The organism is Flexivirga caeni (assembly GCF_003724155.1).
In the GTDB taxonomy this organism is placed as follows: domain Bacteria; phylum Actinomycetota; class Actinomycetes; order Actinomycetales; family Dermatophilaceae; genus Flexivirga; species Flexivirga caeni.
Genome location: NZ_RJJQ01000015.1, coordinates 56,678 through 112,992, shown reverse-complemented (window position 1 = coordinate 112,992; position 56,315 = coordinate 56,678). Strand labels below are relative to the sequence as shown.

The 56,315-nt window shown below is 68.1% G+C and carries 54 protein-coding genes, 2 tRNA genes, 2 pseudogenes and 1 riboswitch (2 of these 59 running past the window's edge); of the genes and pseudogenes, 34 read left to right on the top strand and 24 right to left on the bottom strand.

Annotated features, from left to right (window positions below):
• The 8 genes and pseudogenes from EFY87_RS14160 to EFY87_RS21365 all read left to right on the top strand — a co-directional run.
• Positions 1-1,344, top strand: partial view of a type IV secretory system conjugative DNA transfer family protein gene (locus EFY87_RS14160; RefSeq protein WP_123272133.1) — the 3' portion only. The gene continues 888 nt to the left of window position 1, outside the view; only the last 1,344 of its 2,232 coding nucleotides appear in the window; the start codon falls outside the window, past its left edge; its stop codon occupies positions 1,342-1,344.
• Positions 1,341-2,348: a replication-relaxation family protein gene (locus tag EFY87_RS14155; RefSeq protein ID WP_123272132.1), complete on the top strand. Its 1,008-nt coding sequence runs from the start codon at positions 1,341-1,343 to the stop codon at positions 2,346-2,348. Before EFY87_RS14160 ends, EFY87_RS14155 begins: the two co-directional genes overlap by 4 nt.
• Positions 2,345-2,944, top strand: a complete 600-nt coding sequence (locus EFY87_RS14150; RefSeq protein WP_123272131.1) for an MT-A70 family methyltransferase — start codon at positions 2,345-2,347, stop codon at positions 2,942-2,944. Before EFY87_RS14155 ends, EFY87_RS14150 begins: the two co-directional genes overlap by 4 nt.
• Complete coding sequence (locus EFY87_RS14145; protein ID WP_123272130.1) at positions 2,941-3,558, top strand: antirestriction protein ArdA; 618 nt, start codon at positions 2,941-2,943, stop codon at positions 3,556-3,558. The genes EFY87_RS14150 and EFY87_RS14145 overlap by 4 nt, the downstream gene beginning before the upstream one ends.
• Positions 3,559-3,703: 145 nt before the next feature.
• Positions 3,704-3,982: a ribbon-helix-helix protein, CopG family gene (locus EFY87_RS14140; RefSeq protein ID WP_123272129.1), complete on the top strand. Its 279-nt coding sequence runs from the start codon at positions 3,704-3,706 to the stop codon at positions 3,980-3,982.
• Between the two features lie 174 nt (positions 3,983-4,156).
• Positions 4,157-4,534: a helix-turn-helix domain-containing protein gene (locus tag EFY87_RS14135; RefSeq protein ID WP_123272128.1), complete on the top strand. Its 378-nt coding sequence runs from the start codon at positions 4,157-4,159 to the stop codon at positions 4,532-4,534.
• A 31-nt stretch (positions 4,535-4,565) separates the two neighbouring features.
• Entirely contained in the window at positions 4,566-5,195 is a 630-nt protein-coding gene (locus EFY87_RS14130) for an ImmA/IrrE family metallo-endopeptidase (RefSeq protein WP_123272127.1), read from the top strand.
• Positions 5,192-6,268 (top strand): annotated as a pseudogene (locus EFY87_RS21365) (recombinase family protein); the annotation flags it as partial. The gene EFY87_RS14130 and the pseudogene EFY87_RS21365, both read left to right, overlap by 4 nt.
• Before the next feature lie 312 nt (positions 6,269-6,580).
• Here the strand turns inward: EFY87_RS21365 and EFY87_RS14115 are convergent.
• The 5 genes from EFY87_RS14115 to EFY87_RS20685 form a co-directional block, all read right to left on the bottom strand.
• Entirely contained in the window at positions 6,581-6,820 is a 240-nt protein-coding gene (locus EFY87_RS14115) for a hypothetical protein (RefSeq protein ID WP_148043344.1), read from the bottom strand.
• Between the two features lie 154 nt (positions 6,821-6,974).
• Positions 6,975-7,051 (bottom strand) — tRNA-Pro (locus EFY87_RS14110).
• Between the two features lie 110 nt (positions 7,052-7,161).
• Positions 7,162-8,034 (bottom strand): GNAT family N-acetyltransferase, encoded by an 873-nt coding sequence (locus EFY87_RS14105; protein ID WP_123272125.1) that lies wholly within the window; start codon positions 8,032-8,034, stop codon positions 7,162-7,164.
• A gap of 78 nt (positions 8,035-8,112) precedes the next feature.
• On the bottom strand, positions 8,113-9,405 hold the full coding sequence (locus tag EFY87_RS14100; RefSeq protein WP_123272124.1) for an ArsB/NhaD family transporter: 1,293 nt from the start codon (positions 9,403-9,405) through the stop codon (positions 8,113-8,115).
• A gap of 67 nt (positions 9,406-9,472) precedes the next feature.
• Positions 9,473-10,312, bottom strand: coding sequence for a CBS domain-containing protein (locus EFY87_RS20685; RefSeq protein ID WP_220093636.1), 840 nt, complete (start codon positions 10,310-10,312; stop codon positions 9,473-9,475).
• Positions 10,313-10,526: 214 nt separating this feature from the next.
• On the opposite strand from EFY87_RS20685, the gene EFY87_RS14090 reads away from it, so the two are divergent.
• From EFY87_RS14090 to EFY87_RS14065, 6 genes are all read left to right on the top strand, one after another.
• A complete protein-coding gene (locus EFY87_RS14090; RefSeq protein ID WP_123272166.1) occupies positions 10,527-11,498 on the top strand; it encodes a HAMP domain-containing sensor histidine kinase in 972 nt (323 codons plus the stop codon).
• Entirely contained in the window at positions 11,488-12,153 is a 666-nt protein-coding gene (locus EFY87_RS14085; RefSeq protein ID WP_123272165.1) for a response regulator, read from the top strand. Before EFY87_RS14090 ends, EFY87_RS14085 begins: the two co-directional genes overlap by 11 nt.
• 86 nt (positions 12,154-12,239) lie before the next feature.
• Entirely contained in the window at positions 12,240-12,995 is a 756-nt protein-coding gene (locus EFY87_RS14080; protein WP_123272122.1) for a type 1 glutamine amidotransferase, read from the top strand.
• Entirely contained in the window at positions 12,988-13,875 is an 888-nt protein-coding gene (locus tag EFY87_RS14075) for a D-alanyl-D-alanine carboxypeptidase family protein (protein WP_123272121.1), read from the top strand. Before EFY87_RS14080 ends, EFY87_RS14075 begins: the two co-directional genes overlap by 8 nt.
• Before the next feature lie 89 nt (positions 13,876-13,964).
• A complete protein-coding gene (locus EFY87_RS14070) occupies positions 13,965-15,641 on the top strand; it encodes an HAD family acid phosphatase (protein ID WP_245988649.1) in 1,677 nt (558 codons plus the stop codon).
• 38 nt (positions 15,642-15,679) lie between these two features.
• Complete coding sequence (locus EFY87_RS14065; RefSeq protein WP_123272119.1) at positions 15,680-16,852, top strand: calcium:cation antiporter; 1,173 nt, start codon at positions 15,680-15,682, stop codon at positions 16,850-16,852.
• A gap of 26 nt (positions 16,853-16,878) precedes the next feature.
• Here EFY87_RS14065 and EFY87_RS14060 read toward each other — a convergent pair whose 3' ends face one another.
• The 6 genes from EFY87_RS14060 to EFY87_RS14035 form a co-directional block, all read right to left on the bottom strand.
• Positions 16,879-17,535, bottom strand: coding sequence for a hypothetical protein (locus EFY87_RS14060; RefSeq protein WP_123272118.1), 657 nt, complete (start codon positions 17,533-17,535; stop codon positions 16,879-16,881).
• A gap of 75 nt (positions 17,536-17,610) precedes the next feature.
• Positions 17,611-19,023 carry a class II fumarate hydratase gene (locus EFY87_RS14055; RefSeq protein ID WP_123272117.1) on the bottom strand — a complete coding sequence of 471 codons (1,413 nt, stop codon included), beginning with the start codon at positions 19,021-19,023 and terminating at the stop codon, positions 17,611-17,613.
• Positions 19,024-19,116: 93 nt separating this feature from the next.
• On the bottom strand, positions 19,117-21,480 hold the full coding sequence (locus tag EFY87_RS14050) for a glycoside hydrolase family 65 protein (RefSeq protein WP_123272116.1): 2,364 nt from the start codon (positions 21,478-21,480) through the stop codon (positions 19,117-19,119).
• A 3-nt stretch (positions 21,481-21,483) separates the two neighbouring features.
• The gene (locus EFY87_RS14045; protein ID WP_123272115.1) at positions 21,484-22,218 is read right to left on the bottom strand and encodes an HAD family hydrolase; all 735 of its coding nucleotides are present in this window, start codon (positions 22,216-22,218) and stop codon (positions 21,484-21,486) included.
• Positions 22,219-22,384: 166 nt separating this feature from the next.
• Positions 22,385-23,188 carry a Clp protease N-terminal domain-containing protein gene (locus EFY87_RS14040; RefSeq protein ID WP_123272114.1) on the bottom strand — a complete coding sequence of 268 codons (804 nt, stop codon included), beginning with the start codon at positions 23,186-23,188 and terminating at the stop codon, positions 22,385-22,387.
• 36 nt (positions 23,189-23,224) lie between these two features.
• A complete protein-coding gene (locus EFY87_RS14035; RefSeq protein WP_123272113.1) occupies positions 23,225-23,431 on the bottom strand; it encodes a helix-turn-helix domain-containing protein in 207 nt (68 codons plus the stop codon).
• A gap of 108 nt (positions 23,432-23,539) precedes the next feature.
• Here EFY87_RS14035 and EFY87_RS14030 point away from each other — a divergent pair, with 108 nt between their 5' ends.
• The 3 genes from EFY87_RS14030 (at position 23,540) to EFY87_RS14020 (ending at position 25,958) form a co-directional block, all read left to right on the top strand.
• Positions 23,540-24,673, top strand: coding sequence for a serine hydrolase domain-containing protein (locus EFY87_RS14030; protein ID WP_123272112.1), 1,134 nt, complete (start codon positions 23,540-23,542; stop codon positions 24,671-24,673).
• Between the two features lie 7 nt (positions 24,674-24,680).
• Positions 24,681-25,520: an aldo/keto reductase gene (locus EFY87_RS14025; protein WP_123272164.1), complete on the top strand. Its 840-nt coding sequence runs from the start codon at positions 24,681-24,683 to the stop codon at positions 25,518-25,520.
• A 204-nt stretch (positions 25,521-25,724) separates the two neighbouring features.
• Positions 25,725-25,958: a hypothetical protein gene (locus EFY87_RS14020; RefSeq protein ID WP_123272111.1), complete on the top strand. Its 234-nt coding sequence runs from the start codon at positions 25,725-25,727 to the stop codon at positions 25,956-25,958.
• A gap of 5 nt (positions 25,959-25,963) precedes the next feature.
• On the opposite strand, the gene EFY87_RS14015 is transcribed toward EFY87_RS14020, so the two are convergent.
• From EFY87_RS14015 to EFY87_RS20045, 4 genes are read right to left on the bottom strand one after another with little or no spacing between them, the layout of a single operon-like run.
• The gene (locus tag EFY87_RS14015) at positions 25,964-26,842 is read right to left on the bottom strand and encodes an ECF transporter S component (protein ID WP_123272110.1); all 879 of its coding nucleotides are present in this window, start codon (positions 26,840-26,842) and stop codon (positions 25,964-25,966) included.
• On the bottom strand, positions 26,839-28,419 hold the full coding sequence (locus tag EFY87_RS14010; protein WP_123272109.1) for an ABC transporter ATP-binding protein: 1,581 nt from the start codon (positions 28,417-28,419) through the stop codon (positions 26,839-26,841). The genes EFY87_RS14015 and EFY87_RS14010 overlap by 4 nt, the downstream gene beginning before the upstream one ends.
• The gene (locus EFY87_RS14005; RefSeq protein WP_123272108.1) at positions 28,416-29,504 is read right to left on the bottom strand and encodes an energy-coupling factor transporter transmembrane component T; all 1,089 of its coding nucleotides are present in this window, start codon (positions 29,502-29,504) and stop codon (positions 28,416-28,418) included. The genes EFY87_RS14010 and EFY87_RS14005 overlap by 4 nt, the downstream gene beginning before the upstream one ends.
• On the bottom strand, positions 29,501-29,680 hold the full coding sequence (locus tag EFY87_RS20045) for a hypothetical protein (protein WP_148043342.1): 180 nt from the start codon (positions 29,678-29,680) through the stop codon (positions 29,501-29,503). Before EFY87_RS20045 ends, EFY87_RS14005 begins: the two co-directional genes overlap by 4 nt.
• Before the next feature lie 40 nt (positions 29,681-29,720).
• Here EFY87_RS20045 and EFY87_RS20040 point away from each other — a divergent pair, with 40 nt between their 5' ends.
• The 9 genes from EFY87_RS20040 to EFY87_RS13965 all read left to right on the top strand — a co-directional run bounded on the left by EFY87_RS20040 (position 29,721) and on the right by EFY87_RS13965 (position 38,405).
• Positions 29,721-30,017 carry a hypothetical protein gene (locus EFY87_RS20040; protein WP_148043341.1) on the top strand — a complete coding sequence of 99 codons (297 nt, stop codon included), beginning with the start codon at positions 29,721-29,723 and terminating at the stop codon, positions 30,015-30,017.
• Between the two features lie 497 nt (positions 30,018-30,514).
• Positions 30,515-30,652: riboswitch (cobalamin riboswitch) on the bottom strand.
• Positions 30,653-30,729: 77 nt separating this feature from the next.
• Positions 30,730-31,371: a nucleoside/nucleotide kinase family protein gene (locus EFY87_RS14000; RefSeq protein ID WP_245988648.1), complete on the top strand. Its 642-nt coding sequence runs from the start codon at positions 30,730-30,732 to the stop codon at positions 31,369-31,371.
• A 163-nt stretch (positions 31,372-31,534) separates the two neighbouring features.
• Positions 31,535-32,134, top strand: a complete 600-nt coding sequence (locus EFY87_RS13995; protein WP_181445493.1) for an RNA polymerase sigma factor — start codon at positions 31,535-31,537, stop codon at positions 32,132-32,134.
• Entirely contained in the window at positions 32,127-32,924 is a 798-nt protein-coding gene (locus EFY87_RS13990; RefSeq protein ID WP_123272105.1) for a hypothetical protein, read from the top strand. Before EFY87_RS13995 ends, EFY87_RS13990 begins: the two co-directional genes overlap by 8 nt.
• Positions 32,925-32,948: 24 nt before the next feature.
• The gene (locus EFY87_RS13985) at positions 32,949-34,994 is read left to right on the top strand and encodes a glycosyltransferase family 2 protein (RefSeq protein ID WP_123272104.1); all 2,046 of its coding nucleotides are present in this window, start codon (positions 32,949-32,951) and stop codon (positions 34,992-34,994) included.
• A 105-nt stretch (positions 34,995-35,099) separates the two neighbouring features.
• Entirely contained in the window at positions 35,100-35,822 is a 723-nt protein-coding gene (locus EFY87_RS13980; RefSeq protein WP_123272103.1) for a response regulator transcription factor, read from the top strand.
• A gap of 28 nt (positions 35,823-35,850) precedes the next feature.
• Positions 35,851-37,428: a sensor histidine kinase gene (locus EFY87_RS13975; protein WP_123272102.1), complete on the top strand. Its 1,578-nt coding sequence runs from the start codon at positions 35,851-35,853 to the stop codon at positions 37,426-37,428.
• The gene (locus EFY87_RS13970) at positions 37,425-37,859 is read left to right on the top strand and encodes a GtrA family protein (protein WP_123272101.1); all 435 of its coding nucleotides are present in this window, start codon (positions 37,425-37,427) and stop codon (positions 37,857-37,859) included. Before EFY87_RS13975 ends, EFY87_RS13970 begins: the two co-directional genes overlap by 4 nt.
• Positions 37,860-37,877: 18 nt before the next feature.
• The gene (locus EFY87_RS13965) at positions 37,878-38,405 is read left to right on the top strand and encodes a hypothetical protein (protein ID WP_181445492.1); all 528 of its coding nucleotides are present in this window, start codon (positions 37,878-37,880) and stop codon (positions 38,403-38,405) included.
• A gap of 73 nt (positions 38,406-38,478) precedes the next feature.
• Here the strand turns inward: EFY87_RS13965 and EFY87_RS20945 are convergent, their stop codons facing one another.
• Both EFY87_RS20945 and EFY87_RS21360 read right to left on the bottom strand, forming a co-directional pair.
• Positions 38,479-38,790: a hypothetical protein gene (locus EFY87_RS20945; RefSeq protein ID WP_245988653.1), complete on the bottom strand. Its 312-nt coding sequence runs from the start codon at positions 38,788-38,790 to the stop codon at positions 38,479-38,481.
• Between the two features lie 56 nt (positions 38,791-38,846).
• Positions 38,847-39,103: pseudogene (locus tag EFY87_RS21360) on the bottom strand (NAD(P)-binding protein); the annotation flags it as partial.
• 143 nt (positions 39,104-39,246) lie between these two features.
• Here EFY87_RS21360 and EFY87_RS13950 point away from each other — a divergent pair.
• The 4 genes from EFY87_RS13950 (at position 39,247) to EFY87_RS13935 (ending at position 42,545) form a co-directional block, all read left to right on the top strand.
• Positions 39,247-39,858, top strand: a complete 612-nt coding sequence (locus EFY87_RS13950) for a DUF5134 domain-containing protein (protein WP_123272099.1) — start codon at positions 39,247-39,249, stop codon at positions 39,856-39,858.
• A gap of 73 nt (positions 39,859-39,931) precedes the next feature.
• Positions 39,932-41,356, top strand: coding sequence for a PepSY-associated TM helix domain-containing protein (locus tag EFY87_RS13945; protein ID WP_123272098.1), 1,425 nt, complete (start codon positions 39,932-39,934; stop codon positions 41,354-41,356).
• Between the two features lie 11 nt (positions 41,357-41,367).
• Positions 41,368-41,721 (top strand): BlaI/MecI/CopY family transcriptional regulator, encoded by a 354-nt coding sequence (locus EFY87_RS13940; RefSeq protein WP_158607643.1) that lies wholly within the window; start codon positions 41,368-41,370, stop codon positions 41,719-41,721.
• The gene (locus EFY87_RS13935) at positions 41,721-42,545 is read left to right on the top strand and encodes a M48 family metalloprotease (RefSeq protein WP_123272096.1); all 825 of its coding nucleotides are present in this window, start codon (positions 41,721-41,723) and stop codon (positions 42,543-42,545) included. Before EFY87_RS13940 ends, EFY87_RS13935 begins: the two co-directional genes overlap by 1 nt.
• Here EFY87_RS13935 and EFY87_RS13930 read toward each other — a convergent pair.
• From EFY87_RS13930 to EFY87_RS13920, 3 genes are all read right to left on the bottom strand, one after another.
• Complete coding sequence (locus EFY87_RS13930; protein ID WP_123272095.1) at positions 42,475-44,826, bottom strand: heavy metal translocating P-type ATPase; 2,352 nt, start codon at positions 44,824-44,826, stop codon at positions 42,475-42,477. The two genes, EFY87_RS13935 and EFY87_RS13930, sit on opposite strands and share 71 nt — an antisense overlap.
• On the bottom strand, positions 44,823-46,781 hold the full coding sequence (locus EFY87_RS13925; RefSeq protein ID WP_148043340.1) for a cytochrome c oxidase assembly protein: 1,959 nt from the start codon (positions 46,779-46,781) through the stop codon (positions 44,823-44,825). The genes EFY87_RS13930 and EFY87_RS13925 overlap by 4 nt, the downstream gene beginning before the upstream one ends.
• Positions 46,782-46,916: 135 nt before the next feature.
• Positions 46,917-47,007, bottom strand: a tRNA-Ser gene (locus EFY87_RS13920).
• 202 nt (positions 47,008-47,209) lie between these two features.
• Here EFY87_RS13920 and EFY87_RS13915 point away from each other — a divergent pair.
• Positions 47,210-48,841 carry an LCP family protein gene (locus EFY87_RS13915; protein ID WP_123272093.1) on the top strand — a complete coding sequence of 544 codons (1,632 nt, stop codon included), beginning with the start codon at positions 47,210-47,212 and terminating at the stop codon, positions 48,839-48,841.
• Between the two features lie 59 nt (positions 48,842-48,900).
• Entirely contained in the window at positions 48,901-50,814 is a 1,914-nt protein-coding gene (locus EFY87_RS13910) for a penicillin-binding transpeptidase domain-containing protein (protein WP_123272092.1), read from the top strand.
• 120 nt (positions 50,815-50,934) lie between these two features.
• Here EFY87_RS13910 and EFY87_RS13905 read toward each other — a convergent pair whose 3' ends face one another.
• Both EFY87_RS13905 and EFY87_RS13900 read right to left on the bottom strand, forming a co-directional pair.
• Positions 50,935-51,138, bottom strand: a complete 204-nt coding sequence (locus EFY87_RS13905) for a cold-shock protein (protein ID WP_123272091.1) — start codon at positions 51,136-51,138, stop codon at positions 50,935-50,937.
• Between the two features lie 239 nt (positions 51,139-51,377).
• On the bottom strand, positions 51,378-53,084 hold the full coding sequence (locus EFY87_RS13900) for an AMP-binding protein (RefSeq protein ID WP_123272090.1): 1,707 nt from the start codon (positions 53,082-53,084) through the stop codon (positions 51,378-51,380).
• Between the two features lie 32 nt (positions 53,085-53,116).
• Here EFY87_RS13900 and EFY87_RS20540 point away from each other — a divergent pair, with 32 nt between their 5' ends.
• Positions 53,117-53,818 carry a helical backbone metal receptor gene (locus EFY87_RS20540; RefSeq protein ID WP_181445491.1) on the top strand — a complete coding sequence of 234 codons (702 nt, stop codon included), beginning with the start codon at positions 53,117-53,119 and terminating at the stop codon, positions 53,816-53,818.
• Here the strand turns inward: EFY87_RS20540 and EFY87_RS13885 are convergent.
• Positions 53,766-54,341 (bottom strand): Lrp/AsnC family transcriptional regulator, encoded by a 576-nt coding sequence (locus EFY87_RS13885; RefSeq protein ID WP_123272163.1) that lies wholly within the window; start codon positions 54,339-54,341, stop codon positions 53,766-53,768. The genes EFY87_RS20540 and EFY87_RS13885 overlap by 53 nt on opposite strands.
• A gap of 69 nt (positions 54,342-54,410) precedes the next feature.
• Here EFY87_RS13885 and EFY87_RS13880 point away from each other — a divergent pair, with 69 nt between their 5' ends.
• Positions 54,411-55,580 carry a trans-sulfuration enzyme family protein gene (locus tag EFY87_RS13880; RefSeq protein ID WP_123272088.1) on the top strand — a complete coding sequence of 390 codons (1,170 nt, stop codon included), beginning with the start codon at positions 54,411-54,413 and terminating at the stop codon, positions 55,578-55,580.
• A gap of 149 nt (positions 55,581-55,729) precedes the next feature.
• Here EFY87_RS13880 and icmF read toward each other — a convergent pair whose 3' ends face one another.
• Positions 55,730-56,315, bottom strand: the 3' portion of a protein-coding gene (icmF, locus tag EFY87_RS13875; protein WP_123272087.1) for a fused isobutyryl-CoA mutase/GTPase IcmF. It continues 2,645 nt past the right edge of the window; 586 of the gene's 3,231 nt are visible here — the last part of the coding sequence; its start codon lies off the right edge, out of view — the gene reads right to left on this strand; its stop codon occupies positions 55,730-55,732.

Here is a 56,315-nt window from a genome sequence, read left to right as displayed (position 1 = left end):
GATGGGTTGCAGCACCGGCACGTACTCGGCCCGACCGGCGTCGGCAAGTCGACACTGCTGGCCCAGCAAATCCTGCAAGAGATCGACGCTGGACTCGGCCAGATCGTCATCGACCCGAAGTCCGAGCTGGTGAGCGACCTACTGGCTCGGATTCCGGAGCACCGCCTGGGCGACGTCGTGGTGCTCGACTCGTCGTCGGCGCAACCAGTTGGGTTCAACAGCCTTGGCAGCGTTACCGCCCCGGCTGAGGCCGACCTGGTGGCCGACCAGATCGTCACCGTGTTCAGCTCGTTGTTCGGTAGCGGACTCGGCCCGCGGTCGAGCGACCTGTTGCATTCGGCCGCGCTCAGCCTGGCGCGCTACCACCTCAAAGGTGGGGAGGCCTCGCTGGCGCTGATCCCGCTGCTGCTGACCAACCCCGGACTACGACGCAAGGTCATCGCTGCCGTCGGACCGGACGACCCGCTCGGACTCGGCGCCTTTTGGGCCGAGTACGAGGCACTGAGCGACGAGGCTCGCACGGTCGTCATCCGGCCGCTCATGAACAAGTTGCGCACCGTGCTGCTGCGACCCTCGTTACGCGGCATCGTCGGGCAACTCGAACCCACCTTCCGCATTGAGCAGGTATTCACCGAAGCCAAAATCCTGCTCGTCCGGCTTGGTAAAGACCGCATCGGGCAGGAAGCCGCCTCATTGCTCGGCGCGCTCATCGTGGCCGACGCGTGGCGTGCGGCACTCACCCGGTTGCAGGTGCCAGCCGCGCTGCGGAAGCAAGTCGGCATGGTCATCGACGAGACCCAGGACTACCTGCGCTTGCCCGGCTCACTCGACGACGCGCTGGCGCAGGCCAGATCGCTCGGCATGAGCGTCACCATGGCGCACCAGTACCGCAAGCAGCTCGGTGGGCTCGTGGCTGGCGTCGACGCCAACACCGGTACGAAGATCACCTTCCGCCTGACTGGCGACGATGCCAGCACGACAGCGAACCTCTTCGGCGACGGCGTCCTCGACAAGCACGACTTCGAGACGCTGCCGAAACACCAGGCGTACGCCCGGCTGCTGGTCGACGGCTCAACGACGCCGTGGGTCTCCCTGACCACTTTGGGATTAGCGGAGCCGCTGCGCGACCCAGCCGAGTTACAACGCCGATCGGAAGCGACATTCGGGCAGCCGACCGGCGACACCGAAGTCGCGCTGGCGCGCCTGGCAGGCAGCAGATCGATGACCAGCCGCAGCGACAAAGGGCCAGAGCGGATCGGCCGCTCACGGAACTCCCGGCGCTCGACAGCCAGCACGAGTAACGAAGTAGCAGCAAACGAAACGAGGAAGGAGGACGAGTCATGAGTAGTGAAAACAGCAGTTCCAACAGTGACCAGGCCAGTCCGTTCGTCCGTCCGGCCGCCCCTGGTGGCTTTGCTGCATCTGCCGACGTCACGGCCACACAGGCCGCTTCCTCGCCCGCGAATACTTCGCCCCGTAAAGGGGCGAAGAACCCAGCCCGCCGCCGCGTCGTGGGCACCGTGGCCCGGGCTCGGCTGCGCGCCGATCTCGCTGACCGCGACCGCGCCATCTTGGCCGTCCTTGGCATGCACCGTTTCCTTAGCACCCACCAGGTACAGCGCTTCTGCTTCCCAGCCAGTAACCAGCTGCGGCTCGACTCGGCCGCCCGTGAAGCCCGACGCACCCTACTGCGCCTGAAGCGAGCCGGTGTACTCCAAAACGTGACGCCCCGCCGGGTCGGTGGCATCGAAGCGGGCTCCGGCGTCCAGATCTGGCAACTAACCAGCGCCGGCCACCGGCTGGCGACCGAAACCGCCAGACCGAGTGCCGAGCCATCCTGGCGCTATCGGGCCGAGGCGCCGACGACCCGTTTCCTGGTTCACGAGCTGGCGATCGCCGACGCACACCTGGCCTCCATCCAGGCTGCTGCCGACATGCGGGCTGCTTTGCAGGTCCAGATCGAACAGCGCGCCAGCCGCACCTACACCGGGCTCGGCGGCGCGGCGCTGCGGCTGACTCCGGATCTGGCGCTGCGCCTGGCGGGTGAGGACGCCGACGGAGCCTACGAAGACCGCTGGTTCATGGAGATCGACTGCGGGACCGAGTCCCTGCCGACGCTGGTGCGCAAATGCGAGCAGTACGAGGCCTATTACCGCTCCGGTCGCGAACAAGCAGACAGTGGCACATTCCCGTTGGTGCTGTGGGTCTTCCATGGCATCCGAGCTGCTGCTCGGGCTACCGAGCTCCGTCGCCGCATCCTCCGTGCCGGTCGGCTCACCCCCGAGCTGTTCCGGTACGCCCCTGCTGATTCGGTCGAGCAGATGCTCACCAGTGGAGGCGCGGTATGAACGCGCCGAAATATCGCACCATCCTGGCCGACCCACCGTGGGACATCGAGCAGAAGGGGCACCGCGGCGCGGTCGGGCACTACAAGCTCATGAGCCTGGAACGGATCAAGGCCATGCCGGTCGCCGATCTGGCTGCCGACGATGCCCACCTGTGGCTCTGGGTCACCAACGCCACGCTCCGTCACGGCTACGACGTCGCCGAAGCCTGGGGCTTCACAGTCCGCTCACCGCTCACCTGGGTCAAGTTCCGCCTCGGCCTCGGCAACTACCTACGGAACAGCACAGAGCATCTGCTCTTCGCCACCAGGGGTAAGGCGCCGGTCCAGTACCGCTCCCAGCCGACCTGGATCCAGGCACCAGTCCAAGACCACTCGCATAAGCCGGAGGAGCAGTACGCCCTCATCGAGCGCATCTCTCCCGGCCCGTACCTCGAGCTGTTCGCCCGCAGGCGACCACCGTGGACACCGGGACAAGCGCGCTGGCATGTCTGGGGCAACGAAATCCACAGCGATATCCACATCTCTGGCTATCCCGTACCGAATGAGCCAAGCGACAGCGCAGACATCTCCGAGACAACGAAAGGAGGAGCACTATGAGCGAATACACCCCGCGCCACAGCGGAAACCAGCACGAGAACGAACCCCACGAGCAAGCAGAGCAACCGGAGCGCCGCGACGACGAACCGGCCGTCGGCTTCGACCCCGAGCACTTTCCATCCCGACCCGGTATCTGGGCCGCCGAAGACTCGACAGCCATGACTGGCCAGTGGATCGACGCCACCCTCGACCCGAGCGACATCGAAGCAGCCCTTGACGGCCGCGCCATCTACGACACCATTGGGTTCGGCCCCTTCGTCCTCGAGCCAGGCGAAAATCCTGGAGTTATCTCCAGGGTCGCCCGCGCCATCCAAGAGCACGGCCCGGCCTTCGCCGCCTGGGCGCAGCTGCACGACGGCGACTCGGAGATGCTCGACCTCTTCGGCGAGCACTACATCGGCACCTTCCCGAACTACCGTGAACTCGGCCGGAATCTCATCGAGGCCACCGGCTGGAGCGAGGCGCGGATCCCGGAGCACGTTCGGGAGTGGGTCACCGTCGACTACCTCGGTGCGGCTGCGCACGAAGTCGCTGTCTCCGGACTCTTGGCGCTTCCGGCGCGCATGGGCGGGGTGCATCTGTTTCGCGGACCGGACCGGGAAGCCGACCCATAGCCGGAACACCTCCCGGTCCTCGGGAGCCTGCAGCCACTCGACCTCAATTCCGAGCGTCGAGGGCTGCACCACCCCGAGGACGGTGGCCTGTCGTTCGCCTACGCGGCGGGGGCAGGACGAACACCCTCAGGAAGGAGAACCCGCCATGAGCGACACCAAGACTCTGGCGGTCCGGCTGGACAGCGAACTGCATGCTCGGTTGACCATCCTGGCCAAGCTGTCCGGTGTGTCGGTGACGGATGCCATCCGCACCGCCATCGAGCAGCAGGTCGAGCAGATGGCACGCAACCCGGAAGTGGCAGCCAAGGCTGCCGAGTACCAGGAAGCGATCACGCGAGAGGCCGACGAGCAGCGCGCTGCCATCGAGGCGTTGTTCGGCACCAAGCCGAGCAAGGCTCCGGCACGGAAAGGTACGACGGCGTAGCACCCAGCTACGGCTGTCCAACTCCTGCACCGGGTGGGAATCAGGTTGAGGCAATCTACCTCCCTGATTCCCACCCAAACACAACAAATAGCAGACATCTAAACGACATAAGAATGTGTTGTAGAAAACGAGAAAATTGTCCGCTTTGCCGGACAATTAGCGTAAAATAGAATTATGAACGAAATTCATAACGAAACAATTGGACAACTTCTCCGAAGAGCGCGGGAGCGGTCTGGGTTGAGCCTGCGTCAAGCTGCCGCGGAAGCCGGGATGGGTAAGACGCAACTTGCTGCCTGGGAGCGCGACGAAGTCGACTCGCCTGAGCTTGGCAACCTTCTTAGGCTTGCTGCGGTGCTCGGTATCGACGCAACAGAAGCGTGTGCCGCCGCCGGATACGACATCGCTGGGGCGCTGCCAACTCTTCAGCCCTACTTCCGCCGCAAATATCCCGAGCTACCGGAAGCAGCATTGAAACAGATCACGGCGATCACCGAGAAATACGGTATCGATCCAAATCACGCGGGTCCTCGTCCCGGCGAAGACGAGCAATAACTACCAACAGATAACCGAAAGGAGGCTCACCATGAACCACACATCATCACATCAACCATCCACGCTGACGAGCCTCCGTGCACTTATCCCGCAGTGCCGTCTCGACTTCGACGACACCAAGGCGGTGGCCGAGCGTCAGGCGACGCGCCTGCTCGAACTCCTCGGCTCCCAGCACGACGGCATTCACGAGCACCACCTGGCAGCACTGCCGCGGCTGCGCATCGTCCGAGAACCGCTGCCCACCAGCGGGCTGAGCTACTGGAACGGCCGGGAATGGATCATCGCGCTGAATGAGTCTGACGGCACAGCCAGACAGCGCTTCACGCTGCTGCACGAGTTCAAACACATCATCGACCACGGTGCCCACCACCGGCTGTACGCCAGCGAGTGGGAAGCCGAACGCGCCGCCGACTACTTCGCCGCCTGCACCCTCATGCCGAAGCCAGAACTGAAGCGCGTCTTCTGCAACATCACGCAACGCATCGACCAGCTTGCGACCTACTTCGGCGTTAGCCAGCAAGCCATCCGTGTCCGCCTCGAACAAACCGGCCTCGTGGACTCGGAGAAATTTACCCGACAACGCTGCGCGCGGCCGATCTCAACGCCGCGGTGGCAAGCGCAGCGGTTCCGTACCGTTCAGATGAAGGGAAGCACAGCATGAATCAGCCCGCTGTCGTCGTCGCAAGTCCGGCACCAGCGAAACGAGCAGTGGTCTACCTGCGCGTGAGCACTCGCGACCAAGCCAAGCGCGGCGGTGAGGCCGAGGGATTCTCGATCCCAGCACAACGCGAAGCCTGTCTGCGCAAGGCATCGCTACTTGACGCGCAAGTGGTGCAAGAATTCACCGACGCAGGTGAAAGCGCCCGATCAGCCAACCGCCCAGCGTTGCAACGGATGCTCGGCTTCATCCGCGCCAGCCATGTCGACTACGTCATCGTCCACAAGGTCGACAGGTTGGCACGCAACCGCGTGGACGACGTCGAGATCAACGTCGCGCTGACGACGGCTGGGGCACAGCTGGTGTCTTGCAGTGAGAATATCGACGAGACGCCGAGCGGAATGCTCCTGCATGGCATCATGAGTTCGATCGCCGAGTTCTACAGCCGTAACCTCGCCACCGAGGCGAAGAAGGGCATGCTCCAGAAAGCAAAGAATGGTGGCACGCCCGGTCTGGCACCGTTCGGGTACATCAACACGAGCCTGCGCAACGACGATGGTCGCGAGGTGCGGACTGTGCAGCTTGATCCAGAGCGCGCGCCGTGGGTGGTCCGGATCTTTGAGCTCTACGCCACCGGTGAGTGGCCAGTCGGCATGATCCAGGAAGAGCTCGAGAAGCAAGGTGTCACCAGACTTCCCACACCAAAGCGGGGCGCCCGACCACTAGCCAAGAACCATATTGATCAGATCCTGCAAAACCGCTACTACGTCGGCGTCGTCAACTTCTCTGGCGCCGAGTACCCGGGCAAGCACATGCCGCTCGTCTCGGAGCAACTCTTCGACACCTGCCAGCAGATCCGCAAAGCGCGCGTGCAGAGCCAAGAGAAGCCACGGGTCCGCACCTCGTACCTCAAGGGATCAATCTTCTGCGGACTGTGCGGCGAGCCACTGGCGTACGAAGTCACCCGAAACGGGAGCGGCAACTACTACGAATACTTCTACTGCCTCGGCCGGCAGCACCGGAAGAACGGGTGCCAGTTCGTCGCTGTGCAAACTCACCTCATCGAGCGCCTAGTCGAGGACCACTGGCAGACCATCCAGCTCACGGAGGAGGCCGTCGAAGAGATCCGCCGCATCGTGTGGGAGCACGTCGAACAGGTGCTGCCGAAACAAGCGCGCGAACGCGGAGCTGCCGAGCAGCGCCTCGTGCGGCTGCAGGGCGAATCCAACAAGTTGCTGCAGGCGTACTACGCCGACGCGATCGACGTCGACTACCTGCGTACTGAACAGGCGCGGATCGCGACTGAGAAGGCCACAGCCGAGCGGACGTTATTGCGGGCGAGCCTGGCCGAAGACCGACTGCGCGAGAAGCTCGCCACCTGCTGCGCGCTACTGACCCAGGCTCACGAGCAGTACCTGGCCGCCGACAAGAACCAGCGACGCCATCTGAACCAAGCCGTCTTCGAGAACCTGTACGTCTACGACGAGGAGATTGTCGGCACCGACTTCACGCCCGCGTTCGCGACGATGCTCAGCGAAGACCCCGCAGGTCGCCTCGCGCGCGAAGTCCAGCAACAAGCCAGTCTCAATACGCTTCTTGGCGAGATCGAAACCGCCCCACGGCGTCATCTCGTGACCGTCACTGACCGCGGCATGCTCACGCCACACGTCGGCAGCCAGGGCAGCAGGGATTGTTCTCGCCGGGAGCGACCTCAGGGGCCGTTGCCTCATGAAACACGAAACCGCCGACCTTCACAGGCCGACGGTTCTAACGTAAACACTTTGGTCGGGGTGACAGGATTTGAACCTGCGACCTCTTCGTCCCGAACGAAGCGCGCTACCAAGCTGCGCCACACCCCGTGGCATGCTGCGGCGCCCGTTGGATGCGCGCAGCGAGAAATAACGATACAAGCTGATCGCTGGTTTCGCCCAATCGGGTTCGGCGACCGACAGGGACGCGGTGGCGGAGGTCAGCTCGGCATCCGGAAGTCGGTCACCTCCGGCAGTTGCTCGAACCCCGCCGCGACATACGCCCCGACGGCGACGGTGTTGGTCGACGGCGTGCACACAGTCACACTCGACGCACCCAGCTCCCGCAGCGCTGCCGCAGCCGCGAGCGTGATCGCCCGGCCGTGGCCGCGCCCGCGGAAATCACGGTGCGCGCCCAGCGGCTCGATCAGCCCGGGCCGGCGCTCCCCCGCCGACCAGACCGTGGTCGCGGCGACCGCGTGGCCGTCGTCGTCATACGCGACAAGGCAGCGTGCCCGTCGGTATGACGCAGAAGCCGCCATCGCGCGCCACCGCTCGACCGAGAAGGTCGACCCGACGAATGCGGCCCGGTGCACCGCGACCCGGTCGAGCACGACCTGCTCCGGCGCATGACCTGCGTCCAGCATCTCGACGCGCCGCCCGACATCCTCGACCGGCTCGGCCAGGCTTCGCCGCAACGGTGTCCACGACTCGTCCGGTGTCCACCCGCGCCGCTCCAGCACGCGGCGGAGCGCGGCGCCATACCGGGCCTCGACCGACCCGCCGGCGGGCAGCACCCCACGCGCCGGATCCGACAAGTCATCGACCAGCCGGGCGGCGAACTCCTCGTCCTCATCCACCTCCGGCGCGAGCGCCAGCCGGATCAGCCCGTCCGCCATACCAATCGCGACCAGACGACCATCACGCCGCCACACTCGTAACTCGTCCGCCAGGTGTTGAGTGCCGAGACTCGTATTCCACCCCAGATCGCCCGGGTGCACTTGCACGGGCGCACCTTCCTGCTGCCAGCTCGCGACCGCCTCGACGACCTCGTCGAGCGTCGCCACGCTGCCCGGTGAAACAGTGATCGCCATACGTCCGATCAAACCGGACGGGCGCGCGGGGCCGCACCCCATTTTCACCGAATACCCCCCGCGATGACACGCACTCCGTCACGCCAGCACGAAATACCGTAATGCCACATAGGCCCACGCCATGGTCGTCGTCGCGGCGGTCACCACGATGCCGTAGCGGGTGAACTGCCAGAAGCTGATGCGGTGCCCGGTGCGCGCCGCGAGCCCGATCGCCACCACGTTCGCGCTCGCCGCGACCGCGGTGCCGTTGCCGCCGAAGTCAGCCCCGAGCGCGAACGCCCACCACAGCGAGCGCCCGGTCTGCTCGTCCGGCGCGTCCGCCGCCAGTTCCTCGACGATCGGCGCCATCGTCGCGACATACGGGATGTTGTCGAAGAACGCACCCAGGATGGCGGAGCCGAACAGCAGGGCGGAAGCCGCCATGAAGTAGTCGTCACCCACCGCATCAACGACCCAGCGGCCGAGCGTCTCGATGACGCCGGTGTGCGCCAACCCGGCGACCATGACGAACAGCCCCATGAAGAAGACCAGTGTCGGCCACTCGACCTCCCGCAGCGCCTCCTGCGGGTCGGTGCGCGTGACCAGCAGCATCACCCCGGCACCCAGCAGCGCGACGATCGCCGGGTCGAAATGCAGCGCACCGTGCAGGCAGAAACCCACCACGACCGCGGCGAAGACGACCAGCGCGCGCCGCAGCATCACCGGATCGGTGATCGCCCGGCGCTCGTTGAGCAGCATCACCTCGGCGACCCGCTCGGGGTGATAGCGGAACTCGGCGCGGAACAGCACGCGTGTCCCGAGCACGAACACGACGAAGACCACCACGACGATCGGCGCCAGGTGCGCGAGGAAGTCGGTGAACGTCAGGCCGGCCCGGCTGCCGATGATGATGTTCGGCGGATCCCCGATCAGCGTCGCGGCACCGCCGATGTTGGAGGCGAGCACCTCGGCGATCAGGTAGGGCCGCGCGGAGACGGCCAGCCGGTCGCACACGACCACGGTCACCGGGGCGACCAGCATGATCGTCGTGACATTGTCCAGGAACGGCGACGCGATCGCCGTGATGACCATCAGCATCACCATCAGCCGATAGGGCTTGCCACGGGCCCGCTTCGCTGCCCAGATCGCCAGGAAGTCAAACAGCCCGGTCTGTTTGATGATGCCGACGATGATCATCATCCCCAGCAGCAGGAAGATGACGTTCCAGTCGATGCCGGCGTGCTCGGAGAAGAACACCTCACTGCCGGGGATCAGCTTCAGCCCGGCCATCGCGCCGGCCGCGATCAGCACGACCGCGACCTTGTCGGCCTTCTCGGTGGCGATGAAGAAGAACGCAATCAGGAAGATCGTCAGTGCCAGCGCCGCCGTCATCGCCCGGACCCCGCAAGATCGTGTCGACAGTTCACGAGGTCCTCCTCCACTGGGCGTTCGGTGCGATCTAGGGCGTGCCGGGCGGGTCCTCCCCGGCGGTCACCGCGAGGCTGGTGATCAGCCGTTCGAGCGTGACCGCGCCGTAGAGTGAGCCGTCCCGGTCGAGCACGGCGATGACCGGGCTGCGCCATCGCGCCATCAGCGCGGCAATCTCGAGCAGGGTGGCGTCTCGCCGCACCATCACCGGCCGTTGCACCGGGTGCGGCAGGCAGTCGGCGATCGCGCGAGAACCCGCCGGCAGCCAGAACCGGTCGGCATGCGACTCGTCGACCGCGCGCGCCAGCGCCGGATCGCCCCGGTAGGAGTCCGGCACCATCAGCCGCAGCACCTGGCTGCCCGGCAGCACCGTGACCGGGTAGGAGTTCTCGTCCACCACGATCAGGCCGGGCAGCCGGCTGACCGCCATCACCCGCACGGCCCGGATCACCGGATCGGCCAAGGTCACGGTCGGCACGTGGGCAGCGATGTCTCCGGCCTGCATAGCGCTCGTTCCCGTCCTGGTCCCGCGGGACTCCCGGCTGTCTGCAACGGCGCAGAGTAGCCCGACCGCACCCGGTGTCACTCTCGTCATCGTCGCGGCCTCCGTCCTCGCATCGCCGTCGCTTCGTCCCCAGCCTCCGCGATCGGACGGCCCGGTGGTATCCGTGCCAACACCCATATCGGGCAGGGGGATCCAGGCATCTTCGACGCCCGATCGGGTATGCCGCCGCGGCGCCTCGACACAGGACAGGCCGGCCACCACGAGTCCCAGTGCGGTGACCAGCCCGTGCCCGAGCGCCATACCGATGAGAACGACCAGCAACGCAATGGCCAGTGCCGCCCAGAGATGTCGTCGTGGTCGTGTCATCATCGGCTCCTCCCCCCGTCGGGATCGGCGTCCGGTTCCACCCTCTCCCGGTCGCCGCCGCAGCACTATCCGTGCGTGCACCCATCCACCGGACGTCCGCGCTGCAGGCCCGGATGGGTGTCACCACGGATGGACGGGCGAGGGTATGCCGTGTCAGGCTCACGACACGGAGCCGTCACGCCCGGGACGGCCGGCCGCGGTGGGAGGCGGAGGAGTGTCGCTGTTCTGGCGGATCTACCTGCTGAACGCCGTCGTGCTCGTCGCCGCCACCGTCACCCTGCTCGCGGGCCCGGTCAGTGTCTCGACCCGGCCGGTTTTCGCCGAAATCCTTGTGCTCACAGTCGGACTCGCATTGCTGCTCGCGCTGGACGCCATCCTCTTCCGCATCGGTCTGGCTCCGTTGCGCCGGCTCAGCCGGGCAATGGCGTCGGTCGACCTGCTGCAGCCGCACACCCGGCCGGTCGACGCCGGGAGCGGCGAGGTCGGCGAGGTGATCCACACTTTCAACAGCATGCTCGGCCGACTGGAGGCCGAACGCAGCCGCAGCACCGCCCGTGCCCTGTCCGCGCAAGAGGGTGAGCGGCGGCGCATCGCCCAGGAACTGCACGACGAGGTCGGCCAGACGCTGACCGCCGTGCTGCTGGACCTCAAGCGGGTGGCCGACGCCGCACCGCCGGAGGTCGGCGCGCAGTTGCGCGAGGTGCAGGAGACCACGCGCGGCAGCCTGGAGGAGATCCGGCGGATCGCGCAGCGGTTGCGGCCCGGCGTGCTGAGCGAGCTCGGACTGCCCAGCGCGCTCAAGGTGCTGACCGTAGACATCGCCGATCGCACCGGACTGGTCGTCGACTTCATCTGCGACCCCGACCTGCCCGCACTCGACGACGAGACCGAACTGGTCATCTACCGCGTCGCGCAGGAGGCGCTGACCAACGTCGTCCGACACGCCGGAGCAGGCCGTGCCGCGCTGACGCTGGCCCGGGCATCCGGCGCCGTCGAACTCCAGGTCCGCGACGACGGCGCCGGTATGGCGGGGGCGCTCGAAGGCGCCGGGCTGCAGGGCATGCGCGAACGCGCCCTGCTGATCGGCGCCCAACTCTCCGTCGGCGCGCCGTCCAGCGGCCGCGGCAGCCTGATCTGCCTGCACGTCCCGGCCGGCGAGCGTGGCGGTGACCCCCATGCCGTATGACGCGACGAACCCCGCCGCCGTGCTGCTCGCGGACGACCACGCATTGGTGCGCCGCGGCGTGCGGCTGATCATCGACAACGAGCCGGACCTGACCGTGGTCGCCGAAGGCAGCGATGGCGCCGAAGCCGTCGAACAGGCGCGCGCCTGCCGGCCCGACCTGGTGATCCTGGACATCTCGATGCCGCGGATGACCGGCCTGCAGGCTGCACGGGAACTGTCCCGGCTGATGCCGGGTCTGCCGATCCTCATCCTCACCATGCACGACAACGAGGAGTTCTTCTTCGAAGCGCTGAAGGTGGGGGCCGCCGGTTACGTGCTGAAGTCGGTCGCCGACCGCGACCTGATCGAAGGCTGCCGCGCGGCCCTGCACGGCCGGCCGTTCCTCTACCACGGCGCCGTCACCGCGCTCATCCGCAACTACCTCGACCAGGTCGCCCGCGGCGAAGAGCCGACCGAGTCGCGCATCACCCCGCGGGAGGAAGAGATCCTCAAGCTCGTCGCCGAAGGTCGCTCGACCCGGGAGATCGCCGAGTTGCTGGTGATCAGCCCCAAGACCGTCGAACGGCACCGCGCCAACCTGCTGGCCAAGCTCGGGCTGCGCGACCGGGTGGAGCTGACGCGATATGCCATCCGCACCGGGCTGATCCAGGCATGAGGGGCGCGCGCTCGCCGGCAGGCATCCGCGAGATGATGTCCGGTAACGGGTGACAACGCCCGGATCGCCACGGAAGGAGACTCCACGTGCCGCAGACCGCAGCCGCTCCCGAGGTGCTCGTCGTCCAGCCCGGCGACGACGATCCGCTCGCCCGGTTCGGCGAGTGGTTCGCCGGCCTCGGACTCGAGACCGAGACGGTCCGCACCTTCGCGGGTGAGACCGTGCCCGCCGACCTCGGCGCGGACGCGCTGGTCGTGCTCGGCGGCGAGATGAGTTCCCTCGACGACGCGAATCACCCCTGGCTGGAACGGGTTCGGGCACTCGTGCGCAACTCGGTGAGCCACGGCAAACCCACTCTCGGGATCTGCCTGGGCGCTCAGCTGCTGGCCCAGGCACTGGGTGGCCGCGTGGTCAAGGGCGCGGCCGGCACCGAGGGCGGAGTGGTCCCCGTCGAGCTGACGGCCGCGTGCGACGACGACCTGCTCTTCCACGGCCTCGGTCCGCAGATCGAGGTCGCGTCCATGCACGGCGACGCCGTCGAGGAGTTGCCGCCGGGCGCCATACTCCTCGGCACCGGGGCGACCTATCCGCATCAGGCGTTCCGGGCCGCGCCATACACCTGGGCCGTGCAGTTCCACCCCGAGATCCCGCCCGAGACCTACGCGCAGTGGGCGAGCGAGTTCCGCAGCGCCGACCCCGGCGAACGACAGCGCGTGGCCGACGGTGTCGCGGCAGTGGCCGAGGCCGACGCGGGAATCCGCCGAGTTGCCGAACTGCTGGCCACCCGGTTCGCCGAGCTGGTCACCTCCCGGGCTCGAGGCACCGGCCGTGACGATGGATGACGCGCCGGCCGAGCCGACAACGCGGTATGTCGTGCCCGGCATCGACAACCTGCACGTTCGCATGGGGTCGGGCACGTCATACCCGGTCGTCGGCGTGCTCGTGCCGGACGCGCGCGTGGTCGGCATCGGCGCGGGCGACTGGCTACAGATCACCCAGGGACCGCTGCGCGGTGCGTGCGTCAGCAGTGCCTACCTGACACCGGATGCCCCGCCAGAGCAGCCGGGCACGCCGTGCCCGCGCCTGGAAGGCAGGGTGACCAGCGACGACCAGTTCGCCAATGTCCGGTCCGGTCCGAGTTTCGGGCATCCGGTCGTCGGCCGCTGCCAGCGTCACGAAGCAGTCAGCGGCAGCCTCGTCGGTCAGGGACCGTGGATCCGCACCGACCGCGGCTACGTCAACGGCGGCACGCTCACCTTCCACACCGGCGATCCGACCACGATCAACGGCCGGATCTCCGAACGCCTCCTCGCACCGATCCCGTTGCACTACAACGCATCCGGCACCTTCGAACCCGGCTACGGACCGACCACGATCCGCTACCTCAACGACGCGGCGCTCGAGGCGCTGCACCTCCTGCAACGGTCGTTCCGCCGGCGATTCGGGCACTACGCGACCATCGACCTCACCTACCGATCGTATGCCGAGCAGGAATTCTGGTTCGAGCGCTTCGGCTCGCCACGCGCCGCCGACCCCGGCACCTCCAACCACGGCTACGGTCTCGCGATCGACTTCGAGGAACGCGACGTGCCGTGGCGCTTCTCCTGGGGCGCCCCCGCGAACGACTGGCTGCTCACCCACCAGGCGGGTTTCGGTTTCGACAACCCGTATGCCGCCACGCTGCAGCACGGCGAGGACTACCACTTCAATTTCGTCGGCTGAACTCGTCGGCCGCTCAGAGCCCCATCCGCCGCTCGCGCGCAGTAGTGTCGGTGAACCCCTTTCCCGTCACATTCTTCCGGAGATGAAATATGCATCGTCGTGCAGCAATGATCGCTGCGATCGCGGTGGCGGCAGCCGCTCCCGCGCTCGCCCTCGCACCGGCCGCGAGCGCCGACACGGGTCACCACTCGCGGACCACCCTGAGCCAGCAGAGCGCGGTGAAATCGCTCGCGTCCTGGACCGACACCTACCTCACCCCACGCACCAGCTTCACCATGCAGCCGGACGGCTCCAGCGGGAATACCGTTGGTGGCGCGGGCATCCCGAACATCGCCGTGGTCAAGTCGACGATCCGGACCTACTACAACGCCGACGCGCACGGCATCGCGAACAAGAAGTCGTCGCCATACATCAGCCAGATGGACTCGATTCTGGCGGCGCAGACCGCGCGCCTGAAGTCGCTCTACAAGCAGAGCGCCGCGCACGGCAAGAAGCCCGCCATCGTCTTCGATGCCGACGACACGACGCTGTGGACCTATGACATGGAAGACGGCGCCATGCACTTCAACTTCGACCCTGCACTGCAGGACACCTGGGTGCAGGACGAGAAGTTCCCGGCGACCCCCGGCATGGTGAAGTTCGAAAAGGCAGCCAAGGCAGCCGGATTCACCATCTTCGGCATCACCGGCCGCAACGACGACCAGAAAGCCGCGACGCTCGGCAACCTGAAGAAGGTCGGCTACACCGGCTTCACTGCGAAGCACTTCTTCACCAAGTGGACCGGCGTCGGCTCGAGCCAGCAGCCGTCATACATCACGTGCGCCACGGCGAAGTGCACGACCGTGGAGTTCAAGGCGGGCACCCGCAAGCACATCGAGTCGATGGGGTATGACGTCGCGCTCAACCTCGGCGACCAGTTCTCCGACCTGCAGGGCGGATCCGCCGACCACACCGTGAAGCTGCCCAACCCGACCTACTACCTGCCGTCCCCGGACCTGCCGGGGATGTCGCAGCCGCGGCTCTCCCCGCGCACCCACTTCATCATGAAGGCCGATGGCTCGAGTGGGAAAACTCAAGGCGGAGAGGGTATTCCGAACATCGACTCGGTGAAGGCGACGATCCGCACCTACTACGGTGCGGGCGCGAATGGCATCGCGAACAAGACATCGTCGCCGTACATCACCGAGATGACCCGGCTGACCCGCAGGGTCACGCCGCTGCTCAGCTTTGCCTGCACGGTCGGGAAGCTGCTCGGTGCCAAGCCGGCGATCGTGCTGGACGCCGACGACACGACGCTGTGGACCTACGACATGGAGGACGGCGCCATGCACTTCAACTTCGACCCGGCGCTGCAGGACACCTGGGTGCAGGACGAGAAGTTCCCGGCGAACCCGGGCATGGTAGCAATGGTCAACGCCGCGAACAGGGCCGGGTGCACGCTGATCGGGCTCACCGGACGCCACGACGACCAGAAGACCGCGACGATGGGCAACCTGGCGAAGGACGGCTACCAGGGCTTCACCGCCGCGAACTACTACACCAAGTGGACCGGTGTCGGGTCGAGCCAGCAGCCGCCATACATCACCTGCGCCGCGGCCAAGTGCACGACGATCGAGTTCAAGTCGCAGACCCGGGCGCACGTCGAGTCGCCGTCCGGCGGCGGCTACACCATCCTCGCGAACTTCGGCGACCAGTTCAGCGACCTGATCGGCGGGCACGCCCTCGTGCCGGTCAAGCTGCCCAACCCGACCTACTACCTGCCCTGATCCGGTGACTGGCCGGCGGATGACGGGATAATGGTCTGGTGGATTCACCTCGACTGCAGGCCGTGCTGAACCGCTGGACCCTCTGGGCACCCGTCCTCGCGCTGTTGCCACTGCCGTTCACCTGGGGCCGCCACATCGGCGCCGTGTGGATCGTCGTGGTGACACTGCTGCTGGGTGCTTCGGTGCTGGCGGCCGTCCACCACGCCGAGGTGGTCGCCCACCGGGTTGGCGAGCCGTTCGGGTCATTGGTGCTCGCAGTCGCCGTCACGATCATCGAGGTGGCACTCATCGTGACCTTGATGGTGAGTGGCGGCGACGACGCCAGCACCCTCGCCCGGGACACTGTCTTCTCGGCAGTGATCATCACCTGTAACGGCATCGTCGGCATCTCGTTGCTCGTGGGCGCCATGCACCACCACACCGTCACCTTCAACGCCGAGGGCACCGGGGCAGCGCTCGCCTGCGTCATCACGCTGGCGACGCTGTGCCTCGTGCTCCCGACGTTCACCAGCGAGCCCGGCCCGGCATACTCCGGCTCGCAGCTGACCTTCGCCGCCATTTCCGCGCTGTGTCTCTACGGGCTGTTCGTCGTCACCCAGACCCGGCGGCACCGTGACTTCTTCCTGCCCGTCGCCAAGCATGAGCACCGGCCACTGGCAACGGCTTCCGGGCATGCGGCGCAGTCCGCCGAGCAGCCGGCAGGAGGCGTCGAGGATGACGGGAACGATGACGGCGAGCACGCCGAACCACCCAGCAATCGCACCGCGCTGATCAGCCTGGGCATGTTGCTGGTCTCGCTCGTTGCGGTTGTCGGCCTGGCCAAGGTCGAGTCGAAGCCGATCGAGGACGGCGTCGCGTGGCTCGGCCTGCCGCACTCCTTCGTCGGCGTGATCATCGCGCTGCTCGTACTCGCACCGGAGACACTCGCCGCGATCAACGCCGCCCGGCAGGACCGCACCCAGATCAGCCTCAACCTCGGCTACGGCTCGGCGATGGCTTCGATCGGGCTCACCATCCCGACCATCGCGGTCGCGTCGATCTGGCTCCCGACCGACCTGCACCTCGGGCTGGGCTCGACCCAGATCGTGCTGCTCGCCATTACGGCCGGTGTTGGCATCCTGACCGTCGTGCCCGGCCGGGCGACGCGGTTGCAGGGCGGTCTGCACCTGGTGCTGCTGGCGGCATTCCTCTTCCTGGCCGCCAACCCGTAGCCGGTAGCGGATCAGCCTGAGCCGGGTCAGCCGGCCGGCGTCGCCGGCAACAGCTGCTGCAGCGCGGCATCGAAGCCAGTGACCCGTGCGGTCGTCTGTGCCGAGCCGGGCAGGCCGATCGTCGCCGCGATGCCCTCCATGACCTGCGAGCCGTCGCCGCGCAGGTAGGTCGGGGACGACAACACCTCCTGCAACAGCATCTCGGTGGTCTCGGCGTCGTGCAACTGCGCCGCCGCCAGAGCCGCGCGCACAGTGAAGAGAGACCCGGGCGGCGCCGGGGCGAGCACGAACGCCGACAGCGCTGCGTCCGGCCAGCCGGACATTTCGCGGATCTGGTCCTCGGTCAGGCCGGCCGAAATCTTGCCGAACTGCGCCGCCGTCGCCCCCGTGGTGAGGCTACGGATCACCGTGCGGGAGCGCGTTTCCCGGCGCACGCGTGCCCGCGTGACGAGGAACACCGCTACGGCACCGACCAGAGAGCCGATCAGCCAGGCCGGGCTGTACCAGCGTTGCGCGATGTAGAGGTAGAGCAACAGTTGCAGCAGCAGCGACGCCGCGAAGACGATGCCCAGCACGACGACCGCCCAGACGTAGCAGCGGTCGAGGCCGGGCCGGAGGGTCTCCGACTCGGTGAACTCGATTCGCGCCGACCGTCCTGTCGAACGATCCGGCACATAGTCCATCCGCGTTCTGATCACCGTCGAAGCCACAGCACCAGCCCATCAAGGTCACCTGGGAGCGACGTGCAGGTTTGCGGCTCAGCCGTGCGGATGGGCCATCGCCAACACGTCGAGCACCCGGTCGAGATCCGCCTCGCTGATCGAGCCGTCGGCGACGTGACCACGCTCGATCACCACCTCCCGGATCGTCTTGCCTTCCTTAAGAGCCTGTTTGGCGATGGCGGCTGCCTCGTCATACCCGACGTAGTGGTTGAGGGGGGTGACGATGGACGGCGACGACTCGGCGAACTCGCGACACCGCTCGGAGTTGGCGCGGATGCCGTCGATGCACCGATCGGCAAAGAGCACACTGACGTTGGCGAGCAGGCTGATCGATTGCAGCAGGTTGTCGGCGATGACCGGCAGCATCACGTTGAGCTCGAAGTTGCCTGCGGCACCACCCCACGCCACCGCGGCGTCGTTGCCGATGACCTGCGCGGACACCTGGCACACTGCTTCGGCCAGCACGGGGTTGACCTTGCCGGGCATGATCGAGCTGCCGGGTTGCAGGTCGGGCAGGAAGATCTCGGTCAGGCCGGTGCGCGGGCCCGAACCCATCCACCGGATGTCATTCGCGATCTTGGTCAGGCCGACCGCAATGGTCCGCAGGACACCGGACAACTCGACCAGCGAGTCCCGGGCGCCCTGTGCCTCGAAGTGGTCGGCGGCCTCGGTCAGCGGCAGGCGCATGTCGTCAGCGAGCCGCGAGATCACTTCAGCGGCAAGACCTTCCGGTGCATTGATGCCGGTGCCGACCGCAGTGCCACCGAGCGGTAGCGAGCCCACACGAGGCAGGACCGCCTCCAGCCGCACGATGCCCTGCCGCACCTGTGCGGCATACCCGCCGAACTCCTGACCGAGCGTCACCGGTGTCGCATCCATCAGGTGCGTGCGGCCCGACTTCACCACATCGGCGAACTCGATCTGCTTGTGTTCCAGCGCTTCCGCCAGATGAGCGAGTGCAGGGACGAGCCGGTCGACCACGGCCCGCGCCGCCGCGATGTGTATGGCGGCAGGGAACTGGTCGTTGGACGAGAACGGGTCGTTGACGTCGTCGTTGGGGTGCACCGGCTCGCCGAGGTTCTCCTGCGCGAGCGTGGCGATCACTTCGTTGGCGTTCATGTTGGACGACGTGCCCGAACCGGTCTGGAAGACGTCGATCGGGAACTCGTCGTCCCAGAAGCCGCGCGCGACCTCGGCCGCGGCGTCGTGGATTGCCTGCGCCTTGCGGGGATCGAGCAGATCCCGCTCGCTGCGCACCATCGCCGAACAACCCTTGATGGACGCAAGTGCGGCGATCAGCTCACGCTCGATGTGCCGTCCGGAGATGGGGAAGTTCTCGACGGCTCGTTGGGTCTGAGCGCGCCACTTGGCGTCGGCCGGCACCTCCACGTCGCCCATCGAGTCATGCTCGATGCGTACACCCGGCTTTGAATCATCTTGCGCTGTCATCGTTTTCGGCTCCTGTCAGTGACGTGCGCCGAAGCCCGGTTCAGCCCGCCTCGGCCGCCTGATCCCAGTGTGTCACTCGTCCGCGGACCCGTATCACGTGCCCGAGCCGGCACGGATCGGCGCGCGGCCGACCGGCTGCGTCGGCCGGGGGGTGAGCGGCTTCGGCGGTTTGGTCGCCTTCGCGGCCGGCTTGCCCGAGTGCAGGGTGAATCTGCGGTTGTAATGCTTGATCGTGACGTGCGCGTCCGGGCCGTCCTCCAGCAGATAGCGCGTGTGATCGTGGGTGATCTCGACCCGGACCTTGCAGCCCTGCCAGCGGATCGCGAAGGCCAGCCGGGTGATGCCGTCGGGCAGCGCGGGCGCAAAGCTCAGCTCGCCGTGGTGATCCCGCATGCCGCCGAAACCGGCTACGAGGGCGATCCAGCCGCCGGCCAGCGACGCGATGTGGACCCCGTCGCCGGTGTTGCTCTCCAGGTCACGCAGGTCCATCAGGGCAGCCTCGGTCGCATAGTCGTGCGCCAGGGCAACCTGCCCGACCTCCGCGGCGATGACCGCCTGGGTGCAGGCCGACAGCGAGGAGTCGCGACAGGTGACGGCTTCGTAGTATTCGAAGGCGCGCGCCTTCTGCTCCTGGGTGAATTCGTCGCCGCACCAATGCATTGCGAGGATGAGGTCGGCTTGCTTGACGACCTGCCGGGGGTAGATCTCGACATACGGGTAGTGCAGCAGCAGCGGATAGCCACCGTCCTTGGCGGTCTCCTCGAAGTCCCACATGCGGTGCTGGGTGAAATCGGCGTCCTGCATGTGGACGTCCCGCTCGCTGTCATAGGGAACGGCCATCGTCTGCGCCGCGCTCCACCAGTCCGCGAGTTCCGCCTCGCCGACCTTCAGCTCCTTGGCCGCCTTGGGCCAGCGCTCGGCCGCTTCGGCCGCATACCGCAGGTTCCGGGCGGCCATCAGATTGGTGTAGGTGTTGTCGTCGACGATCGCGCTGTATTCGTCGGGCCCGGTCACCCCGTCGATGTGGAAGCGTCCGTCGTCGCCGTGGTATCCCAGGTCGGCCCACAGCCGCGCGGTCTCGACCAGCAGTGGCAGTGCGATCTCCCGGTCGAATTCCTCGTCCAGGGTCCAGAACACATAGCGCGCCGCCGACACCGCGATCGCCGCGTTCACATGGAACGCCGCCGTGCCGGCCGGCCAGTATGCCGAGCACTCCTGCCCGCGAATGGTCCGCCACGGGAAGGCAACACCCTTCAGTTTCAGGGTCTGCGCGCGCTCTCGTGCCATCCCGGCGATGGACAGCCGCCAGCCGATGGCGTCCCGCGCCGCCTGCGGTGCGGTCGCGGTGAGCACCGGCAGCACATACATCTCGCTGTCCCAGAAACAGTGGCCGTCATACCCGGGCCCGGTCAGACCTTTCGCCGGTATGGCGCGGCCCTCTGCACGCGCACCCGCTTGCAGGACATGCCACAGCCCGAAGCGGACCGCCTGCTGGATCACCGGGTCACCGTCGACCTCGACGTCCGCGCCGTCCCAGAATTCGTCGAGATACGCGCGCTGCTCGGCGACCAGGTTGTCCCACCCGGTGTGCAGCACGGCGGACAGCGCGGCATCCACCTGATCGCGCAGTGCGGGCAACGTGCGCTGCGAACTCCAGCCGTAGGCAACGAATTTCGTGAGTCCGACCGTGTCGCCCGGCTCCAGCTCGGTGCCCACCGTGGTGCGAGTCCAGTCGGGTTGCACGTAGGTGTTGGTGTGGAAATCTCCGTCGGCGTGGATCACGTGGTCGCACGCGACCGCGACGCGCAACTTGCTGCGGCGGGTGCGGTGGATCAGCAGCGACCGGTTGTTGCTGTTGGAGTATTCCTCCGGGCGCAGCGGGTCCTTCAGCGCAGCCGCGACGCGCGGATCTTTCGACTTCATCGAAAGGCGTTCGTTCGCAACCATTTCCGACTGCATCACGATGCGCACCGGCTGGTTGATCGCCTCGACCGTGTAGCGGATCGCGAGGATCGCACGCTGGGTGAACGACACCATCCGGGTGGAGCGGATCCGCACCTGCGCGCCCGCGGTGGTCTCCCAGATCACGTCGCGGTGCAGCGTGCCTTCCCGCAGGTCGAGTGACCGCTCCTGGTGACGCACCACGCCATACCGCATGTCCAGTGGCTGGTCGTCCACGAGCAGCCGGATGATCTTGCCGTCGGTGACGTTGACGATCGTCTGACCCTCTTCGGGGTAGCCGTATCCCGCCTCTGCATACGGCAGCGGGCGCTCTTCGTAGAACGAGTTGAGGTAGGTGCCGAGCAGGCCGTTCGGCGTCGACTCGTCGTAGTTGCCGCGCACCCCGATGTGCCCGTTGGACAGTGCGAAGATCGACTCCGACTGAGCCAGGTTGCCCGGGTGCAGTCCCAGCTCGCGCACCCGCCACGGCTCAACAGTGAACTCGCTCTTGGTCATTCGTCACTTCTCCTCGTCGATGAGCTGGGACAGGTCCTGCACCACCACGTCCGCGCCGCCCGCGCGCAATGCGTCCGCATGCCCGACCCGGTCGACGCCGACCACGCAGCCGAAGTGGCCGGCGTGGCCCGCCTCGACCCCGGAGACCGCGTCCTCGAAGACGGCGCACTGGTCCGGGGGTGCCCCGGCGAGCTTGGCGCCGGCGAGATAGGAGTCGGGCGCGGGTTTGCCCTTGATGTTCTGTTCGCGCAGGGTCACCCCGTCGATGCGCCCCTCGACATACTGCTCGAGGCCGGTGACGCGCAGCACCATTGCGGTGTTCGCGCTCGAGGAGACGACGATGCGCCGCAGCCCCCTGGCCTGCGCCTGCTGCAGATATCGGCGGCTGCCCTCGTAGACCTCGACGCCGTGCTGCGCGATCTCGTCCTGCACCAGGTTGTTCTTACGATTGCCCAGACCCCAGACGGTTTCGGCGGTCGGCGGATCGTCGGGAGTCCCGTCGGGCAGGTTTATGTCGCGAGACGCCAGGAAGTCGCGGACGCCGTCCTGGCGTGGCTTGCCGTCGACATACTCGTTGTAGTCATCGCCCGTGAACGGCTGGAAGCCGTCCCCGTCCCGCGCCTTCAGGAACGCGTCGAACATCTGCTGCCACGCCTTCCGGTGCACGCTCGCGGTGTCGGTGAGGACACCATCGAGGTCGAACAGACAAGTGGTGACGGCATCCGGCAGTCCAAGCATCGAACCGTTCCTCGCATCGGCAATCGTTGTCGTGGGGCTCTCCGCAGGGTAGACCTCTTCATCGCTCGACTGGTGAACGTTGCGCACGCCGTATGCCGGGCGGAGCGAGACACCGCACGCGAAGGCCCGGCCACCGCTCGGGTGACCGGGCCTTCGAACTTCTCGCTCAGGCGGTGGCGTTGCCGGCGAACTCGTCGACGGCGGCCCGCAGCGCGCCTGGGTCGTCCGCGGCTTCGATGATCGCCTCGATCACCGGGTCGCCGCTGGCGAACACGGCAGCGAGCACGCGGGGCGTGAATGCGCCCTCGGCGAGCCGGGGCCGATCACCACGATGCAGGTCATCGTGCAGTTCGCGCATCATGTCGTCGCGCAACTGCTCGACGATCGACCGCAGGCTCGGGCTCATCCGCCCGAACCGCCTGCGCGGGCCACGCCGGCCGCGACCGCGCGGCCCGAAGGCCCCCGGTCCGAACATCCCGGGGCCGAATCCTGGCCCCCACGGACCGAATTCGCCATCATCCGGGGCGGGACGACCGTGCGGTCCGTGCCCGCGCGGCTCGTGACCGCGATGGCCTCGACGCTCACCCCGGCCGCCGCGCGGGCGACGCTGACCCCAGCGTTCGGTGATGTCCTCACCGAACGTCTCTCGCACTGCGGCACGGACCTTGTCCAGGTCGATGCCAATGGCACGCAACGCTTCTCGGTCCTCGTCGAGGTTGCTGGCCGTCTCGTCGTCCTCGTCCGGAGCGGCCGCCGCAGCGGAGTCGTCGTGCTTCTCGGCTACGACGCGGCGTGCCCACTCGTAGGTCACACCGTGCTCCGTGAGCATCTTGTATGCCGAGCCCCGCACGTTCGACAGGAGGCCGAGCAGCAGGTGGTCGGGGCCGAGCAGTTCATGCCCCAGCTCCGCACGCTCCTCCATCGCCTGCATTGTTGCTATCCGTAGTTCTGAATCCATGGGTCGGAACATGGTTGTCTCCTTGAAAGTCGTTGATTCACAGCACTTTTACCGTGAATGCTTCTGATGAACGGCTTGCCGGCTGACCTGCAGGACATCAGCGATGGCCTGCCAGCTCCAGCCGCGCTCGCGTGCATTGCGCACCTGCACTTCCTCCAGCCGGTCGGCGAGGACACGAAGGGCGCGAACCGCGGCGAGTCCCTGAGCAGGGTTGGCACTCGCGGCCGCTTCGGTGAGCTTCATCTCGTCGTTCATGCGTCAAGTAAACCTGACAGGCGATTGCATGTCAAGAAAACATGACACGATGAGTATGCCAGCGGCACGCTCCCCGCCGAGTGAGGGCCGGCAGCATAGGGTCGGCGTATGACGCTTCCCGGAGTCACTCGCGCGGTCGAGAACGCCATCGGCGCCAGACACGTCGCCGGAGCAGTGTTGCTGGTCAGCCGGGACGGCCAGTTGCTGCACGAGCAGGCCGCGGGTATGGCGGACCTCGCCTCCGCGACACCGATGACCCGCGAGACCACGTTCCGGCTGGCATCGGTCACCAAACCGGTCATCGCCGCTGCGGCGATGCGGCTCGTCGAGTCGGGCGAACTCGACCTGGTGACACCGATCCACCACTGGCTACCCGATTTTCGCCCGAAACTCGCCGATGGGTCCGCTCCTGACATCACCGTTGACCACCTGCTGACTCACACCGCCGGACTCGCCTACCGGATGGGCGAACCGCCCGGCAGCGACTACGACCAGTTGCAGGTGTCGGACGGCCTGGACCGCACCGAGCTGACCCTGGCGGAGAATCTGGACCGCATTGCGCGGACGACACTGCGTGCGAGACCGGGCACCGAGTTCCGCTACTCGGTCGCCTACGACGTGCTCGGTGGCGTCATCTCGACGGTCACGGCGACCCCGCTGCCGAAGGCGGTCGCCGAGTTGGTGTGCGGCCCGGTTGGGATGCCCGGATTTGGCTTCTCCGTCGGCGAGCAGGCGCACGTCGCCACGGCATACAGTGACGGCCTGATCCCGATCACTGACGAGCCGATCCCCAACGATATCAACGTTGTTCGCTACTCTCCGGGGCGCATCTTCGACGCGCGGCAATGGCCGTCCGGCGGCGCCGGCGCGGCAGGCACGGCCGACGACGTGCTCCGCTTCCTGGAGACGATCGCCCTCGGCGGGGCACCGATCCTGCGGTCCAGCACGGTCGCCGAGATGTATGCCGCCCGCATCGGCCGCCAGCTCACGCCGGCGCTGCGTGACTCCTTTGCCCGGGGCTGGGCGGTGACCTCGCCGGACACCGCCCCGCTCTACGGGCTGCCGGTGGACTCGGTGCACTGGGGCGGTGCCTACGGCCACTCGTGGGCGATCGACCCGGCCACCCGCACCGTGATCGTCGCGCTCACCAACACCACACCGGAGGGTATGGCGGGCGCGTTCCCGGCCGACGTGGCGCGCGCCACGTTCGCCGACCTCGCAGCGGGTGCCGTCGACGCGTAGCGTGGTCGTGGTGAGCATCCCGGCATACACCCTGAACGACGGCAGCGCACTGCCCGCGATCGGCTTCGGCACCTACCCGCTGCGCGATGACGACGGCACGGCCGCGATCCGCAGCGCACTCGACTCCGGCTACCGATTGCTCGACACCGCAGTCAATTACGAGAACGAGCCCGAAGTCGGCGAGGCCATCCGCCGCTCCGGCGTGCCGCGTGACCAGGTGCTCATCCAGACCAAGATCCCCGGACGGCACCACGCGTATGACGAAGCTCTTGCCTCGATCCGGGCCTCGCTCACCGTGCTGGGCGTCGACCACACCGACCTGCATCTGATCCACTGGCCCAACCCGAGCGTCGATCGGTATGTCGAGGCCTGGCGGGCGCTCGTGACCGCGCAGCAGGAGGGGCTGGTCACGACGATCGGCGTCTCCAATTTCACCGAGCGGCAACTGCACCGCGTCATCGACGCCACCGGAGTCACGCCCGCCGTCAACCAGCTCGAGATGCACCCCTACTTTCCGCAGGTCGAGATGCGGAAAGTCAACGCACAGTTGGGGATTCGCACACAGGCGTGGAGCCCACTGGGAAAGCGGCAGGCACCCTTCCATGAGTTGCCGGTCGCGGCTGCCGCCGCCGCCCACGGCGTGACCCCCGGCCAGGTGATCCTGCGCTGGCACCACCAGCTCGGTTCGGTGCCACTGCCGAAATCGGCGACGCCGCAACGCCAGCGGGACAATCTGGACATCTTCGGCTTCGAACTCACGGCGGCCGAGGTCGACGCGATCACCGCCCTCGGCCGGCCAGACGGCCGGCTCTTCGGCGGCGACCCCGACACCCACGAAGAAATGTAGGCCGGGTCGGTCGGGCGAGTCCGCACCGAGCGGGGTAGTTACGCACCGAGCGGGGTAGAACCAAGGGCCTGCAGGGCCCCGATATGTACCCCGGTCGGCGGTGAAGTACCCCGCTCGGCGAGGAGTCGCACCAGAGCCGGTCAGCCACCCCAGGTTCACAAGCGCGATTGCCTACCCGATCCGAAAGCCCACGCTGGTCTCAATGTGAGCGTTTCCTGGGCGCAGGATGTGGACGCATATGCCGCCCCTACCAAGACCCAGCGCATCTACTCCGGCGACCAGCGAATCCTGGCCGGCGGCAAGGACTTCCCCATGCCGATGCTCGACGTGCTGAGCTACGACTACGACTACCTCGTCAACCCTGAGATCGGGTCGAGCCGCGCCAGCGCCAACCACGGTCCCGCCTCGCTGCTCGGACGACTGAGCACCGCCCGGTAGCCCGGCTAGGTGCGCACCGGGTCGTATGACGCGCGCCGTGCGGCGCGACGCAGCAAGGTCAGCACCGGCCGGCCGAGCAATGCGATGGCAACCGCATTGGTGATCGCCCGGCCGGTGTCCCAGCCTCCCGTGGACGTCACGAGCGTATAGATCAGGAAACGGTGCAGGTTGCTCCACAGCGAATCGCCAGGGACGAAAGCCAGATTCGCGTGACCGGCGATGTCGGTGCCGGCCAGGAAGGGCCAGTTGAAGAGGTTCATCAACAGCCCGAAGAGGTATGCCGCCAGCACGCCATACCCGATCAGCATCACGACCTCGCGCGCGCCGCGCACCCGCCGCGGGAGCAGCCCGGCACCCATGCCGATCCACGCGGAGCACAGCATCTGGAACGGCAGCCATGGACCCACTCCGGCGGTGAGCAACGCCGAGGCGAAGAGCGAGGTGCAGCCGAGCACGAAACCGAAACCCGGGCCGAAGACCCGTCCGGCGAGGATGAGCAGGAAGAAGACGGTCTCGACACCGCCCGTGCCACCGCCGACCGGGCGCAGCGCGGCGTCGACCGCGGACAGCACCCCCAGCATCGCGAGCGCCTTGGAATCCATTCCGCCGTCGGCGAATTCGGCCAGCACCACCAGCACGAGCAGCGGCAGGGTGACCGCGAAGATGATCGGCGCGTCGGTGACGTGCCCAGTGTTCGACGGCCCGTGATGCGTCAGCAGCGGCCAGCAGAACATCGCCAGCCCGGCGATCGAGACCAGGGTCAGCACGATGGCCGACCGGAGGCCGAGCGGCACGGCGGTGCCCTGCAACCGGGTGACCAGGTCCGTGGGCCGGCCCTGGTCGGCCGGTCGCTCCGGTGCTGTCGAGCCCGCCGCCGGCCTCATCGCGAACCGCCCAGCGCGACCGCCACATCCGGCACGGTCAACAACGGCACGGGCGCCAGCACTTTGGCCACCTGCGGGGCGAAGATCGGCGACGACGCGACGACGTCGGCAGTAGGTCCGTCCGCGATCACGTCGCCGTCGGCCAGCACGACGACCCGGTCGGCCGACCCTGCCACGAACTCGACATCGTGGGTCGCAACGAGCACCGCGTGGCCGGCCCGCGCGAGATGGTCCAGTTGCTCCGCGAGCCGGTGCTTTGCGGCGTAGTCCAGCCCGCGCGTGGGCTCATCCAGCAACAGCACCTTCGGGCCGGCCGCCAGCTGAATCGCGAGCACCAGCGAAAGCCGTTGTCCTTCAGACAGATCCCTCGGGTTCTGTGCATCGTCGATGCCCGGCGCAAGGCGCTCCAGCAACTCCCGGGCGCCCGGCCCGGAGACCGCGCACTCCTCGCCGACGGTCTCCAGATAGAGCAGGTCGGCCGCGGTCTGCGGCACCAGACCGACGCTGCCGGCACGCTGCGCCGTGTCCCGCCCGGCCGTCTCCTTCCCACCGACCAGCACCGATCCCGCAGCACGCCGACCGCTGCCCTGCAGCGCCCACAGCAGCGAGGACTTGCCGGAGCCGTTGCGCCCCATCAGCGCCGTGACCGTGCCGGCGGCGAGGTCGAGGTCGATGTCACGCACGGCGACCCGCTCGCGATAGGTCACGGTGACCCCGCGTGCCCGCAGCACCGCCTCCCCCGCCTCCCGGCGCCGCGTAGGCACCTCACCCAGCCGCGGCCGCAGGTCGCGCGCGGCCCGCCGGGCATCGCGCACCGACAGCGGCAACGGCGACCAGCCGCACAACCGCCCCAGCTCCACCACCGGCGGCGCAACCGGCGAATCGATCATCAGTTGCGCCGGGTCGCCACTGCGGACCACACCGTCGCCCGGCAACACGATGACCGAATCGGCATACTGCACAGCCCTTTCCAGCCGATGCTCGGCCATCACGACAGTCGTCCCGAGGTCGTGCACGAGTCGAGTGACGGCCGCGAGCACCTCCTCGGAGGCACCCGGGTCGAGCGCCGACGTCGGCTCGTCGAGCACCAGGACCGACGGCGCGGTCACCAGCGCGGCGCCGATCGCCACCCGTTGCTGCTGCCCGCCGGACAGCGTGGCGAGCGACCGCGAGCGCAGTTCGGCAACACCGAGGAGGTCGAGCGTCTCTTCGACCCGCTTGCGCATTGTCGCGGATACGACGCCCAACTGCTCCATCCCGTAGGCGAGTTCCTCCTCGACCGTGTCGGCGACGAAACCCGCCACCGGATCCTGTCCGACCCGGCCGACCACCTCCGCCAGCTCCCGCGGCGGGTGATCCCTCGTGTCCAATCCGCCCACGACCACCCGCCCCGAGAGCCGCCCGCCGGTGAAGTGAGGGACCAGCCCGTTGATCGCGCCCAGCAAGGTCGACTTGCCGACCCCCGTGCGACCCACCACGAGCGCGAGTTCCCCTTCGTCGACGCTGAGATCGATGTCCGCCAGCTCCGGCGGGCGGGAGTCGTCGTAACGCAGCGACACGCCGTTGAACTCGATCACGCCGTCACCTCCTCGTGCAGCACCGGACGCGGCGACACGACCGCCGCGAGCACGCCGATCATCGCAGCGACCAGGGGCAGTAGATCCACCACCGGCCACTGTGCCGGTTCGACCGGAGTGCTCAGGTGCGCCGGTGCCTGCCGGGTGGCGACCAGCATCAGCGCCCCGGCGGCCAGGCCGCTGGCGGCGACCGCGGCGGAGCGCAGATCAAAGGCGTCCGGACGGTAGCGGGTCACGGTGCGCTCACTGGAGGAGAAGACCAGCCCACCCGCCGCGAGCAGGAGACCTGTCACGAACGCGGGCGCCCGAAAGAGCAGGGGTGCCTGGTCGTCGAGCATGCCGAAAACACCGATGCACACCGCGATCAGGCCGGCGACCGTGACCACCGAGACCAGCGTGCGAGTGCGAGCCGACGTCGCGGCGCGGCGGCCATAGCCGCGGGAGTCCATCGCGGCGGCGAGCAGCAGCGACCGGTCCAGTGCGTCCGCGACCACCGGCACGATCGTCCGCCGTACGACATGCCATCGGCCCTCTCTCGCCGGCCGGAGTCGCTGGGCGCGACGGACGCGCCCGATGCTGTCGGCCAACTGCGGGAACACCGACACCGCCACGACCACCACCGTCCCGATGTCGTAGAGGCTGATCGGCACGACCTTCAGCAGCCGCTTGGGGTTGGCCAGTGAGTTCGCCGCGCCGACGCAGACGACCATCCCCGCGAGATGCAGCCCGTCATACAGGCCGGCGAGCAGATCGGACAGGCGCACCGGACCGAGCAGGGTGATGCCGGCAGCCCACTGCGGCAACGGAATCCGCGGCAGGTCCAGCAGCACCGGCCCACCGCCCGCCGCCCCGAGGAAGCACCGGAAGAACACCCGCACGACCACGATGGCGAGCCCGAGCAGCAGGTAGACCCGCAGCGACCGGGACCACGGCGCGCTGCCCCGGCGCAGCACGACCACGAAACACGAGACCCCGATGAGGATCAGCAGCAGCAGCGGGTTGGTGGTGAACGAGGCGGCGACCGCCATACCGATCGCCCACAGCCACCAGGCGACCGGATGGACGACACCCGGCAGCCGCTTCACCCGAGGTGGCGCCGTCGAACGATCGCGATCGCCGCGCCGCCGGCGGCCAGGGCGGCGAGCACGATGCCGCCGATGACCGTCGTGGCGCCCACGCCCGACGACTTGTCCGAGTCCTTGATGAGCGTGTTGCTGTCGGCAAGCGTCGGGTCACCCGCGCCCGCCGCACCTGCCAACACCGCCGAGCGCGACGAGCTACCCGCGGGAGAGGAGCTGTGAGTGCTCGACGAGGACGTGCTGGAGTGCGTCGAGGAATGCCCGGACGACGACGAACTGGCATGGCCGGAGGAGCTGTGCCCGGCGGACGACTGCCTCGAGCTGGAGCTGGAACTCGACTGCGGCGAACCGGCCGAGGTATGGCGCGGCGCCGGCGAACTGCTGGCCGACGACGACGGTGCCGGCGACGAGGACGCGGACGGCCGCAGCGGCGCCGCGGCCGGTGGTGCTTGCGCGCCCTCGGAGAAGGACCACCCCTCGAACCCGCCGGGGATGACCTGGCTGCTGCCTGCACCGTAGCTGCTGTACTGCCAGGAGCCGCCGTTCGCGGCCTGCCAGTAGTCCCAGTGGGCGTCGATCGGTGGGGTGTTCACACACTGCTCGTGGTAGCCCCCCGGCAAGGTGGTGGAGGCGGCCGGCAGTCCATAGAGCCGGCAGACGAAACCAGGGGTGCGCACTGGCTGTTGCACCGGTATGCCAGCCGCAGCGAGCGCGTCAAAACCGTTGGCCCCCTTGCCAACCGGTGCGCATCGAACCGCGACGCCGCCGCCGAGCGCGCGGAAGTCGACGACCACGGTCACCCCGGAGCTCGTGGTGCAGTAGCCGTTGTATCCGGCTGCCATCGCGGGGGCGGCCGATCCGACGTACGCCAGCCCGGTGGCGGAGGTCGCGATCGCGACGGCGGTTGCCGCTCGCAGGAAGCGGCGGGGCGTGGCGGGAATGATCGGCGCCGTCCTTTCGCGCGGATCAGGCGCGCGCGACAGGGGCATCGCTCGCGACTGCAGTCCGCGGCAGTCGTTGAGGTGACCGGTGGCGCAGGTATTCCGGCTCGCGATGGTTGCGTCGCTCACGGCTGCGGGTCAGCGCCGGATTCGCACCGGCTTCCCCTGCTCGCACCTGGACGCCCGGGCGGGGCGTCAGCCAGAAACGGTAGCACCGCGACCCGCGAGCCACCCGTCAGCGGCGGCGCGCCGGGCTTGTGCCCCACGCTCGGATGCCGCAGAGTCTGCCCGTGACATGGGTCCAGCGGCTCACCCTCGCCGACGCGGTGCCGGCGCTGCTCGCTCTCGCCGCCGGTCGCGACCGGGCGATCGTCGGCATCACCGGCCCGCCAGGCGCGGGCAAGTCCACCGCCGCAGCGGCCCTCGCCGCCGCGTGCGCCGTACGAGGCGTGCCGACCGTCGTCGTCCCGATGGACGGCTTCCACTTGTCCCAGTCGGTGCTCGACACGCGTGGCTGGGCACCTGTGAAGGGCGCGCCGCACACCTTCGACGCCGCCGGGTATGCCGCCCTGCTCGCCCGCATCCGCATCGAGCGCGGCCAGTCGGTGTGGGCGCCGAATTTCGAGCGTGCGCTGGAGGATCCGGTGGCCGGCTCCATCGAGGTCCCGCCCGGCACCCGCCTCGTCCTCACCGAAGGGAACTACCTGCTCCTCCCCACCGACCCCTGGTCACGGCTGCCGGGTCTGCTCGATGCCATCTGGTATGCCGACACGCCCGACGCCCGCCGGCACGACTGGCTCGTCGCGCGGCGCGTGCAGTTCGGGGACTCGGTGCAGGAGGCGACCGGCCGGGCGCTCGGCTCGGACGAACGCAATGCGGAGCTGGTCCGGAGCACCCGCGACCGCGCCGACGCGCTGCTGCAGGTCGAGTGACTCGCGCCATACCCACACAGGCAACCTGACCGACTCTCACGCGTCTTCCCATCATGAGGAGCAACGCAGGGGCGGCAGCCCGCACAGGTGACCGGCAGGTCCCTGGCGGCGCTACCTCGCGTGCCGGTCACTCGTTATGGTCTGAGCGGAAGGTCGGCGCCTCATGACCGTGAGCGCGCCCGCCGTGTATGCCGAGAGGCCATATCGCGTGGGAGGTCGGATCCATGGGTCTGCGATCTCCCGCGACGCGATGAGCGCCGGTGACTCGGTCGATCTGGCCGAGCTCTACCGCACGCACCACCTGCAGATGGTGCGACTGGCGCGCTTGCTGGTCGACGACCTGGCGAGCGCGGAGGATGTCGTGCAGGAAGCGTTCCTCGGCATGCACCGCAACCGTGCCGCACTGCGCGATCCGGCCGCCGCCGTCGGCTACCTGCGGCAGGCGGTGGTCAACCAGTCCCGGTCGATGCTGCGCCGGCGCCGCACTGTGCGTGCCCACCTGAAGGCCGCCGAGCCGGAGATCGCGCCGCCCGCCGACAGCGACGTGCTGCTGGCGGAGGAGCACCGCGAAGTGCTGCGCGCGGTCGATCAACTGCCGCCGCGGCAGCGCGAAGTGCTCGTGCTTCGCTACTGGTCGGATCTGTCCGAGGCCGACATCGCGGACGCACTCGGCATCAGCAAGGGCACCGTGAAATCCCAGGCGAGCCGGGCGATGGCCGCCCTGGCCACGATCATGCAGGAAGGGAGGGACTCCGATGGCTGAGCAGCAGGACGGCCACGACGACCTGGAGCACCTCCTGCGCGCAGCGTTCGCCGCCAAGGCCGACGGAATCGGGCCGGGGGACCTCGACATCGATCGCGAGGAGTTCGTCGCCCGGCAGCTCGCTCGCCGGCCTGGTGCGAGCCGGACCCGCCGCGTGGTCGCCGGCGTGGGCATCCTCGCCGCCGCCGCGGCGACGGTCGGTGTGGTCTCGCTCGCGCTCCGGCCGACGCAACAAGGCGAGCCCGTCGGTGCCCTGGCCCCGGTGAGCACCAGCCGCGCGGTCGGCCCTCCGACCGCGAGCGCGACTCCCACGCACACGTCGTCCGCCGCCGAGCACCGCGGCGCTGCACCCCACGTGCAGCAGTTCTCCGACGGACGTCCGCTGTCGACCGCCTCGGGACGGACCCTCACCGGCACCGGCGTGGCGCCGAGTTCGCGCACCGCGAGCGGCACATCGGGCACTGCGCTTCCTCCCACACTGTCGCCGACGCTTCCCCAGAACGGCACCCTGAACAGCGGTCCCTACACAGGCCCGGTCCCGCTCGGCGACACCGGGCACGGCATCCGGATGCTCGCCATGCCCGACGGCACCACGTGGGAGGTCGTTGCCCGCACCGGGAGCTCGCTGACCCTGCGCATCACCTACCTGCCCACCGACATCGAGGCCTACTGGTCGGCGTCCCTGCCGGGAGAGGGCTGGCAACAGTCCGCCGAAGGCTGGCAGTTCCCCGGCACCGCGTATGCCGTGAGCGCGCTCGACGACAAGGCGACCTTCACCGTCACCTGGTGAGCCCGGTGGTCATCGCCCGGCAAAGTGCTGCCCGACCAGTGCTCCCCCCGCTACGATGACGCCCACCATCCGTCGGCGACGGATGGTGTGAACCGTCACCTCGTGGAGGAATCCTTGAGTCATCAGTGCGACGATCACGTTGCTGTGACCGTCATCGTCCCGACATTTCGTTCGGGTCCGGGGATTCAGCGCGTCTTCGACTCGATCGACGAGGTAAGTCTGCCGCCAGGGCAACTGGAAGTGATCTTCGCCGACGACGGATCGGGCGACGACACCGTGGAGCGCTTGCACGAATTCGCGCGAAGCCGGCCGCATGTGCGGGTGGTCGAGTTGGAGAATTCCGGTTGGCCAAGCCGGCCCCGGAATGTCGCGATCGAGCAGGCGCGCGGGGAATATCTGCTTTTCATGGATCACGATGATTCCCTCTATCCCGACGCATTGCGGCGTGCCTATGAATTCGCCGTCGAACACGACATCGATGTCGTGAGCCCGAAGGAGTCCAAGACCAACGACGTGTGGTGGGCGACTCACGGCGAAGAGTCCGAGACCGTACCGGACATCCGGGCAGCGGGCATCGGCATCAACGGCATGATGCCGATGGTCCCGCACAAGCTCTACCGGCGGCAGCTTTTCCTCGACCATGACATCCGGTTCCCCGAAGGAGGTCGTGTCCTCTGGGAAGACTGGTATGTCAATATCCCGAGTTACCGGTATGGCCGCGTTGCCATGCTCGAGGATTTTCCGCTGTATCTGTGGCACGCAAGCACCGGAAACACCTCGCACACGTTCGACCCCTCTCGCGAGGAGTTCTGGGACCGCCTGGGGAATCTGTTCGAGCACATCGAGACGACGCTGGCCGGCAAGGAGTATGCCGACGATCGCCTCAACATGATCGCGAACAACCTCTGCTTTCGTGCGGTGCATCGACTGGCCCGGCAGCTCACCGCGCCCGAACGCGGCGACGCGAGCATTGCACAGCAGGACGCAGCGGCGGAGCAGATGGCGTTCGCACGGTCGGCGCAGCTGATCCGCCGCTACGGGCGGCGCCGCGTGGTCAGCCGATTCCCGAGGGGTTACCGGGCGCTGGCCTGGGTCATCAGGTGCGGCCGGCTCGATAGGGCGCGGTCGCTGCAACTCGCCCTCGAGAGCATCACCGCGTCGGTGACAGTGGTCGACGCCGGATGGAGCGACGGAAAACTGTGGATCGACGTCGAGACGCGGTGGAGCTTGACCGACACCGATCGCGTCTCGCTCGTCCCCAGAGGCCGGCGGCTGCGCCTCGACTTCGGCCCGGAACTGGACCGGCTGGTCCCCCGCCAGTGGCGGATCTCCGATCCGGTGGCTGAGATGCGAACCTCGATCGCCGTGCGCAGCAGGTCCTCACACGTGACCTGGGTCGTGCCAGTGGAGCCCCTCACCGAGCCGGCGCTCGAGTCGAACGGGCACGAGGTGACGTTTCGCAGCCGAGCCGTCGTCGACTGTGCGACCGATGCCGGCGGCGAGCCGTTGAGCGAGGAGGTGTGGGACCTCCGCATGCGCTGTTCCTGGCTGGGCTTGGATCGTCGCGACGGAGTGCTCTTCCGTGGGGAGCCCCGGCCGGCGCTGCTACCGGGCCGTGGGGCCGTCGCCTACGCGAACGACGCCAAGCGGTTCAGCCTCGACCTGTCCGGCGCCAAGCGGACGGTGACGATCGACGGCCGTCCGCAAGAGGGCCCGTCCGGGCCGGTCGAGAGCTTCCGCACGCGCCTGACCTCGCTCGCGGTACACGCCGACCAGTCGCTGCACGCGCCCCTCGCCGCGCTGACGGTCGACTCCCTGACCGCCGGCCAATCGGACGCAGCCGAGGAGGAGACGCCGGAAGCCCGCCACGAGCGGATCCGGCAGCTCGCCAATGCCGGCCTATTGTCCACCCAGATCACGGTCGACGAGGACGGCGGCTGGCTCACCGGTTCGGCCCGACTGGTGCCGGGCGAATACACGGTGTGGGCCGATCGGGCGGGCACCTGGAAGCAGACTCGTTACGCACTGACCGTCGACGAAGACCACATCGCGCATTTCGTCCGGCGGTAGCCCGGCCAACCTGTCGCGCAGCGGAATTCGTCATACAGACATAGCACAGGTTGAGCATAGAATTGCCCGGGTCAGCGCACAGTGTCCCACGGGAAGGTGGACTCCATGACCTCCGTATCCGGCCTGAAGCACCCCGACGGGTCCCCCGTGCGCGTCCTCGTCGTCGACGACGAGAGCAACCTGACCGAACTTCTGTCGATGGCGTTGCGCTACGAGGGGTGGGAGATCAAGAGCGCGGGCACCGGGTCCGGCGCGGTGCGTATGGCGAAGGAATTCCGCCCCGACGCGGTCGTGCTCGACATGATGCTGCCCGACTTCGACGGCATGGAAGTGCTGCGCCGGCTGCGCGACGAGGACCCGACGGTGCCCGTGCTGTTCCTGACTGCACGCGACGCGGTCGAGGACCGGGTCGCCGGGCTGACCGCCGGCGGGGACGACTACGTCACCAAACCGTTCTCCCTGGAAGAGGTCGTCGCTCGCGTGCGCGCACTGTTGCGCCGATCGGTCGCGATGGCAGAGGAGAGCTCGTCGATGCTGGTGGTCGGCGACCTTCGGCTCGACGAGGACAGCCACGAGGTGTTCCGCGGTGACGACGAAATCAACCTGACCGCAACCGAATTCGAGCTGTTGCGTTACCTCATGCGCAACCCGAAGCGGGTGCTGTCCAAGGCACAGATCCTCGACCGGGTGTGGCACTACGACTTCGGCGGCCAGGCCAACGTCGTCGAGCTCTACATCTCCTACTTGCGCAAGAAGATCGACGCCGGCCGCAGCCCGATGATCCACACCATGCGCGGCGCCGGTTATGTGCTGAAGCCCGCGAGCTGAGCAGGAGCTCGGCAGTCCGGCGAATCTGATGTCCGCACAAGCACTCTGGCGACCGAGCCGATGGACGCTGCGCACCAAACTCGTCGCGTGGATGCTGCTGCTCTTCCTGGCCGTCACCCTGGCGATCGGCGCGCTGAGCGTCTGGCAGTTGCACCGGACGCTGCAGGACCAATTGGACCGGCAGTTGTACCAATCGGCCCTGCAGCAGCGCCCGCGAGCGAGCGACCGGGCCGGCGACAACCAGAACGGTCCGCCGCCCGCGGCGGGCGAGTCGTTCCGCGTCACCCTGCTCGCCTCGGACGGAAAGGTTGCCGAGTTCGCCTACCTGTCCGCCTCAGGGCTGGTCCCCTACACCGACAACGTCCTCTACCACGATGGCAAGCGGTCGTCGCTGAGCAGTGCCCAGATCTCGACCCTGAACAAGGCCGGGCTCGGCTCGAGCGCCCGGACCATCGACCTCGGTGGCTCACTCGGCAAGTACCGGGTCATGGCGCTGCCGATGACGATCAATTCGACCAACATCACCACCGGCTTGCCCGTCCAGGTGTCGGTCACCCGGATCATCGGGCTGCCACTCGGACCCAACGAGTCCACCGAGTTCAAGACCGCCGCCGCGATCGGGCTGCTCAGCGCATCCGGCGTCATCCTGGTCGCATTGGCCGCGACGTATATCGTGCGACGCAACCTGGAGCCCCTGCGCCGGGTGGCCGCGACCGCCACCCGCGTCTCGAAGCTTCAGCTCGCCTCCGGCGAGGTCGCGATGCACGAGCGCGTCGACGCGGCGGACACCGACGACCGGACGGAGGTCGGGCAGGTCGGAGCGGCGCTCAACGAGTTGCTCGAGCACATCGACAACGCCCTCACCGCCCGCCAGGCCAGCGAAATGCAAGTGCGACAGTTCGTCGCGGACGCCTCACACGAGTTGCGCACGCCGCTGGCCTCCATCCGCGGGTATGCCGAACTCTCCCGGCGGGAGACCGGCCCCGTGCCCGAAAGCGTGCGGCATGCGCTTCGACGCATCGAGTCCGAATCCGACCGGATGACAATGCTCGTGGAGGACATGCTGTTGCTCGCCCGGCTCGACGCGGGACGTCCGCTGGACTTCCGGCCGGTCGAGCTCCCGATCATCGCGATCGAGACCATCAGCGACGCCCGCGCCGCCGGCCCGGACCATCACTGGACCCTCGACCTGCCCGAGGAGGGTGTCGAGATCGAGGCCGACGAGGCCCGGATGCGGCAGATCCTGATCAACCTGCTGGGCAACGCGCGCAAGCACACCCCGGCCGGCACCGAGGTGGTGGTCGCACTGCGACCGCAGACCGATCACGTGCTGCTGCACGTGCGGGACAACGGCCCCGGCATACCTGCCGAACTCATGCCGCACATCTTCGAACGCTTCACCCGTGGCGACGTCGCCCGCACCCGCACCGAAGGATCGACCGGCCTCGGCCTGTCGATCGTGTCTGCGGTGGTCGCCGCCCACCACGGCACCGTCCAGGTGACCTCCCGGCCGGGTGAGACGGTCTTCTCGATCCGGTTGCCGCGCCGGCAGGGCATCGCGCACCCGGCGCCTGTGACACCGGACGAACCCCGGGTGACCGTATGACGGCACAGCGCCATACCCGACTGCACCACCAGGTGAGCAGCTTCGCGGTGATCGGCGTCGCGAGCACGCTCGCCAACGTCGTGCTCTTCTACCTGTTCAACCACCTGATGAACACCCAGGTCGCCAACGCGCTCGCGCTGGTGCTGACCACCATCGTCAATACGGCCGCCAACCGGCGCTACACCTTCGGGGTCCGCAGCCGCGAGGGCGCCGCCCGTGCGCAACTGCAGGGGCTGGTGCTCTGGCTGGTCATGTGGGGCGCGACCGCACTGGCGCTGTGGCTGCTGTCCCTGGCCGACCCGCACGCGTCCCATCTGCTGCAATCTGCGGTGCAACTCGCAGGCAACGTCGTCGCGACCATCATCCGGTTCGTCATGCTGCGCAAGTGGTTCGCGCAGCGGCCGATCGGGGAGCCCGTCCCCGCTGAGTGACCGGAGTAGCATGCCGGTATGGCGCTTCCGGTCTTCGACTTCGCCGCCTTCACGACTGCCCTCAACGCCCGGCGGCAGCAGGACGACCTCGGGTGGTACGACCTTGCCGACCAGGTATGGGACCAGTCGGCGGCGCTGAACGCGCGCCGACCGCAGGACCATCCGATGTGCGGCGGGGCGATCGGCCGCCTCGCCACGAGGGGCGAAACCTCCTGTCAGTACGCGCTTTTCCTGCTTCGCTGGCTGGACCGCGCGCCCGAGGACTTTCTGACCGGAGAGGTGTGCGACGTTGGCACGGTCCGGCTGCCACGGGCGGGGACGGACAGTCGGCTGCGCTGGGATCTGCCCGGTGTGCATGCCGCGATGAACGATCAGCGCCAGGCCCGGGAGATGACCTGGGCGGACCTGGCCGACGTCATCGGGTGCACGCCGAGCCGGCTGACCAACCTGCGCAGCGCCAAACAGGCCGATCTCGCGCTCGTGATGCGGGTGACACAGTGGCTGCAGCGGCCCTCGACGGACTTCATCCGCGCCGTCGACTGGTGACCGGTGAGTTCACCATTGACGCCCGAAGCCGCCGGTGACGGCGCAGCTGCGCCGTCAACCGCGAGTTCGACCGTCAGCCGCCGCCAGGACCGTCACGCGTGATCAGTTGGCGCAGCGTCATCGCGCCGCTGGCGAAGTCACCACCGGCGAAGTTCGCGCTCACCGTGGGGCCTAGCCGTGCCGCGGTGGCCGCGGTGCTCGCCAGGATCAGATCGCCCAAACCTGACGCATAGTCCTCGATCGCCGCCGAAATCATTGCGGTTGCGTCGAATTCGCTGCCCAGCGGTACGTGCGTGTGGGCCCACAGCACCGTCTTGCCGGTCGGTGCCCGCGACGGGTCGACCACACTCGGCTGCTGGAATGCGGGCACCGCGACGTCCAGCACACAGGCGTCGTATGGCGCGAGCTCCCCCAGGTCCGTGACGTCGCTGCCCAGCGGCGACCCACCAGCGGGTGCGCGAACGACACCTGCGGGACGACCAGGTCGATCCGCCGGTCGAGCCCGAACACCCGGAAGAATGGACTCTCCAGCGCCATCGGGTGCACTGCGCTGGCCGCGTCGTGCCGGAAGCCAGGCAGCGTGATCTCGCGGGTGGCCAGACCCCGCCCGGCCAGGCGTTGTGCTCGACGACATCGACCGACAGGCCCGCGCGGGCCAGGTTCACGGCCACGGCCAGGCCGTTCGGCCCGGATCCCACGACCGTCCGTTCCTCCGCGGTGCTGACGCCGCGGACATAGGTCGCGTGGTCGGTGTCGCGACGAAAGACGTTTGCTCTACATGTTGTAGAGTGCTACTCGATCGAGTCGCTCCGAAGGGTTGGTCGTGACATACAACACTCCTGTGTCCGTCCTGCTGACAGCGCTGTTCGCGGGTACGGCGGTGGGTTACGCGCTGCTGGGCGTATGGCGCCGCGGCGATGCCTCTGCCGGCGTGGGCGACGTGCTGCACGTGGTGATGAGTGCGGCGATGCTGTCGATGCCATGGTCGTGGGGGCCGAAGGTCGCGCCGCCGATGGTGCAGGTCATCGTGTTCGGGCTGGCGACCGCCTACTTCCTGGTGCTGCTGGTCGGCGGAGACCGCTTTGCCAGCCACACTCAGCACGGCGTCGGCGGCGAGCGGCAGGTGCTGCTGGGCTACCACGCGCTGATGATGGCCGCCATGGCCGTGATGGGCCTGATGATGCGGGACATGCACGGCTCGGCCGGGTCCGATCATTCGATGCCGGGCATGTCGATGGGCGGCCCGTCGATGCCGAAGATGTCGATGCACCTGGGCACGGGATGGACGGCGCTGTCGTGGGTTCTTGTGGCGATGTTCTCGGTGGCGACCTGCGCGCTGCTGGTGCGGTGGCTCCGGACCGCCCGGCGGCGCGCACGCGGGGAGGTGTTCGAGGCCGGCTTGCTGGTGCTGATGAGCGCCGGTATGGCGCTTGCGTTCGTGCCGGCATGGTGAACCCTTGTGAACCCGAACCGGTGTCTATTCCCCCGCTCCTTCCGCAGAGTCCCTCCCCTGAAATGAGCTGTCAGTGACCACACTTCACGACCGGCCTCTCACATCGACACAGCAGCCCGGGGGTGCGCCGCAGCGCGGGGGCTGGTGGGCGCCGCTGCTGCGACGGCTGCACTTCTATGCGGGTGTCCTGGTCGGACCGTTCATCCTGGTGGCAGCCTTGTCAGGCGCGGCCTACGCGGCAGCACCGACGGTGGATCATCTCGTCTACCACCACCAGGTAACCACGCAGTCACGCGGGCCGGCGCTGCCCCTCGCAACCCAGATCGGGTCGGCGCAGCGGTACATCGCCCACCGTCACCCCGGCGACGTACTGCTCGGGGTGAAGCCCGCTTCACACGCCGGTGCGACAACGCAGGTGATGTTCTCCGAACGCGGACTGCGGGCCGGCCAGGTGCGCTCGGTGTGGATCGACCCGGTCACCGGCGCCTCCCACGGGGATCTGTTGGTGTACTCCACGGCGCTGCCGATCGAAACCTGGCTCGACTTCTTCCACCGCACCCTCTTCCTGGGTGACGTCGGCCGGGCCTACAGCGAACTGGCCGCGTCCTGGCTGGGGGTGATCGCGCTGGCCGGCCTCGGGCTCTGGGTCGTCCGGTTGCGCAAGACCCGCACCAAGCGGGAGCTACTGGTGCCGACCATGAGGGGGCCGAGCTACCGGCGCAGCCGGTCCTGGCACGCCGCGACCGGCGTCTGGCTGTTGCTGGGCGCTCTGTTCCTGTCGGCGACCGGCATCACCTGGTCGTTGCACGCCGGGTCGAACGTGCGTGAGATCCGGTCAGCGCTGAACTGGTCCGCACCGGCACTGACCACCACGACCCCGACGACAGGCGGCGCCGACGACACGCCCGCGGCATACGACGGCGACGCACAGCGGACCGGAAAGGACCTGCGCGTCTTCGACGAGGTGCTCGCCAAGGCGCGGTCGGTCAATATCCACAACTCTCAGGTCGAGATCGACCTGCCCACGCAACCCGGTCAGGCGTGGACCGTCGCCGAGATTCGCCGCCAGTGGCCGATCGCCGCCAACTCGGTCGCCATCGATCCCAGCACCATGTCCGTTGTCTCCCAAACAAATTGGGCCAAATTCCCGCTCGCCGCCAAACTGACCCAGTGGGGCATCAACGGGCACATGGGATTGCTCTTCGGGCTAGCCAATCAGATCGTGCTGTTCGTCCTCGGGCTGGCGATGGCGGCCATGGTGGTGCTCGGGTATGTGATGTGGTGGCACCGGCGACCGACTCGCGCGGCACGCAAAATGGGACGCCGCCCGCCCGCGGGCGCGTTGGCGCGCGCTCCGTGGTGGGCTCAGTTGCTGCTCGCCGCTGGGGCAAGCGGACTCGGCATGCTCCTGCCCGAGCTCGGCATCACCCTGCTGGCCTTCCTGCTCGTGGACGCCTTGGTGATGGCGCGGCGGCCACGCAGACTCGACAAGTTGTAGAATCGATGCCCATGAGCAAGCGGGAACGCGGGCAGTTGCGGGCCGATGTGCTGCGCCTCCTGTGGGACGGCGACGGCCCGGTCACCGCGAACGTCCTGCTCGACCGGTTTCCGACCGGCGAACGTCCCGCTCTCACGACGCTGCTGACGGTGCTGAGCCGACTGGAGAGCGAAGGCCTGGTCGCACGCGAGCAGCAGGGCCGCGCGTCGGTGTTCTCCGTCACCCGCCCCCAGGCCGAGCACTTCGCGCAACAGATGTCCCAGGTCCTGGGTGCGTCCGGGGACCGAAGTGCCGTGCTGCAGCAATTCGCCGGTGCCCTGTCCGAGCACGATCTCGCGGTGTTGCGTGCCGCGCTCGGCGACTGATGATCCTGGTCCTGGCCTGTATGGGCCTCGGGGTGCTGTGCGCCACGGCCGGCCCCTGGCTGTTGCGTGACATGGGCTGGCAGGTCGCCCGCCCGGCGCGTGCACTGAGGCTGTGGTTTGCTCTGTTCGTCCTGGGAGTGGCCGCGTTCCTGGGCAGCGTGCTCGCCGCGATCATCCAGGCTGCCGGCGCTACCGACAGCTCCGGCGCGGTGACCGCGACCGCGACGGTGCTGAGCGGCTGGCTACTGCTCGCTGTGCTCGGCGTCGCCATCGGGGTGATCACGCACCACGCCGGTCCCCTGGTCGAGGGTCGCCGTACCGGCGGCGCTTCCGTCCTGCTGCTGGTGGCCCGCAGCGAGACGCAGCGAATGACGGTCGACAGCGCCGAGGTCTCCGTCGTGGCGGCGCCGACCGCGTTCGCGGTCGCCACCCGCGACTGCGACGCCGATGTCGTCATCTCCCAAAGCCTGGTCGACGTGCTGACCCCCGCCGAACTCCGGTCGGTCATCCACCACGAACTCGGTCATCTGCAGGGCCGGCACTCAATGCTGCGGACGGTCGCCATGGTGGCCGGCTCCGCAGCCCCGCGGGCTCGATGCGGACGTGGCTTCGCACAGACCGTGCATCTGCTGACCGAGCTGGCCGCCGACGACACGGCCGCGCGTGCGTGCGGTCCCGAAATTGCGGCATCCGCCCTCTGTGCCCTGGCGACCCTCACCGAAGATCCGGGTGCGGCGTTGCGTGCCCAGCGCCTCAGCCGGCGTTCGCCGCAGTCGTCGGCTCGCCGTCCGGAGTCGTTGCGGACACGACCGACCGTTCAGTGAGCCCGGAGCTTCGTGTCGGTGCGAACTCGCGCAGGCGCATGGAGTTGCTGATCACCAGGACCGAGGACATCGCCATGGCGGCCGCGGCGATCAACGGGTTGAGCAACCCGGCGGCTGCGACCGGGATCGCGATGATGTTATAGCCGAATGCCCACCCGAGGTTCACGCGGATCGTGTGAAAAGTGCGCTGCGAGAGCCGGACCGCATCGACCACGGTGCGCAAGTCGTCACGCACGATGATCACGTCTGCCGCCTTCATGGCGATGTCGGTGCCGTTGGCCAGCGCAATGCCCAGGTCCGCGGTTGCCACAGCGGCGGAGTCATTGATGCCGTCGCCGACCATTGCGACGCACCGTCCCGATGCGCGCAACTCCTCGATCCGGGCTGCCTTCTGATCGGGCAGGACCTGCGCCATGACGTCGTCGATGCCGACCGCCGCAGCCACCCGCCGCGCAGCGACGGGGTTGTCACCGGTCAGCAACACCGACCGCAGCCCGAGGCGCTGCAGAGTGGCGACCGCATCCGCCGCAGTCGGATGGATCGTGTCGGAGAGTTCGAACACGGCAACGGGAACGCCGTCCACGGCGAGCACGCACGCCGACGCCGCCGCGCCGGCCGCGGCCTCGATCCGGTTGCGGACCTCACCGTCGGCACGGATGCCCTCGGCTTCCAGCAGCATCAGGTTGCCGATCATGGCCGGTGCAGCGTCCACGACGCCGACGACACCCTGGCCCGGACGGGCTCGCACATCTGTCGCCCGCAATACGCGACCGGCCTGCGCGCGGGCCGCTGCGACCAGCGCCCGGCCGATCGGATGCCGGGATGCGGTCTCCAGCGCCGCGGCATACCGCAGCGCGTCCAATGCGCCGATGCGTTCCGGGTCGAGCAGGTGGGTGCCGGTCAGGGCCATCCGCCCGGTGGTGATCGTGCCGGTCTTATCCCACACGACGGTGTCGACCTTCCCCGACATCTCCAACGCGTCGTGGCCCTTGATCAGCACTCCGAGCTGGCTGCCGCGACCGATGCCGACCATCAGCGCGGTCGGCGTCGCCAGGCCGAGTGCGCACGGGCAGGCGATGATCAGGACCGCGACACCGTTCGCCAGGGCGCGGTCCGCGCTGCCGGAGAAGATCCACCAGCCGGCACCCACGAGCACGGCCAGGGCGATCACGGTCGGCACGAAGTATCCGGTGATCCGGTCGGCGGTGCGCTGCACCCGGGACTTGCGACGCTGTGCCTCGGCGGCGATCTGCGCCATCTGGGCCAGCCGTGACGCGGCCACGGCCGCCGTCGCGCGGACGGTGAGCTCTCCGTCCAGGTCGACGGTGCCGCCCAGCACCGTGTCACCCGGTCCGGCGGTGACCGGGGCGGATTCGCCGGTCATCGGACTCGTGTCGAGACCGGCCGTTCCCGATTCGACGACGCCGTCGGTGACCAGCCTGCCACCGGGCGCGACTAGGAACAGATCGCCGGGCCGGACCTGCTCACTGGGAACTTCCCGGCGGGCGCCATCGGCACCGACCAGCACTGCGGTGCGTACGCCGAGGTCGGCCAGGGCCTGACTGACATCCGCCAGCCGGCGCCGGGACCGCGTCTCGAAGTAGCGCCCGCCGAGCTGGAAGGTGACCATGCCGGCGGCGACATCCAGGTAGATGGCGTCCGCGCCGGCCGGGGTGTGCCCGAAGCCGAGCCAGTAGCCGGGGTGTGTGGACGGCACGGCCAGCGTGTAGAGCGCCCAGCCGAACGAGATCAGCGCACCCATCGACACCAGCGTGTCCATGCTCAGCACCCCGTGCTGCAAGCCACGCCAGGTGGCCCGGTGAAACGGCGCAGCACAGTACGTCACGATCGGGACCGCGAGCAGCACGCACAACACCTGCCACCCGGTGAACCGCCACCCGGGAACCAGCGCGAGCAAGATCGTCAGATCGCACAGCGGGATCGCCAGCAGCGCCGACACCGCCAGCCTGCGGCGCAGCGACGACAACCGCAATTGCGCCGCCCGCTCGGTCCAGGTGTCGTCGGCCGGATCGTGCATCGTCGCGGTGTAGCCCGCTTGCTCCACCGCGCGAATGGCCTCCCCCGCACGATCGGCACCGAGGCCGGTGACAGTGGCACGGTCTATCGCCAGATTGACCGTGGCATAGACGCCGTCCAGCTTGTTGAGCTTGCGCTCCACCCGCGTGGCACACGCCGCGCACGTCATACCGCCGACATCCAGTTCGAGGGACTCCGGTGTCGTGTCCTGTATGGCGGGCACCTGCTCGAGGTGGCTGGTCATTGCTCGTTCCGCTCCGATCGGGTCGCCAGACTGGCCAGCAGATCGTTGTAGGCGTCGAACGAGTCGTCCAGGCCACGGTCCGTCTGCCGGTCGAACCGCTTGGATTCCGTGGAGTCCTGGCGGGCCCACTGGATCACCAGCGCGAGGACCACGATGATCAGCGGGAACTCGCCCGCGGCCCACGCGATGCCGCCACCCACATACTGATCGTGCGCCAGGTTCTTCATCCAGGGCGCACCGACATACTCGTAGAACGTCTTGGCGATCACGCCGTCGCGGGTCATGACCAGCACCCCGAAGAACGCGTGAAACGGCATCGCGGCCAGGATCATCGCCAGCCGTCCCAGGTAGGGCAGCTCCCGCGGCAAGCGGTCGACCCCGATCGCCAGCCCGTAGAACAGGTAGCCCGCGATGACGAAGTGCAGGTAGGCCAGCTGATGCGCCCAGTGGAAGCGCAGGCTGTCCTCGAACAACGGCGTGAAATACAGCACGTAATAGGAGCCGACCATCACCACGAATACTTCGGCCGGGTGATAGATCCACCGGGCGAAACAGGACTGGGTGACGGCGGCGATCCACTCGTGCGGACCGGCTGCGTCGTCCCGTCGGTGCGGTGTCGTCGCACGGAGGAACAGCGTGACCGCGCCACCCATCACCAGCAGCAACGGGCCGAGCATGTTGGTGCCCATGTGGAACGCCATGTGAATGCTGAACGAGGCCCCGGCATACCGTCCCAGCCCTGAGCTGGTGCACCCGAAGATGACCAGCCAGCCGCACACCCACGCAACCAGCCGGCCGGCCGGCCACCGATCCCCGCGACGACGCAACCGCACGAACGCCGCGACATACACCGCGACGGCGACCGCGCTCAGCACCGCGAACAGGATGTTGACCCGCCACGCCGTCAGCAGTCGCTCGAACGTCGGCGCCGCGGTCACGGAGAAGCCGAAGAAATTCTGCGCGATCGTGGTCGGCAGGAAGTAGTGCGGTGGCGGGATACGGAACGAGATCGCGGTGCACGTCACGGCCGCGATCGCCGCGCCCGCCGTGAGATATGGCGTCCGGCGTCGGTCCGAACTGCGCGCATTGGCAAGAGCAATCGCCAGCACGCATACGTTCTTGCCGATCAGCAGCCGACCGGTCGGCTCCGACCACGGAACGTGCCCGGCCATTTCGAACCAGCACACCACGACGTCGGCGAGAACACTGGTCGCTGCGAGTGCGATCGTCGTATGACGCGCCCGGCGCTCCTCGATCGGATCGCCGGCCGACATTGTCGGCCAGCAGGCACGAGCCACCGCGATGCCGACCAGCAGCACGAACGCCGGCGTGCCGATGATTGCCGCGTCGCCGCCGTAGTCATGGTTGGGCCCGACGAGCACCTGCGTCACCACCACCGGCGACAGCACCCCGACCAGCCCGAGGAGCAGCGTGCCGACCACGGTGTCCCACCGGGTCGCGAGCACCGAGATCACCACGATCGCCCACGCGCACGCCGCGCTGACGATCCAGGCGCGCGGCAGATAATTCGCATGCAGCAGGAACCACCACGCCCCCGAGGTGTTCAGCGACGACACCGGCTGGCCGGCAGCATCCGCCGCATCGACCCAGATCAGTGCCGTGGCGCCGACCGCCCAGACCAGTCCGGCCCGCACTGCGGGGACCAGTTCACCGTGCACGCCGATCGCCCGCCGGCGAGCCCCACGGCGGGGCCGCAGGAACGCGACTTGCACCCACCGCCCGAGGCAGACCGAACTCCCCAGCCACACCGCACCCTGCAGCACGGCGCTCAGCCCCGTCGTGACCGCGCCGGGATTGCTGACGTGCACCGGCAGGTAGTCCCGGCCTCCTCGCGCGACCGCGACCACGGTCGCGACCAGGATCGTCAACGCACCGAAATTCAGGACGGCGACGCGACGCCCCCACGCTGGTCGGGGTGGCAAGGAGCGAGGCACGCGGTGATTCTACAAGTTGTCGAGCAACGGGGCGCCTTCGCCTGCACAGCGTCGTTCGCAAATCCCCGTACTCAATCTCGACATGATGAGAGGGCACCAGGCGCTGCGCGCCTGGTGCCCTCTCATCATTCGACGCGGAGGCGGAGGGATTTGAACCCTCGATGGGGTTTTATCCCCAAACCCGCTTAGCAGGCGGGCGCCATAGACCAGACTAGGCGACGCCTCCAGTGCTCACCTGACGGTGAAAGCGTGGCAAGGCTACCCAAGGGACGGCCCGAAGTTCAAAATGGGTCCGCCGTCCGGCAACCGGGCGCGCGTGCCGTGCGTCTACGCCGACGGGCCCGATTTGTGATCCGGGGCACGAGCGATCACGATTGACCGTTCATAATGGTCACGACCAGATAACGAAGCGAAGCGAAGGCAGGCGTATGACGGACGACGTCCGAGGTGTCGGCGACGGACGCCGCGCTGTGCCCAAGCGCGATCCCGATGACACGATCATCGCCACCCGCCGCGAACTCGAACGCCGCCAGAGTGGTGCTGCCCGCACGCCGCTGCGGTCGCGGCACGACCGGCGCATCGCACGCGCGCGCGACGTGCGCCGCGCACTCGGCCTGACAGCGCTGTCCGTGCTGCTGCCCGGCCTGGGCCTGCTGTGGACCAAGCGACGGATGATCGGGCTGCTGCTGATCGGCATCACGCTGATCGGCGGCATAAGCCTGGCCATCATCGTGTCCAGCGGTGGCCTGGTCCATGGCGCAGCGCAACTGCTCACCCACAAGGGCCTGGTCATGCTGCTGCTCTTCACCATCATGGGTGGCCTCCTGTGGATCGGCGGCATCGTGCTCACCGCACTGACCACGACCGACCGGCGCTGGCCGCACCAGACCCGGTGGATGCACGCGGTCTTCGCCACGCTGATGTGCCTCGTCGTGGCGGCGCCCGCGGCATACGCGGCACGGGACGTGATCATCACCCGCAACGCGTTCGACCAGATCTTCACCAAGCGCTACACCAACGACCCCGATGCCGCGACCCCCAAGGGCGGCAGCAACCCGTGGAAGAACATCCCCCGGGTCAACCTGCTGCTCGTCGGCTCCGACGCCGGCGCCGACCGCTATTCACAGCGTCCCGACTCGATGATGGTCGCCAGCATCGACACCAAGACCGGTGACACCGTGCTGGTCAGCGTGCCGCGCAATATGGGCCACGCGCCCTTCCCGGCGAGTTCCCCGCTGCACAAGCTTTACCCGGGCGGCCTCGTCGCGTTGCCGGGCCAGACCGACGCCGCCGCGGGCCTGATGGAGAGCGTCTGGGCGGTCGGCATCGCCAACAAGAACCTCTACCCGAAGGACGACCCGTCGCCGGGCCTCTCCGCCACCCGCGACGCCATCACCGGCATCACCGGGCTGAAGATCGACTACACCGCAGTGATCGACATGTCCGGCTTCGAGCAACTGGTCAACGCCATGGGCGGCGTGTGGGTCAACGTCAAGGCAGATCCGGGCCAGTGGCTGGACCCGCAGAAGGGCATCCCGATCGGCGGCGTGATCCAGAACGGCCAGGTCGTCCCGGGCTCGATCACCGGCTACATCAAACTCGGCTACCAGAAGCTGGACGGCCGCGAGGCACTGTGGTATTCGCGCAGCCGGGTCGCCAGCAGCGACGACCAGCGGATGCGCCGCCAGCGCTGCATGCTCAACGACCTGATCTCCCAGGCGAATCCGTTCCAGATGGTGCAGAAATTCCCGTCGATCATGCAGGTCGCGGCCAAGAACATCCGCATCGACATCAACCAGGATGACCTGCCCGCCTTCGCCACGCTGGCCGACCAGATGAAACACGGCAACATCCGCACGGTCGACATCTCCAATTCGCGGAGCAACGCCAACCCGGACTTCGCGCAGATTCACCGGTGGATCCAGCAGGCGATCGCCCGGAAGCACACCAAGAAGAAGGCTCCGGCCCCGGGTCAGACCACGTCAGCTACCTCCTCGCCGAGCACCCCGTCGTCCAGCACGACGACCAACCCGATCAGCGACACGGCCGACTCCTGCTGAGACTCGCGGTGGCTCCCGTCATACGAACGCGCCCACCTCATAAGGTTGGATAGGACGTCATGAGTTCACGTGCCGTTCTCGGGGTCACCGCTGGGGCCGTCCTGATCGCCGGCGGTGTCGGCGGCTACATGTACCTGCAACAGGTGTCGGCGGTCGACAAGCAGAACTCCGCCGCGAAGGCCGCGGCGACCGCATTCGCGCACGACTGGTCGGCCCGCACCCTCGACCGGGCCACGTATGTCGGCACGACCGGTCACGCAGCCGCCGCCAACTTCGCCACTGCGACCGGGGCCCTCGGCACAGGGCCGATCTCGGTGCAGGTCGCCACCTTCAACCGGGACGGCAGCGATGCCACCGCAACCCTGCACGTGGCGTGGACACTTGCCAACAGGCAGGTCTTCCGCTGGGACGACCCCATCGCACTGACCAAGGGCCAGGGAGGCACGTGGGGCGTGCAGGTTGACTCCACGAAGTCGCTGTGGCACCCCAAACTGCAGGCGTCCGACGCGTTCGCCGTGACCCAGACGGCCGGGCTGCGCGGTGAGATCAGGGGTCCCGGCGGCAGCGGCATCATGATCAACCAGACCGTCTACGACATCTCGATCGACCCGACCAAGGCGACCGACGCCTCGATCGGGCAGCTGCAGAACGTCGTCAACATCCCCGGCCTGGTCACCCAACTCGACAAGGCCCAGAAGGCCAGGTCGCAGGCGCTGATCCCGGTGATCACCTACCGCCAGGACGACTACCTCGCCTACCAGAACAACCTCCAGAACCTCCAGGGCGTCGTGGTTCAGCAGCGCAAGCAGCCGCTGGCGGCGACCCGGACCTTCGGCCAGCCACTGCTCGGCACGGTCGGACAGCCGACCGCCGAGATGGTCAAGAAGTCGCCGAAGACCTACCAGGTCGGCCAGTATGTCGGCCTCTCCGGCCTGCAGGCGCAGTATGACGCGAGGCTTCGCCCCACCGCCGGATTCTCGATCACCCCGCGGTCCGACACCTCCGACGTGCTCTTCGGCACCAAGGCGACCAACGGCAAGAACATCTCGGTGACGCTCGACCCGACCGTGCAGAACGCCGCCGAGAGTGCACTGGCGTCGGTGAAGGACAAGCCGGCGGCGATCGTCGCGATCAACGTGAAGACCGGCGGTGTCTCGGCGGTGGCGAATTCGCCGACCTGGGGTATCAACCGGGCGCTGAGCGGTCGCTACGCGCCCGGTTCGCAGATGAAGATCGCCACGACCTACGCGCTGCTGACGCACGGCTTCAACCCCAACACCGTCGTGTCGTGCCCGAAGTCGCTCTACGTCGACGGCTACGAGATCGGCAACTTCGAGGGCGAGACGGCCGGCAGCCCGAAGTTCAGCCAGGACTTCGCCAACTCGTGCAACACCGCGTTCGTCAAGGCGAGCTCGGGCTTCAGCGACACCGAGCTGCAGCAGGCCGCCAACACTCTCGGTCTCGGCGACGACTGGGCCGGCGAGCTGGGCGTCGACGGCGCCTACGCGGGCAACGTCCCGACCGCGAACGGCGCGACGGACAAAGCCGTTTCGGTGTTCGGACAGGGCCGGGTGCAGGCCTCTCCGCTGTCGATCGCGGTGATGTCCGCGTCGGTCGCGCGGGGCTCCTACCTGCCGCCTGCCCTGGTCACGGACCCCGCTCCCCAGGGCTCACGCACCCCGAAGGCGCTCAACGCCGCGGCGATCACGGAGCTGCGGAAGCTGATGCGGCTGACCGTCACCGACGGCACCGCGACCGCGGTCGACAAGGTGCCGGGCGGCCCGGTCTATGCCAAGACCGGCACCTCCGAGTTCGCCGAGGGCGGCACGACCGGGGTCAACGGCTGGCTGACCGGCTGGCAGGGCAACACCGCGTTCTGCGTGCTCGTCGAAAGCATTCCCAAGGGCAAGAGTGGCGGTAACACCGCGGCACCGCTCGCGGCGAAGTTTCTCACCGTGCTCGCCAACAGCTGAGGGGCGCCTGCGCCATACGGGCACGGACTGCGGACACAGAAAACCCCCGGAAGCGTGCTTCCGGGGGTTTTCCGCTGGTGGGCGAGGCCGCCCGACCATGGTGTTGCTAGTTCAGGTCGATCAGACCGGGACGACGTTGGCCGCCTGCGGGCCCTTGTCACCCTGGGTGATCTCGAACTCGACGCGCTGTGCTTCGTCGAGGCTGCGGTAACCCTGAGACTGGATCGCGGTGAAGTGGACGAAAACGTCCGGACCGCCACCATCCTGAGCGATGAAACCAAAGCCCTTTTCAGCGTTGAACCACTTGACGGTTCCCTGTGCCATTGGGGGTAACTCTCAATCTTTTGTTCTTCATTGCGGGTGCCCACGCACTTTACGTGGCCACTGACCACCGAGGCATCCCCCCAATGGGTGAACCGTCCGCTCACAAACTCGGCGCCCAACGTCTGGGTCGGGCGCCGCACCAACGAGGAACTGCAACAGCAGTCGAGCCTTGACGGTAGCACGCCGAGCGTGACGAGAAGGTGTCCAGTGGATGACGGATCTCACCCGGTGGGCGCCCGTCAGCCCTTCAGCTCCGGGAAGTCGTCATCCCGCCACTCCGGCACCGAGCGGGAGCCCGCGATGTCCGCCTCGCGGCCGCGCAGCTCCACCCGGCGGATCTTGCCCGAGATCGTCTTCGGCAGTTCGTAGAACTCGACCCGGCGCACCCGCTGGTATGGCGCGAGGTGCTCGCGGGCGTACTTGAGAATCTCGAACGCCGTCTCCCGCGTCGCATCGTGACCAGGTGCCAGCGCGATGTAGGCCTTGGGGATCGCGAGCCGCACCGGATCGGGCGCCGGCACGACGGCGGCCTCGGCCACCGCCGGGTGCTCGATCAGCACCGACTCCAGCTCGAAAGGGCTGATCTTGTAGTCGGACGCCTTGAACACATCGTCGGTGCGACCGATGTAGGTGTAGTAGCCGTCGGCGTCGCGGGATGCCACGTCACCCGTGTGGTAGACGCCGTGCGCCATCACGTCCGCGTTGCGCTCCGGGTCGGCGACATACCCGGTCATCAGCCCGACGGGGTGCTGGCCGAGGTCGAGGCAGATCTCGCCCTCGTTCGCCCCCGCCGGCAGCAACTCGCCGGTCGTCGGGTCGGCCAGGCCGGACGGTACGCCGGGCAGCGGACGACCCATCGAGCCCGGTTTCACCCGGGAGCCAGGGGTGTTCGCGATCTGCACACTTGTCTCGGTCTGACCGTAGCCGTCCCGGATGGTCACTCCCCAGGACTTCTCGATCTGCCGGATCACCTCTGGATTCAACGGTTCTCCGGCGCCGACCACTTCCCGCAGGGTGGCCGGCTTGTCGCCGAGATCAGCGTTGATCAGCATGCGCCATACGGTCGGCGGGGCGCAGAAGCTCGTGACACCCTCGCTGCGCAACTGCTCCAGCATGGCCGGCGCGTCGAAGCGCGTGTAGCTGTAGAGAAAGATCGTCGCCTCGCCGATCCACGGCGCGAAGAAGTTGGACCACGCGTGCTTGGCCCAGCCGGGCGAGGAGACGTTGAGGTGAACATCCCCGGGTCGCAGGCCGATCCAGTAGAACGTCGAGAGGTGACCCACCGGGTAGGACACTTGGGTGTGCTCGACCAGCTTCGGTTTGGAGGTGGTGCCGGAGGTGAAGTAGAGCAGCAATCGGTCCTGCGGGGCGGTGCCCGGGTGGGCGATCGGCCGCCAGGGGGTCTCAAAGGCCGCCCCGAAATCGCGCCATCCGGCGGTCTCGCCCACGGCGATCCGCAGGTAATCGCCGGGGAGGCCGTCCAGCTTTTCGGTGTCAGCGGCGTTGGCGACCACCGCCCGGGCTGCGGTGCGGCCGATCCGGTCGGTGAGGTCGGCGGGACCGGCCGCCGTCGCGGTCGGCACGATCACAGCGCCGAGCTTCATCACGCCCAGCATGGTCTCCCACAGCTCGACCTGATTGTTCAGCATGACGAGCACGGCATCGCCCTTACGCACGCCGAGGCTGCCCAGCCAGGTGGCGACCTGGTCGGAGCGGCGGGACATCTCCTGGAAGGTTCGGGCCGCACGCGAGCCGTCCTGCTCGACGATCACCAGCGCCGGCCGGTCGTTGTCCTGCGCGACGACGTCGAACCAGTCCACGGCCCAACAGAATTCGTCACCCAGGTCCGGCCAGTGGAAGCCGTTGACCGCCGCGTCGTAGTCGTCCCGGTGGTTCAGCAGGAAGTCCCGTGCCGCCCGGTATGCCGTCGTTGCCGCCTGTCCCATGAGATCAGTCTGGCACCTGAGACAATCTGGCAATGCCTGCGCGTCGCGTCGTGTCCCTGGTGCCGTCGATCACGGAGGCGCTCGCGGCCACCCGGCCCGAGGCACTGGTCGGGGCGACCGACTGGTGCACGCACCCCGCCTCGCTCGACGTGACGCGGGTGCGCGGCACCAAGAACCCGAACCTCGATGTGATCCGTGCGCTGCGGCCGGACGTCGTCGTCGCCAACAAAGAAGAAAACCGCGAACTGGACGTGCGACGGTTGCGGGACTCCGGGGTTACGGTCTGGGTCAGCGAAATCGAAACGGTGCCAGCATCTTTCGCTGCGTATGACGAACTCTTCGACGACGTGTTGCGGTGGGACCGGCCGGACTGGCTGGAGCAGGCGCGCTCGCTCTGGGCGGGCGGACTGCCACCCGTGCGGGAGCGGGTGGCCGTGCCGATCTGGCGGGATCCGTGGATGGTCGTCGGGCCACGCACCTTCACCGGGGATCTGCTGCGCCGCGTCGGGCTGGCGAACGTGTATGCCGACGCCGCGGAACGCTATCCGCATGCCGAGGTCACGGACATCGACGGCAGTGGGGCGGACGTCATACTCCTGCCGGACGAACCGTACGTCTTCACTGCGGACGACGGGCCGGAGGCGTTCACGACGCCGACCCGGCTGGTCAGCGGGCGGCTGATCACGTGGTATGGCCCGTCCCTGATCGAAGCGCACCACCAGCTCTCATGCTGATCGGCCCGAATATCCCCGCGCCCGGCATCACGCTGAAGACGAGCTGGGTCTCGGTGTGCTGGACCCCGCGGTGCACGTTCACGTGCTCGAGGACCAGGTCGCGCAGCTCCTCCGGGCTGGTCACTGCAACGTGCAGCAGGTAGTCGTTCTCGCCGGCGACGTGGAAGACCGTCAGCACGCCCGGAATGGCGGTGAGCGTGTCGTGGAAGCGCAGCACATGATCGCGGTTATGGCTCGCCAGGCGCACGGCGATCACCGCCTGGATCGGGTGGCCGAGCGCGGCCAGGTTCATCTGCGTGGTGAACCCGGTGATGATGCCGTGCTCACGCAGCAACTGCATGCGCTTGGCGCAAGTCGACTCCGCGATGCCGACGCGCTTCGCCAGTGCGGCGCCGGTGATGCGGGCGTTGCCGGCCAGCTGCGCGAGGATCGCCAGGTCGACCTCGTCCAGTCCGCTGCCCAGTTGCGGATCCTGCGTCGCGGACTTCGTGACAGCGGTCGGCTTGGTTGAAATCCCTCGCATGCGCGCCATTCTGTCGCAGAACCTTCGGCCAGGGCGTCATACTGGGGTGGATTCTCCTAGGTTCTGCGTATGACGCAGCCGCTGCACTTCGACTCGATCGCCACCCACGCCGGCCGGTCCGGCCTCGCCGAGCATGGAGTACACGTGCCGCCGATCGACCTGTCGACGACCAATCCGGTGCCCGACCTCGACGCGAGCGGGCTGTCCTACGAGACGATGGCCGGCGGCGGCCGGCCGGTGCCCGGCGGCGGGAATGTCTATGCGCGACTGTGGAATCCGACCGTCGCCCGCTTCGAGGAAGGGCTGGCCGCGCTGGAAGGCACGGACGAGGCGGTCGCGTTCTCGTCGGGTATGGCGGCGATGACCGCCGTCATACTGGCCGCGAAGAGCGAGAGCGGAGGGCGGCACGTCGTCGCCGTCCGTCCCCTGTATGGCGGCACCGATCACCTGCTCGGCTCGCCGCTGCTCGACGTCGAGACGACCTACTGCACGCCCGAGGAAGTCGGCTCCGCGGTGCGGCCGGACACCTGCCTGGTCGTGGTCGAGACCCCCGGCAATCCGACGCTGGAGCTGGTCGACATCGCCGCAATCACCGCGGCCGCCGGCTCAGTGCCGGTGGTCGTGGACAACACCTTCGCGACGCCGGTGCTGCAGAACCCGGCCCGGCTCGGCGCAGCGCTCGTGCTGCACAGCGCGACGAAATTCATTGGCGGACACGGCGATGCGATCGCGGGGGTGGTCGCGGCGAGCACACCGTGGGCGGAGGCGTTGCGCCGGGTGCGGGCGATCACCGGCAGCCTGCTGCACCCGCTCGCGGGTTACCTGCTGCACCGCGGCCTCGCGACCCTGCCGTTACGCGTGCGTGCCGGTCAGGCCGGCGCGGACAAGCTGGCCGGTTGGGCGAGCGAGCACCCAGCGATCGCGGAGGTCTTCTATCCGGGGCTGCCCGAGTGCGACCCGGCCGGGCTTGTCGGACGCCAAATGCGTGGCCCTGGAGCGATGTTCGCGCTGCGGCTGTCCGGTGGGTATGACGCAGCGGCGCACCTCGTCAGCTCGGTCCGGCTCTTCGAGCACGCCGTTTCGCTGGGTGGCGTCACCTCGCTGATCTCGCACCCTGCCTCGCTCACTCACCGCCCGGTGCCCGCGGACGCCCGGCCCGCCGCCGACATCGTCCGGGTCTCGATCGGGTTGGAGGATGTCGAGGACCTGCGCGCCGACCTCGCTCAGGCTCTCGCGTAGTCCCCGACCCGCGCTTCGCCCGCGCCCTCCCCTCCCCGAGCGGAGTACTTCTCCGCCGAGCGGGTACAACGGCGACCGCAATTGGGCTACCGTTCTACCCCGGTCGGTGCGGATATACCCCGCTCGGAGAAGAGTCGTAGGCGCGCGCGTCAGACGTTGCGGCGGTATTGCCCACCCACCTCGAAGAACGCATCAGTGATCTGGCCCAGTGAGCAGACGCGCGCGGCGTCCATCAGCACGGCGAAGACGTTCTCACCCTTGGTCGCCGCCTCCCGCAGCCGGGCCAGCGCGACCTGCGCCTCGTCACGGTGCGCTTGCTGGAACGCTTGCACCCGCGACAGCTGCGACTCCTTCTCGTGCTCCGAAGCACGCGCCAGTTCAACGGTTTTCGCCTCTTCGCCCTCGTGCGGGTTGCGGAACGTGTTGACCCCGACGATCGGCAGCGACCCGTCGTGCTTGCGGTGCTCGTAGAGCATCGACTCGTCCTGGATCTTGCCGCGCTGGTAGCCGGTCTCCATCGCACCCAGCACGCCGCCGCGCTCGGAAATCCGGTCGAACTCGGCCAGCACGGCCGACTCGACCAGGTCGGTCAGCTCGTCGATGATGAACGAACCCTGCAGCGGGTTCTCGTTCATCGCCAGCCCCCATTCCTTGTTGATGATCAACTGGATGGCAAGCGCCCGCCGCACCGAATCCTCTGACGGCGTGGTGACGGCCTCGTCGAAAGCGTTGGTG

What these genes read in the sequence shown, in the direction of transcription:
- EFY87_RS14155 (WP_123272132.1), top strand. Translation starts at nt 1,341, where the DNA reads ATGAGTAGTGAAAACAGCAGTTCCAACAGTGACCAGGCCAGTCCGTTC.
- EFY87_RS14150 (WP_123272131.1), top strand. Translation starts at nt 2,345, where the DNA reads ATGAACGCGCCGAAATATCGCACCATCCTGGCCGACCCACCGTGGGAC.
- EFY87_RS14145 (WP_123272130.1), top strand. Translation starts at nt 2,941, where the DNA reads ATGAGCGAATACACCCCGCGCCACAGCGGAAACCAGCACGAGAACGAA.
- EFY87_RS14140 (WP_123272129.1), top strand. Translation starts at nt 3,704, where the DNA reads ATGAGCGACACCAAGACTCTGGCGGTCCGGCTGGACAGCGAACTGCAT.
- EFY87_RS14135 (WP_123272128.1), top strand. Translation starts at nt 4,157, where the DNA reads ATGAACGAAATTCATAACGAAACAATTGGACAACTTCTCCGAAGAGCG.
- EFY87_RS14130 (WP_123272127.1), top strand. Translation starts at nt 4,566, where the DNA reads ATGAACCACACATCATCACATCAACCATCCACGCTGACGAGCCTCCGT.
- EFY87_RS14115 (WP_148043344.1), bottom strand. Translation starts at nt 6,820, where the DNA reads ATGACGCCGTGGGGCGGTTTCGATCTCGCCAAGAAGCGTATTGAGACT.
- EFY87_RS14105 (WP_123272125.1), bottom strand. Translation starts at nt 8,034, where the DNA reads ATGGCGATCACTGTTTCACCGGGCAGCGTGGCGACGCTCGACGAGGTC.
- EFY87_RS14100 (WP_123272124.1), bottom strand. Translation starts at nt 9,405, where the DNA reads ATGACGGCGGCGCTGGCACTGACGATCTTCCTGATTGCGTTCTTCTTC.
- EFY87_RS20685 (WP_220093636.1), bottom strand. Translation starts at nt 10,312, where the DNA reads ATGACACGACCACGACGACATCTCTGGGCGGCACTGGCCATTGCGTTG.
- EFY87_RS14085 (WP_123272165.1), top strand. Translation starts at nt 11,488, where the DNA reads ATGCCGTATGACGCGACGAACCCCGCCGCCGTGCTGCTCGCGGACGAC.
- EFY87_RS14075 (WP_123272121.1), top strand. Translation starts at nt 12,988, where the DNA reads ATGGATGACGCGCCGGCCGAGCCGACAACGCGGTATGTCGTGCCCGGC.
- EFY87_RS14070 (WP_245988649.1), top strand. Translation starts at nt 13,965, where the DNA reads ATGCATCGTCGTGCAGCAATGATCGCTGCGATCGCGGTGGCGGCAGCC.
- EFY87_RS14060 (WP_123272118.1), bottom strand. Translation starts at nt 17,535, where the DNA reads ATGGACTATGTGCCGGATCGTTCGACAGGACGGTCGGCGCGAATCGAG.
- EFY87_RS14055 (WP_123272117.1), bottom strand. Translation starts at nt 19,023, where the DNA reads ATGACAGCGCAAGATGATTCAAAGCCGGGTGTACGCATCGAGCATGAC.
- EFY87_RS14050 (WP_123272116.1), bottom strand. Translation starts at nt 21,480, where the DNA reads ATGACCAAGAGCGAGTTCACTGTTGAGCCGTGGCGGGTGCGCGAGCTG.
- EFY87_RS14045 (WP_123272115.1), bottom strand. Translation starts at nt 22,218, where the DNA reads ATGCTTGGACTGCCGGATGCCGTCACCACTTGTCTGTTCGACCTCGAT.
- EFY87_RS14040 (WP_123272114.1), bottom strand. Translation starts at nt 23,188, where the DNA reads ATGTTCCGACCCATGGATTCAGAACTACGGATAGCAACAATGCAGGCG.
- EFY87_RS14035 (WP_123272113.1), bottom strand. Translation starts at nt 23,431, where the DNA reads ATGAACGACGAGATGAAGCTCACCGAAGCGGCCGCGAGTGCCAACCCT.
- EFY87_RS14030 (WP_123272112.1), top strand. Translation starts at nt 23,540, where the DNA reads ATGACGCTTCCCGGAGTCACTCGCGCGGTCGAGAACGCCATCGGCGCC.
- EFY87_RS14015 (WP_123272110.1), bottom strand. Translation starts at nt 26,842, where the DNA reads ATGAGGCCGGCGGCGGGCTCGACAGCACCGGAGCGACCGGCCGACCAG.
- EFY87_RS13995 (WP_181445493.1), top strand. Translation starts at nt 31,535, where the DNA reads ATGACCGTGAGCGCGCCCGCCGTGTATGCCGAGAGGCCATATCGCGTG.
- EFY87_RS13990 (WP_123272105.1), top strand. Translation starts at nt 32,127, where the DNA reads ATGGCTGAGCAGCAGGACGGCCACGACGACCTGGAGCACCTCCTGCGC.
- EFY87_RS13980 (WP_123272103.1), top strand. Translation starts at nt 35,100, where the DNA reads ATGACCTCCGTATCCGGCCTGAAGCACCCCGACGGGTCCCCCGTGCGC.
- EFY87_RS13975 (WP_123272102.1), top strand. Translation starts at nt 35,851, where the DNA reads ATGTCCGCACAAGCACTCTGGCGACCGAGCCGATGGACGCTGCGCACC.
- EFY87_RS13970 (WP_123272101.1), top strand. Translation starts at nt 37,425, where the DNA reads ATGACGGCACAGCGCCATACCCGACTGCACCACCAGGTGAGCAGCTTC.
- EFY87_RS13965 (WP_181445492.1), top strand. Translation starts at nt 37,878, where the DNA reads ATGGCGCTTCCGGTCTTCGACTTCGCCGCCTTCACGACTGCCCTCAAC.
- EFY87_RS13940 (WP_158607643.1), top strand. Translation starts at nt 41,368, where the DNA reads ATGAGCAAGCGGGAACGCGGGCAGTTGCGGGCCGATGTGCTGCGCCTC.
- EFY87_RS13935 (WP_123272096.1), top strand. Translation starts at nt 41,721, where the DNA reads ATGATCCTGGTCCTGGCCTGTATGGGCCTCGGGGTGCTGTGCGCCACG.
- EFY87_RS13930 (WP_123272095.1), bottom strand. Translation starts at nt 44,826, where the DNA reads ATGACCAGCCACCTCGAGCAGGTGCCCGCCATACAGGACACGACACCG.
- EFY87_RS13915 (WP_123272093.1), top strand. Translation starts at nt 47,210, where the DNA reads ATGACGGACGACGTCCGAGGTGTCGGCGACGGACGCCGCGCTGTGCCC.
- EFY87_RS13910 (WP_123272092.1), top strand. Translation starts at nt 48,901, where the DNA reads ATGAGTTCACGTGCCGTTCTCGGGGTCACCGCTGGGGCCGTCCTGATC.
- EFY87_RS13905 (WP_123272091.1), bottom strand. Translation starts at nt 51,138, where the DNA reads ATGGCACAGGGAACCGTCAAGTGGTTCAACGCTGAAAAGGGCTTTGGT.
- EFY87_RS13900 (WP_123272090.1), bottom strand. Translation starts at nt 53,084, where the DNA reads ATGGGACAGGCGGCAACGACGGCATACCGGGCGGCACGGGACTTCCTG.
- EFY87_RS20540 (WP_181445491.1), top strand. Translation starts at nt 53,117, where the DNA reads ATGCCTGCGCGTCGCGTCGTGTCCCTGGTGCCGTCGATCACGGAGGCG.
- EFY87_RS13885 (WP_123272163.1), bottom strand. Translation starts at nt 54,341, where the DNA reads ATGCGAGGGATTTCAACCAAGCCGACCGCTGTCACGAAGTCCGCGACG.
- EFY87_RS13880 (WP_123272088.1), top strand. Translation starts at nt 54,411, where the DNA reads ATGACGCAGCCGCTGCACTTCGACTCGATCGCCACCCACGCCGGCCGG.